59 protein-coding genes (1 of these 59 running past the window's edge) are annotated in these 56078 nt (G+C 59.8%); 17 read left to right on the top strand and 42 right to left on the bottom strand.

Annotation, left to right across the window (positions count from 1 at the left end; genetic code table 11):
* The 4 genes from VOY09_RS17280 to VOY09_RS17265 all read right to left on the bottom strand — a co-directional run.
* Nucleotides 1–3349, bottom strand: the 5' portion of a protein-coding gene (locus tag VOY09_RS17280; RefSeq protein WP_322895733.1) for a baseplate multidomain protein megatron. Its footprint begins 638 nt before the window's first position; only the first 3349 of its 3987 coding nucleotides appear in the window; it begins with the start codon at nucleotides 3347–3349; the stop codon falls past the left edge of the window.
* A 3-nt stretch (nucleotides 3350–3352) separates the two neighbouring features.
* Nucleotides 3353–3868 (bottom strand): NlpC/P60 family protein, encoded by a 516-nt coding sequence (locus VOY09_RS17275; RefSeq protein WP_322895765.1) that lies wholly within the window; start codon nucleotides 3866–3868, stop codon nucleotides 3353–3355.
* Nucleotides 3869–3876: 8 nt separating this feature from the next.
* Entirely contained in the window at nucleotides 3877–4761 is an 885-nt protein-coding gene (locus VOY09_RS17270; RefSeq protein ID WP_322895731.1) for a DUF2163 domain-containing protein, read from the bottom strand.
* Between the two features lie 388 nt (nucleotides 4762–5149).
* Complete coding sequence (locus VOY09_RS17265; protein WP_322895730.1) at nucleotides 5150–5521, bottom strand: MarR family winged helix-turn-helix transcriptional regulator; 372 nt, start codon at nucleotides 5519–5521, stop codon at nucleotides 5150–5152.
* Nucleotides 5522–5694: 173 nt separating this feature from the next.
* Here VOY09_RS17265 and VOY09_RS17260 point away from each other — a divergent pair, with 173 nt between their 5' ends.
* From VOY09_RS17260 to VOY09_RS17240, 5 genes are all read left to right on the top strand, one after another.
* Nucleotides 5695–6294, top strand: a complete 600-nt coding sequence (locus VOY09_RS17260) for an SRPBCC family protein (RefSeq protein ID WP_322895729.1) — start codon at nucleotides 5695–5697, stop codon at nucleotides 6292–6294.
* Nucleotides 6295–6301: 7 nt separating this feature from the next.
* Nucleotides 6302–6811: a YdeI/OmpD-associated family protein gene (locus VOY09_RS17255; RefSeq protein WP_322895727.1), complete on the top strand. Its 510-nt coding sequence runs from the start codon at nucleotides 6302–6304 to the stop codon at nucleotides 6809–6811.
* 186 nt (nucleotides 6812–6997) lie between these two features.
* Nucleotides 6998–7441, top strand: a complete 444-nt coding sequence (locus VOY09_RS17250) for a hypothetical protein (RefSeq protein WP_322895725.1) — start codon at nucleotides 6998–7000, stop codon at nucleotides 7439–7441.
* A 52-nt stretch (nucleotides 7442–7493) separates the two neighbouring features.
* Nucleotides 7494–7853 (top strand): YciI family protein, encoded by a 360-nt coding sequence (locus VOY09_RS17245; protein ID WP_322895723.1) that lies wholly within the window; start codon nucleotides 7494–7496, stop codon nucleotides 7851–7853.
* Complete coding sequence (locus VOY09_RS17240) at nucleotides 7846–9090, top strand: RNA polymerase sigma factor (protein WP_322895721.1); 1245 nt, start codon at nucleotides 7846–7848, stop codon at nucleotides 9088–9090. Before VOY09_RS17245 ends, VOY09_RS17240 begins: the two co-directional genes overlap by 8 nt.
* Nucleotides 9091–9478: 388 nt before the next feature.
* Here the strand turns inward: VOY09_RS17240 and VOY09_RS17235 are convergent, their stop codons facing one another.
* From VOY09_RS17235 to VOY09_RS17210, 6 genes are read right to left on the bottom strand one after another with little or no spacing between them, the layout of a single operon-like run.
* Nucleotides 9479–11944: a hypothetical protein gene (locus VOY09_RS17235; protein WP_322895719.1), complete on the bottom strand. Its 2466-nt coding sequence runs from the start codon at nucleotides 11942–11944 to the stop codon at nucleotides 9479–9481.
* Nucleotides 11945–11955: 11 nt separating this feature from the next.
* Nucleotides 11956–12606 (bottom strand): DUF2460 domain-containing protein, encoded by a 651-nt coding sequence (locus VOY09_RS17230; RefSeq protein WP_322895717.1) that lies wholly within the window; start codon nucleotides 12604–12606, stop codon nucleotides 11956–11958.
* Nucleotides 12606–14993 carry a tape measure protein gene (locus VOY09_RS17225; RefSeq protein ID WP_322895716.1) on the bottom strand — a complete coding sequence of 796 codons (2388 nt, stop codon included), beginning with the start codon at nucleotides 14991–14993 and terminating at the stop codon, nucleotides 12606–12608. The genes VOY09_RS17230 and VOY09_RS17225 overlap by 1 nt, the downstream gene beginning before the upstream one ends.
* On the bottom strand, nucleotides 14983–15180 hold the full coding sequence (locus VOY09_RS17220) for a hypothetical protein (RefSeq protein ID WP_322895714.1): 198 nt from the start codon (nucleotides 15178–15180) through the stop codon (nucleotides 14983–14985). The genes VOY09_RS17225 and VOY09_RS17220 overlap by 11 nt, the downstream gene beginning before the upstream one ends.
* A 29-nt stretch (nucleotides 15181–15209) precedes the next feature.
* Complete coding sequence (locus VOY09_RS17215) at nucleotides 15210–15716, bottom strand: hypothetical protein (protein WP_322895712.1); 507 nt, start codon at nucleotides 15714–15716, stop codon at nucleotides 15210–15212.
* A 37-nt stretch (nucleotides 15717–15753) separates the two neighbouring features.
* Complete coding sequence (locus tag VOY09_RS17210; RefSeq protein ID WP_322895710.1) at nucleotides 15754–16692, bottom strand: phage tail tube protein; 939 nt, start codon at nucleotides 16690–16692, stop codon at nucleotides 15754–15756.
* A gap of 112 nt (nucleotides 16693–16804) precedes the next feature.
* Here VOY09_RS17210 and VOY09_RS17205 point away from each other — a divergent pair, with 112 nt between their 5' ends.
* A complete protein-coding gene (locus VOY09_RS17205; RefSeq protein ID WP_322895708.1) occupies nucleotides 16805–17014 on the top strand; it encodes a hypothetical protein in 210 nt (69 codons plus the stop codon).
* Between the two features lie 10 nt (nucleotides 17015–17024).
* Here VOY09_RS17205 and VOY09_RS17200 read toward each other — a convergent pair whose 3' ends face one another.
* Nucleotides 17025–17450, bottom strand: a complete 426-nt coding sequence (locus VOY09_RS17200; protein ID WP_322895706.1) for an acyl-CoA transferase — start codon at nucleotides 17448–17450, stop codon at nucleotides 17025–17027.
* Nucleotides 17451–17512: 62 nt separating this feature from the next.
* Between VOY09_RS17200 and VOY09_RS17195 the strand changes: the two genes are divergently transcribed.
* The 3 genes from VOY09_RS17195 (at nucleotide 17513) to VOY09_RS17185 (ending at nucleotide 19284) form a co-directional block, all read left to right on the top strand.
* The gene (locus VOY09_RS17195) at nucleotides 17513–17980 is read left to right on the top strand and encodes a DUF1778 domain-containing protein (protein WP_322895704.1); all 468 of its coding nucleotides are present in this window, start codon (nucleotides 17513–17515) and stop codon (nucleotides 17978–17980) included.
* Nucleotides 17970–18518, top strand: coding sequence for a GNAT family N-acetyltransferase (locus VOY09_RS17190; RefSeq protein ID WP_322895702.1), 549 nt, complete (start codon nucleotides 17970–17972; stop codon nucleotides 18516–18518). Before VOY09_RS17195 ends, VOY09_RS17190 begins: the two co-directional genes overlap by 11 nt.
* Nucleotides 18519–18636: 118 nt before the next feature.
* Nucleotides 18637–19284 carry a hypothetical protein gene (locus VOY09_RS17185; RefSeq protein WP_322895700.1) on the top strand — a complete coding sequence of 216 codons (648 nt, stop codon included), beginning with the start codon at nucleotides 18637–18639 and terminating at the stop codon, nucleotides 19282–19284.
* On the opposite strand, the gene VOY09_RS17180 is transcribed toward VOY09_RS17185, so the two are convergent.
* The 9 genes from VOY09_RS17180 to VOY09_RS17140 all read right to left on the bottom strand — a co-directional run bounded on the left by VOY09_RS17180 (nucleotide 19281) and on the right by VOY09_RS17140 (nucleotide 27622).
* Entirely contained in the window at nucleotides 19281–19910 is a 630-nt protein-coding gene (locus tag VOY09_RS17180) for a DUF6441 family protein (RefSeq protein ID WP_322895698.1), read from the bottom strand. The genes VOY09_RS17185 and VOY09_RS17180 overlap by 4 nt on opposite strands.
* Nucleotides 19907–20221: a head-tail joining protein gene (locus VOY09_RS17175; RefSeq protein WP_322895697.1), complete on the bottom strand. Its 315-nt coding sequence runs from the start codon at nucleotides 20219–20221 to the stop codon at nucleotides 19907–19909. Before VOY09_RS17175 ends, VOY09_RS17180 begins: the two co-directional genes overlap by 4 nt.
* 18 nt (nucleotides 20222–20239) lie before the next feature.
* A complete protein-coding gene (locus tag VOY09_RS17170) occupies nucleotides 20240–21262 on the bottom strand; it encodes a major capsid protein (protein ID WP_322895695.1) in 1023 nt (340 codons plus the stop codon).
* Nucleotides 21263–21385: 123 nt separating this feature from the next.
* Nucleotides 21386–21766: a head decoration protein gene (locus VOY09_RS17165; RefSeq protein WP_322895693.1), complete on the bottom strand. Its 381-nt coding sequence runs from the start codon at nucleotides 21764–21766 to the stop codon at nucleotides 21386–21388.
* 50 nt (nucleotides 21767–21816) lie between these two features.
* The gene (locus VOY09_RS17160; RefSeq protein ID WP_416236773.1) at nucleotides 21817–23262 is read right to left on the bottom strand and encodes a S49 family peptidase; all 1446 of its coding nucleotides are present in this window, start codon (nucleotides 23260–23262) and stop codon (nucleotides 21817–21819) included.
* The gene (locus VOY09_RS17155; RefSeq protein ID WP_322895691.1) at nucleotides 23259–24815 is read right to left on the bottom strand and encodes a phage portal protein; all 1557 of its coding nucleotides are present in this window, start codon (nucleotides 24813–24815) and stop codon (nucleotides 23259–23261) included. The genes VOY09_RS17160 and VOY09_RS17155 overlap by 4 nt, the downstream gene beginning before the upstream one ends.
* Before the next feature lie 3 nt (nucleotides 24816–24818).
* Complete coding sequence (locus tag VOY09_RS17150) at nucleotides 24819–25034, bottom strand: phage head-tail joining protein (RefSeq protein ID WP_322895689.1); 216 nt, start codon at nucleotides 25032–25034, stop codon at nucleotides 24819–24821.
* A 1-nt stretch (nucleotide 25035) separates the two neighbouring features.
* Nucleotides 25036–27105 carry a phage terminase large subunit family protein gene (locus tag VOY09_RS17145; protein ID WP_322895687.1) on the bottom strand — a complete coding sequence of 690 codons (2070 nt, stop codon included), beginning with the start codon at nucleotides 27103–27105 and terminating at the stop codon, nucleotides 25036–25038.
* A complete protein-coding gene (locus VOY09_RS17140; RefSeq protein WP_322895685.1) occupies nucleotides 27053–27622 on the bottom strand; it encodes a hypothetical protein in 570 nt (189 codons plus the stop codon). The genes VOY09_RS17145 and VOY09_RS17140 overlap by 53 nt, the downstream gene beginning before the upstream one ends.
* 128 nt (nucleotides 27623–27750) lie before the next feature.
* On the opposite strand from VOY09_RS17140, the gene VOY09_RS17135 reads away from it, so the two are divergent.
* From VOY09_RS17135 to VOY09_RS17120, 4 genes are read left to right on the top strand one after another with little or no spacing between them, the layout of a single operon-like run.
* On the top strand, nucleotides 27751–27963 hold the full coding sequence (locus VOY09_RS17135; protein WP_322895761.1) for a DUF6900 domain-containing protein: 213 nt from the start codon (nucleotides 27751–27753) through the stop codon (nucleotides 27961–27963).
* A 12-nt stretch (nucleotides 27964–27975) separates the two neighbouring features.
* The gene (locus VOY09_RS17130) at nucleotides 27976–28188 is read left to right on the top strand and encodes a hypothetical protein (RefSeq protein WP_322895682.1); all 213 of its coding nucleotides are present in this window, start codon (nucleotides 27976–27978) and stop codon (nucleotides 28186–28188) included.
* 23 nt (nucleotides 28189–28211) lie between these two features.
* Complete coding sequence (locus VOY09_RS17125; RefSeq protein ID WP_322895680.1) at nucleotides 28212–28613, top strand: hypothetical protein; 402 nt, start codon at nucleotides 28212–28214, stop codon at nucleotides 28611–28613.
* 44 nt (nucleotides 28614–28657) lie between these two features.
* Nucleotides 28658–29212 carry a DUF3489 domain-containing protein gene (locus VOY09_RS17120; RefSeq protein ID WP_322895679.1) on the top strand — a complete coding sequence of 185 codons (555 nt, stop codon included), beginning with the start codon at nucleotides 28658–28660 and terminating at the stop codon, nucleotides 29210–29212.
* Nucleotides 29213–29236: 24 nt separating this feature from the next.
* Here the strand turns inward: VOY09_RS17120 and VOY09_RS17115 are convergent, their stop codons facing one another.
* From VOY09_RS17115 to VOY09_RS17095, 5 genes are all read right to left on the bottom strand, one after another.
* On the bottom strand, nucleotides 29237–29740 hold the full coding sequence (locus tag VOY09_RS17115; protein WP_322895678.1) for a GNAT family N-acetyltransferase: 504 nt from the start codon (nucleotides 29738–29740) through the stop codon (nucleotides 29237–29239).
* Nucleotides 29741–29907: 167 nt separating this feature from the next.
* A complete protein-coding gene (locus tag VOY09_RS17110) occupies nucleotides 29908–31170 on the bottom strand; it encodes a site-specific DNA-methyltransferase (protein WP_322895676.1) in 1263 nt (420 codons plus the stop codon).
* A 686-nt stretch (nucleotides 31171–31856) separates the two neighbouring features.
* On the bottom strand, nucleotides 31857–32513 hold the full coding sequence (locus VOY09_RS17105; RefSeq protein ID WP_322895674.1) for a DUF2461 domain-containing protein: 657 nt from the start codon (nucleotides 32511–32513) through the stop codon (nucleotides 31857–31859).
* A gap of 5 nt (nucleotides 32514–32518) precedes the next feature.
* On the bottom strand, nucleotides 32519–35623 hold the full coding sequence (locus VOY09_RS17100; protein WP_322895672.1) for an efflux RND transporter permease subunit: 3105 nt from the start codon (nucleotides 35621–35623) through the stop codon (nucleotides 32519–32521).
* Between the two features lie 17 nt (nucleotides 35624–35640).
* Complete coding sequence (locus tag VOY09_RS17095) at nucleotides 35641–36708, bottom strand: efflux RND transporter periplasmic adaptor subunit (RefSeq protein WP_322895670.1); 1068 nt, start codon at nucleotides 36706–36708, stop codon at nucleotides 35641–35643.
* Between the two features lie 69 nt (nucleotides 36709–36777).
* On the opposite strand from VOY09_RS17095, the gene VOY09_RS17090 reads away from it, so the two are divergent.
* Nucleotides 36778–37419 carry a TetR/AcrR family transcriptional regulator gene (locus VOY09_RS17090; RefSeq protein WP_322895668.1) on the top strand — a complete coding sequence of 214 codons (642 nt, stop codon included), beginning with the start codon at nucleotides 36778–36780 and terminating at the stop codon, nucleotides 37417–37419.
* Complete coding sequence (locus VOY09_RS17085; protein WP_322895666.1) at nucleotides 37409–37981, top strand: YdeI/OmpD-associated family protein; 573 nt, start codon at nucleotides 37409–37411, stop codon at nucleotides 37979–37981. The genes VOY09_RS17090 and VOY09_RS17085 overlap by 11 nt, the downstream gene beginning before the upstream one ends.
* Nucleotides 37982–38323: 342 nt before the next feature.
* Here VOY09_RS17085 and VOY09_RS17080 read toward each other — a convergent pair whose 3' ends face one another.
* The 14 genes from VOY09_RS17080 to VOY09_RS17015 form a co-directional block, all read right to left on the bottom strand.
* Entirely contained in the window at nucleotides 38324–38488 is a 165-nt protein-coding gene (locus VOY09_RS17080) for a hypothetical protein (protein ID WP_322895664.1), read from the bottom strand.
* Nucleotides 38489–38640: 152 nt separating this feature from the next.
* Nucleotides 38641–39651, bottom strand: a complete 1011-nt coding sequence (locus tag VOY09_RS17075) for an exonuclease domain-containing protein (RefSeq protein WP_322895662.1) — start codon at nucleotides 39649–39651, stop codon at nucleotides 38641–38643.
* A 95-nt stretch (nucleotides 39652–39746) separates the two neighbouring features.
* The gene (locus tag VOY09_RS17070; protein ID WP_322895660.1) at nucleotides 39747–40223 is read right to left on the bottom strand and encodes a hypothetical protein; all 477 of its coding nucleotides are present in this window, start codon (nucleotides 40221–40223) and stop codon (nucleotides 39747–39749) included.
* Between the two features lie 6 nt (nucleotides 40224–40229).
* The gene (locus VOY09_RS17065; protein ID WP_322895658.1) at nucleotides 40230–43361 is read right to left on the bottom strand and encodes a type I restriction endonuclease subunit R; all 3132 of its coding nucleotides are present in this window, start codon (nucleotides 43359–43361) and stop codon (nucleotides 40230–40232) included.
* Between the two features lie 28 nt (nucleotides 43362–43389).
* Nucleotides 43390–43839, bottom strand: coding sequence for a hypothetical protein (locus VOY09_RS17060; RefSeq protein ID WP_322895656.1), 450 nt, complete (start codon nucleotides 43837–43839; stop codon nucleotides 43390–43392).
* 41 nt (nucleotides 43840–43880) lie between these two features.
* The gene (locus VOY09_RS17055) at nucleotides 43881–44270 is read right to left on the bottom strand and encodes a hypothetical protein (RefSeq protein ID WP_322895654.1); all 390 of its coding nucleotides are present in this window, start codon (nucleotides 44268–44270) and stop codon (nucleotides 43881–43883) included.
* Nucleotides 44271–44383: 113 nt separating this feature from the next.
* Nucleotides 44384–44929: a hypothetical protein gene (locus VOY09_RS17050; protein WP_322895652.1), complete on the bottom strand. Its 546-nt coding sequence runs from the start codon at nucleotides 44927–44929 to the stop codon at nucleotides 44384–44386.
* The gene (locus tag VOY09_RS17045) at nucleotides 44926–46275 is read right to left on the bottom strand and encodes a restriction endonuclease subunit S (RefSeq protein ID WP_322895650.1); all 1350 of its coding nucleotides are present in this window, start codon (nucleotides 46273–46275) and stop codon (nucleotides 44926–44928) included. Before VOY09_RS17045 ends, VOY09_RS17050 begins: the two co-directional genes overlap by 4 nt.
* Nucleotides 46272–47810, bottom strand: coding sequence for a class I SAM-dependent DNA methyltransferase (locus tag VOY09_RS17040; RefSeq protein ID WP_322895648.1), 1539 nt, complete (start codon nucleotides 47808–47810; stop codon nucleotides 46272–46274). The genes VOY09_RS17045 and VOY09_RS17040 overlap by 4 nt, the downstream gene beginning before the upstream one ends.
* Nucleotides 47811–47892: 82 nt before the next feature.
* Complete coding sequence (locus tag VOY09_RS17035) at nucleotides 47893–48549, bottom strand: hypothetical protein (protein ID WP_322895646.1); 657 nt, start codon at nucleotides 48547–48549, stop codon at nucleotides 47893–47895.
* A complete protein-coding gene (locus VOY09_RS17030; RefSeq protein WP_322895644.1) occupies nucleotides 48546–49571 on the bottom strand; it encodes a helix-turn-helix domain-containing protein in 1026 nt (341 codons plus the stop codon). The genes VOY09_RS17035 and VOY09_RS17030 overlap by 4 nt, the downstream gene beginning before the upstream one ends.
* Nucleotides 49568–49963, bottom strand: a complete 396-nt coding sequence (locus VOY09_RS17025) for a VRR-NUC domain-containing protein (RefSeq protein WP_322895642.1) — start codon at nucleotides 49961–49963, stop codon at nucleotides 49568–49570. Before VOY09_RS17025 ends, VOY09_RS17030 begins: the two co-directional genes overlap by 4 nt.
* Complete coding sequence (locus VOY09_RS17020; protein ID WP_322895640.1) at nucleotides 49960–50280, bottom strand: hypothetical protein; 321 nt, start codon at nucleotides 50278–50280, stop codon at nucleotides 49960–49962. Before VOY09_RS17020 ends, VOY09_RS17025 begins: the two co-directional genes overlap by 4 nt.
* On the bottom strand, nucleotides 50277–50522 hold the full coding sequence (locus tag VOY09_RS17015; RefSeq protein ID WP_322895638.1) for a transcriptional regulator: 246 nt from the start codon (nucleotides 50520–50522) through the stop codon (nucleotides 50277–50279). Before VOY09_RS17015 ends, VOY09_RS17020 begins: the two co-directional genes overlap by 4 nt.
* A 443-nt stretch (nucleotides 50523–50965) precedes the next feature.
* Here VOY09_RS17015 and VOY09_RS17010 point away from each other — a divergent pair, with 443 nt between their 5' ends.
* On the top strand, nucleotides 50966–51559 hold the full coding sequence (locus tag VOY09_RS17010; RefSeq protein ID WP_322895636.1) for a hypothetical protein: 594 nt from the start codon (nucleotides 50966–50968) through the stop codon (nucleotides 51557–51559).
* Between the two features lie 221 nt (nucleotides 51560–51780).
* A complete protein-coding gene (locus VOY09_RS17005; protein WP_322895634.1) occupies nucleotides 51781–51924 on the top strand; it encodes a hypothetical protein in 144 nt (47 codons plus the stop codon).
* Between the two features lie 62 nt (nucleotides 51925–51986).
* On the opposite strand, the gene VOY09_RS17000 is transcribed toward VOY09_RS17005, so the two are convergent.
* The 3 genes from VOY09_RS17000 to VOY09_RS16990 all read right to left on the bottom strand — a co-directional run.
* The gene (locus VOY09_RS17000) at nucleotides 51987–53246 is read right to left on the bottom strand and encodes a tyrosine-type recombinase/integrase (protein WP_322895632.1); all 1260 of its coding nucleotides are present in this window, start codon (nucleotides 53244–53246) and stop codon (nucleotides 51987–51989) included.
* A gap of 485 nt (nucleotides 53247–53731) precedes the next feature.
* Nucleotides 53732–55054: a hypothetical protein gene (locus VOY09_RS16995; protein WP_322895630.1), complete on the bottom strand. Its 1323-nt coding sequence runs from the start codon at nucleotides 55052–55054 to the stop codon at nucleotides 53732–53734.
* The coding region (locus tag VOY09_RS16990) for a hypothetical protein (RefSeq protein WP_322895628.1) at nucleotides 55051–56078 on the bottom strand (1028 nt) is incomplete at its 5' end. The genes VOY09_RS16995 and VOY09_RS16990, both read right to left, overlap by 4 nt.

Below are 56078 nucleotides of genomic sequence, written 5' to 3'. Positions count from 1 at the left end.
CACTCTCGACGGCAAACGCGTTGGCGCCGCCAAACAGGGCGAGGTCCGTCACACTCTCCAGTGCGCTGCTGCCCATATCCACCACTAGCGCATTGCCCAGATCGAAGCGCGACACCGTCCCTGTACTAAAGCTTTCAAGCAATGTGCCAATCCGCGCGCGGCTGCCGAACGTCTGGAACAGCGCGAAGGCATCCGCTGATGCGCTGCGCCAGACAGCAATCGTGCCAGGCCATGGACGCGCCGTTGCGGCAATGAGGGGTTGGTGTGCAGTATCTGCATCTGTGAGCTGTGGCAGATCCAGAAACACGACCTGTGTTCCGCCAAAGACCACTGGCGCTGCCAATGTGCTGGCCCGCGGCTGCCCGGGCGGAAGGTCATAGATCGCAGGGTCCTGCGTGATCGCGCTGATATTGCGGGCCTCGTTATCGGCAATGGACATCACGCGCAGGTCCATCTGCCTACTGTCATGCTGCAAGGCCAGCACATCGCCAGGATCGAGGGCGAGCTGCGAGGGCGGCAGACGTAAGGCCGCTGTCTCGCGTCCGACCCAAGCCTCCATCAGCGCGCGCCGGCAACGCCGGTCGGCTTCCTCTGGCGGGACAGCGAAGGGAAAGGTATCCGCAGCGATCCGCGTTGAGGACACTGTGATGCGACGCGCCTCGACCATGGCAGCATCATAATCCTCGTCAGAGCGTGCCAGCTGCCACTTCAGGGCTTGCGGCAGTTCGGTCTCTTGCGCGCGGGTGAGCTCGAACGGTTCGGCATCGGCACTGCCAGTTACAACCAAATCGTCATAGGAAATCGTTGTCACTGGCCTGCCGCCGCGCATCACGAACCGCAGCACGCCCTCGCTCTCCACCGCATCGTAGCCGAAATGCCGCGCCAGCGTGGTGATCGATGCCCGCGGCGCTTCCAGCGATGTGATGACGTAACCCTCAACCGCCCCCCAAAGGCCACTGACATCGATCTGGTCGGCGGGCATGCCTGCGCGCAAACACAGGGCACGGACCAGCGCTTGCAGTGACACCGATCCCAGCCGACCGGTCAGCCAATGCCCTAGCCGCCAGTTGCCACCGTCGGACCAGGTGTTTTCCTGATGCGGAAAGAACGGATAAGGCCGCGCATCCCAGGTCCAGGCGGCGCATTCAGCGACATTGACCATGCGCGCGCCATTTATTCCTGAAACCGGATTGTGAGTGGGATCACTCCAGTACGACAATGTGGCTTCCAGATAGGCGCGCTGGATCGCATCATCGCGCCAGCCGCGGGAGTGGTGCGGCACGGCGGTCTCGGAGGATTTGGCATCGACAAAGACATTGGGCTGGTTCGTACCACGGTCGATTGCAGGACAGCCGAACTCGGTGAACCAGAAGGGTTTTGATTGCGGCACCCAGGCTGTAGTTGTTCCACTCTCGACACCGCCGATCCGGTTGACGTGCGGGTTCGTCCACCAGCTTGCCAAATCCTTGAACCGGTACACCCAAGGCTTGCCATAAGCACCATCGGTGATCGGGGTTCGTGTCTGCTCCGCGCGATCGGCGTCATTGGCGTAGAACCAGTCATAGCCTTCACCACCGGCAATGTGCGATTGCAGATAGTCGCGGTCATAGATGGTGGGCCAGTGCGCTGTATCGTGATGGTCAGCCCCGTCACGCCAGTCCGACAGCGGCATGTAATTATCGATGCCGATGAAATCGACATTGGGATCGGCCCAGAACGGGTCCAGATGAAACGCCAGATCGCCTGATCCGTCCTGCGGCTGATGCCCGAAATATTCCGACCAATCGGCGGCATAGCTGATCTTGGTGCCGGGCCCGAGAATAGCGCGCACATCCGCAGCGAGCACCCGCATCAGCTCCACGGCCGGATAAACCCCCGCAGCAGAGCGGATTTGTGTGAGACCGCGCAGCTCGGAGCCGATGATGAAGGCGTCGACGCCGCCTGCAGCTTTGCACAACAGTGCGTAATGCAACACCATGCGCCGCAAGCCCCACTCCCAACCGCCCTGCCAAATCACCTTGGTGCCCGAAACCAAAAATTGATCGACACGCGCTGTCCCAAAAAACTCTGCAACCTGCGCTGCTGCGGCTGCTGTTTTGTCGACGGTGCCTGCATAGCCTGGTGCAGGCGAACACGTGATCCGGCCACGCCAGGGAAAAGCAGGCTGGCCGATCTGGCTGGCATTGTCGCTGTAAGGATTGGGTCGGGTATTGCCGGGCGCTACATCCATCAAGACAAACGGATAGAATGTGACACGAAGCCCGCGGGCTTTGAGCTCCTGAATAGCCTGCACCACCGAGAAATCAGCAGGCGTACCACCATAGGAGGGCCGACCCGGCGCTTGCTGGCTGACCAGATAGCCGGTGACAGTGCGCAGCGTCCCACTGACACTCCAGCTTTGCGGTGTTGTTGTCTTGTTGCGCACTTCTACACCTGGTCGCAGCTGGCACTGGTCAGCGCGCAAGTCGGTCCCGAACCAGGACACGACAAGCGATACACTTTTGACTGCAGGCGCTTGTGCGCGCAGCCGGTCCACAGAGACAACGAAATCAGCCTCACCTGCCAGCGCATGGGCGTTCTCGGCTGTCGTTGTGGTGCCATCTGTTTTGCGGATGATCTGTGTGGCATAGGCAAACTCGCCCGAGGCCGGGATCATCGCAACGGCACCGATCATGCCTTCGGCGCAACCCTGATCGACGAGGGGGCGGAACACCTCAAAAGAGATCTGTGGCAGGCGGTTGCCGTACGCGGAAAGTGCGAGGTTCTCGAACACCACATAGGCAAGACCGCGGTAAGCGGGTGTTGTCATGGCGCCCATTTTGGCGCGGACGAATGTATCTGGTGCTTGGGTCTCATCCCCTGGATACCAGCGCCAGGTGACACCCGCCATGTCCATCGGCTTGCCATCAGCCCAGATGCGCCCGATCCCCGTAATTGGTCCTTCGCAAAGAGCGACGGCGAAAGAGGCTGAATACAAATACTCGGTTGTTGTGATGGTGCCGCCGCCACCGCCGCCACCACCTTTGCCACCGCCGCCGATCGTCTCGGATGTTGTGTTGACGCTTTCGACAAAATCTGTGGCCCAGATGATATTGCCGCCGATGCGCATCCGCCCGAACAATTGCGGGATGACCGCGCCTTCGGTCGACGAGGTGATGCGCAGGGCATCCAGACGTGCGCCCTCGAATGTTTGGTTTGGGGTGGACGGCGCAATCAGCCAGCTGTCGATGCCGGCACCAATTGACGAGCCGATAAATCCACCGATGGCAGCCGCACTAACCCCCAAAAACGAGCCACCAATGCTGCCGCCAACGGCAGTGCCAACGACGCCGAGAACAAGGGTTGCCATGGATTACTCCGATTTTGGTGGGATGACGGTTGGCGCCGCAAGGGCAGGGCGCTTCTTTTGCGTCGGGCGCTCTGGCCGTGGAAAACGAAACGCAAAGGCGATGCGCCGGCGCCAGGCATCGGCGAGTGGTTCTTCGATCACGCCCAGCCGGTCATAGGCGTGAATAAAGTGATCGGGGCTTGTCAGAATGCCGATGTGCTTGGCGATCGCTGCACGGTGCATCCGGAACAGCAGCAGATCGCCCGGTCCGGCATCGCTGACTTGGACGGCGATCAACGCTTTTGTGGCCCCTTCGACTAACACTTCGCGTGCACCAGCCTCGCCCCAATCGCGGCTATAAGGCGGGACGGCAAACGGCTCGTCACCGATCACATCGCGCCAGACACCGCGCGCGAGACCAAGGCAGTCGCAGCCGACGCCGCGTAGGCTGGCCTGATCGTGGTAAGGTGTGCCAATCCACGTCCGCGCGGCAGCGATCACCTTTGTCGGATCGGCGCTGGCCGGTTTTCTGTGGCGCAAAACCCGGGTCAAAGCACGTCACCTTCATGGCCACTGGCGCGTGTGGCATAACGCAACACAGCGTCTTGTCCGGGGATATGCGGAAAGCCGCGAAAGTTGGCGATATTGGCAAACTTGCTGCCACAGGTCTCGGCGCGCTTGTCGCAGCCCGCGCGGATTGTGAAGGCATCGGTTATAGCGACTGGACGCACGGGCACTTCCAACAGCGTGATGGTGACGAGGCCGCCAGTGCGCGCGTGCAGCATGACTTCGGCCATCCGGCCGACATTGGCGCCCGATGCCCACGACAAGGTGCCGCCGGTGAACCAACTGTCAGCGAAACCGCCAAGACCCGCCGCGTGAAACGCCCCCTCGCGCAGAATATTGGCGACAACGGCACTGCCGCGATAGGCGGGTGCCTCAAGATCAACCCTGCAGCGCGCATCACCCAAGGCCGCATCGCATGTCGCCTGAAACGTCCGCCCGGTAGTCTGGCCCAGCGCATGTGCCAGACTGCGCATCTCGGCCACAAAGGCGAGCCGGCCGCGTCTGATCTGCCCGATCGCACCGCGGCGCATCATGACGCGTTGGGATGTGTCGGCCCAGTTCACCCGCCAGACCTCAACCTGTGCATTGTCCCAGCGGCCGTCGCGAATATCCGTCTCGGTGATCCGGCCTGATGTTAGCACACCGCTGGCGTCTTGCGCATCAACCGCAAGATCGGAACTGCTGCGGATCTCGGAGGGGATCAGCCCGCTTTCGCTCTCGAATGCGGTGCCATCAAAAGTGAGCGGCTGGTCGTGGTCGGTGAAGCCAAGAACAACGCCATCGGCGCGGGTCAGGCGCCAGCACCAGGCAAGCGTGGTTGTACCCTCGCGCAGATGCGCGTGCAGGGAAGGGGGCAGGGCTTTCATGCGGCCTCGTTAGGTGTAAGGGAATACTTGGTGGTGATCGCCACCCGGCAAAAGTTAAGTGTTGCAGCCGAGTATTTTTTACTGGCAATACGTAATTGTAGAATTGGTGGGATTGCGGCTTGGTTCGTCGTAGGACTCAAGACCCAGTTCAAATGCAGCGGGCACATCCTGCGGATCGAGCCCCTTAGCGGACAGTTATGCATGGTGCAGCATTTGTCGTGTCAGCGACAAACAGGGCGGAAACCTGACATTCGCTACTCTTTTCAATATTTGTTCACGACCTTAATCAAAGCAGACATTCAAGTATTGAAGCTCGAATCGCGTGATGTTCAGTGCAGGGAAACACAGGTTTGCATCTAACTATTGCCGCAAGATCCATGAATAGCCGCTATTTACGGTGGGGTTCGACGGCCAATTCGTATGCAGATGATGCGTCGTTCAGGTGTCTTACGGCTGCCTCGCGCTCTTCATCGGGGTAGGTTGTCGCGATACGCGCGATCTCCTGTGCTACAGCGGAATAAACCGGGCCGAGTGTCTTGAACAGATATGGGGTGGGGTGGACGATGACGCCGCGCCGGTCATTCGGGTCGCGCCGTCGTATGGCAAGATCTGCTTTTTCAAGGCGGTCCAGCAATGTGGTGACCGACCCTGTGGTCAGGCCCAGTTCTGACGCGATCCGGCCGGGCTTGGCCGGTGCCTCGGCCAGCATGTTCAGGCACCGCAGGTCGTTGCGACTGACGCCAGCTATCGCCGCAGCCATGGTGTCGAGCCTGTCGATGCATGAGTAGAGCCTTCGGCATGCCGCAACGAGGTCTTGGGGTGTTGCAGTCCGGGGCGATGACATCGGCGCATTCCATTTAGCTTGACAATCAAGTTACTTGGCAACGATCATCCCGCAAAGAGAATCTGAACGCAATGACTTGGGACAGGTAAATGGAAATCGCTCTCTATATCGTGCTGGGGCTGGTTGCTCTGGTTGCAGTGTTGTCGGCCCTTGCACCGGTGCGAGTGGAATATACCGAAGAAATCATCGTCAACGCACCGGTTGCCGATGTCTATGACGACATTCGCATGCAAGAACATCTGATGCGGTGGTCGGCATGGCCAAAGGAGACCAAGTCAACCTGCTCGGTCGAAGGCACTGATGGCGCGGTTGGCGTGAAAACAGCGTTCTTCACAAAGGGCAAACGGGTCGGACATCAAGAGGTCGTCAGCCTGAAAGAAAATGAAGAGGTCGCACTCACGCTGATCGGCCCCGGCCCACCGCACCGGCCAAAACTGACCTTTAAATTACATCCCGAAGGTGATCACCAAACCCGCGTGCTGGCGCATTTCACCAACGAACTAACGCGACCGTTCAATGCCATCTGGAAATTTGCGGGCCTGTCCAAATGGACGCGCGAGATGCACCGCAAGGATCTGGCGGGGCTCAAGGCATTCTCGGAGCCGCCGCACCTGGATATGAATGGCACACCGGTCGGGCGGCCACCGATCGGCGTCAACCCCTACGCCCATGCCAAACAAACGGTATGAACCCGCTGTGTGCTACTTTACCCATGACTTCGTTGCCGCGATAGCCCTGCACGGCGTCGGAAAGTCGCGGGTCATCAACTACAAGGTGTTGTTCATGCCGCCCCATATCGAGCAAACGCTTCCCTTTCAGACTTATCCTCGCCTGCGTGTCGAAGGGGAAATTGCGGATGTCCCCGTTCGCGGCGCATGGATGCCCACAGGTGACGGGCGGCGGTATTTCATTGTATCGCCGCAGATCAAAGCGAACACAGGCCTTGATGTCGGCGACGAGGTCGAAATGCGATTCCGGGTGGACGATCAGGATCATGTGGATGTGCCTGCGGCCCTACAATTGGCCTTGCAGGCAGATGACGCTGCACGGGCGCAGTGGGATCAGCTGACAGCCGGAAAAAAGCGCATGTTTACCCATCATGTGCTTTCCGCCAAGACAGCAATGACAGAAAACCGGCGGGTCGGTGAAGCGATCATCGCCATATCCGAAGGCATCACATTGCGTGATTTGCAAAAGCGCAAATGATAGCTCAACGCTGGTCGCAGCCTCGGGCAAATGACAACCATCATGTCGTCTGTTGCCCCCTGTCTGTTGCCGCGTTTCAAAATAATCCAGCCGCCTGTCGAAATGCGGCCATGCTGCGCATCATGGGTTATAAGGAAGACGTCGATCTGGCCTTTTCCGCACGAAACATGGACTGAGGAACCTAAGATGACAGACTCAACATTTACTGCAAAACCGCCTCTCTGGTTCTGGGCCGGGGCGGCCCTTGGGCTGGCGTGGAATGTTTTCGGACTGGTGCAGTTCGTGGGCAGCCTGACCCAGACTGAAACGAGTTTGATCGAAGGCGGCCTTACGGCCGAACAGGCCGCCACGATGACAGGTTACCCTGTCTGGATGACGATCGCCTTTGCGATCGGTGTTGGTGGCGGCACAATCGGCTGCGCCCTGTTGCTGATGCGGAACGGCCTTGCGGTGCCGGTCTTTGTGGCGTCGCTGGCTGGCTACGCGCTGCTCTACATCGGCGATATTGTCTACGGCGTCTTTGCGGCGATGGGCGCGCCGCAGGTCATCGTTCTGACGATGGTCGTTGCCATCGCTGCGGCCTTGCTTTGGCTGTCACTAAAGGCCCGCCAACAATTCCTGCTCACCTGAACTTCCGACGAAAACCCCTGAAATCGCCTTACACACATCAAAGGAGACACCGATGCACTACATGATCGCATTCAACGAACTGCCAGACGATTTTGCGAAGCGCCAGGACCCCGACGCCGCTGGCCCCTATTGGGGGGCCTGGAACGCCTATATGGGCGCCATGGGACAGGCTGGCGTCATGGTGCAGGGCAACGGATTGCTTCCGCCGGACACCGCATCCACCGTGCGCCTGCGCAATGGCCAACGCGAAGTCCATGACGGACCCTTCGCCGATACCAAGGAACAGCTCGCCGGATATTGCATCATCGACGTTGCAGATCTGGACGCCGCACTCGACTGGGCTGCCAAATCCCCTGCGGCCTTGACCGGATCCGTTGAGGTGCGTCCAGTCATGCCGCCGCCAAATGCGTGAAAATCCAGCCGGATTACCGCGCGACCATGCCGAATTGGTCGCGCGGGACAGCTATGGCAAATTGCTGGCGTTGATTGCCCGGCGGACGCGCGATGTCGCTGCCGCAGAAGACGCCTTGTCCGAGGCATTTGCCGCCGCGCTGAACAGCTGGTCCGAAAACGGCGTGCCGAGTAACCCGCAGGCCTGGCTTTTGACAGTGGCACGGCGCAACGCCGGGCAGGCCTTTCGCAAGGGAATGGTGCGCCAGAACGCCCAACATGTGATTGAAATGATGCATGACGAAGCCCAATCCAATACAGGCTCCGACAGGGTCGATGACCGGCTGCGCCTGTTGTTCGTCTGCGCCCATCCGGCCATTGCACCGGATATCCGCACACCGCTGATGCTGCAGACAGTGCTTGGCGTTGATGCGGCGCGGATCGGCAGATCATTTTTCGTTAAAGACAGCACAATGGGCCAGCGTCTTGTCCGTGCCAAGGCCAAGATGCGCGACGCGGGTATCCCGTTCGACATGCCGGAACCCACAGACCTGCCCGCCAGGCTGAACGACGTGATGGCAGCCATCTATGCAGCCTTTACCATTGGCTGGTCGGATCTGGATGCGTATGCCGAGAACGGGCAGGACTTCGTGGATGAGGCGCTGTTTCTCGCCCGTCTTGTGGTGGATGCGCTGCAGATGCAGGCAGAACCCAAAGGCCTTTTGTCATTGATGCTTTACTGCGAAGCGCGACGGCCCGCACGCACAGGAACAGACGGCGGCTTTGTCCCTCTCGCCGAACAGGATAGCACGCTTTGGTCGCGGGACATGATCCGTTACGCAGAAAACTGGTTGCGCCGCGCTGCAGCACTCGGCACCCCGGGGCGCTATCAGACCGAAGCGGCGATCCAGTCCTATCATGTCCAGCTGTCGCAATCGCCTGATTTACCGGGTGATGCTCTACTGAAGCTTTACGACGCATTGATCACGCAGACTGAAAGCCTCGGTGCTGCAATCGCGCGCGCCGCCGCCTATGCGCGGTGCGGGCGGCCCGAGGCTGCCTTGGCGCAGCTTGACTCCTTGCCGCTCGGTCTGATCCAAGATCACCAACCATTCTGGGTTGCACGCGCGACCATTCTTGCAGCATACGGCCACTTTGACGACGCTGCTGCAGCCTTCGATACCGCGATTGCCAAGACCAACGACCCTGCTTTGCGCAGCTTCCTGACGCAGAAACGCAAAATGACTTTGACAACCTAACTTCGGCGTAAACACACATTCTAGCAGACATGAACGCAGTGCCGTCGAATGGCAGTAGGGACTTAGTCTGCAGTGCTTAGAGTTTTGAAAATGCTGCACGAACCGCGAATGACCGGTTCGGAGAAGCTGCAGCGCGGGGACGACTTTTACGTCGAATGTCTGCTCAGGGCCGGAAATGTCACGAACGATAGCCACAGTCGGTACCGTTGGACATTTTGCTGATGCCAGAAAGTCGCCGTTCCGTTGTTATCACGCCGCTCCCGTAGCGAACGGCGGCTCGGCAAACCTGACGGTCGATATGTCGGCAGTACGCGGATCGCTTAGCCCGCTTGTCGGTGGCCTTTTGTCAATTGACCGACACTATTCAACGAGGAAATTATAATCGCGTTCAGCTCACCCCAACCCGGTAGACCGCTTCCCAGTCGATCACGCTGCCGGCGGTGACGGCCGTCGCCCCGCCAACCGGCACGACGCTGAAATACACCTTGTTGCGCGCCGGCACAGCGATGGCATCGATGAAGGCGCTCGCGATGAATTCCGCGCCACGGATGACCTCGATCTCGCTGCGGATACCGCCACCGGTTGTTATCAGACGCGCGGTATTGCTGTTTGGGAAGCCGTGGCCTGCCACCCCGATATTGACCGGCAAGTAATCAGGATCCGCATAGCCTTCGGTCGACACCGATCGCAGGATCGGCAGCATCGCGAGGTAGGCCGCCTGCAGGGTCATATTTCGCCGCCAGACCAGATGATGGGCCAGCCGCATCTCGCCGCGTTCCCAGACCCAGCGGGTGACCAGATCGGCGGCCAGCACATTGGCCGCATTATCCACTTCCCAAAGCTGCACTTTCTGGATCGCTTCAATGCGCCGGGCGCGCAGCGGCATCGCACCATCGGGGATGACGCGTTGCCCATCGACCAGCAGGATCAGCGGGCGTGTCTCCTGCATATCGCCATGCGTACTGCCGCCCATGAAATCCGATTTTCCGACCTCGCGGATGGCCACCTCGAACTCGCCGCTGTCAGTCAGCGCGATCCCTGTGGAAAACGTGGTCTCTCCGGCACGACTGGCCGTGGTCAATGATGTCAGCCGCCAGCCTAGAGCGCGGGTGGCAGGATCATCATAGCGGGTCAGCGACCAGCGGATGTATTTGGCAGGCTCGCCTGCGCGCTGCGCGATCTGGATCGCACCCGCACTTAGGGTGAGGACCAGCTCGTCATCGGGGAATGTATCGGCGGCAGGGGCGGGCAGGCGGGAAGGGATCTCTGTTCCGTCAACCAGCAGCACCTTCAGAACGGTCACTGCGGCTGGCGTGTAAACGCTTTGCCCTTGCAGGCGGTTATCGATGACCAGAAAGGCGTTTTTGATCGATGTCTGCCCCGCAACTGCCAGCGGACCGGTCCAGAGCCACCAACCGTCGCCGATGTGGCGCGCGGCTATTGTCGCTGTGCCGGAGATGGCCCCGATCGGTTTGATCGAAACGCTGCGCACCAGGGGCGATGACAGCTTGGCGAAGATGGTCACCACATCGGTGATAGCGCGCAGGATCAGACCGTCGGCAGGGCGAATTTCGACATTGGCGCCAGCCGGCACAGTCACAGTGCCATCTGCATTGATCACAGGTGTCCCGCTACCAGCGGTTGTTGCGACGGTTGCAACGCCGGGCCAGAGATCGGCGACCGGGCCAGGGTCGGCCAGAAGGCCCGAGATGCGCTCACGGTCAGGGTCAACCGTCTCGCGCCGCGCGCTGGCGATTGCCACCCTAAAGGGCGTGAGCACCACCGCAGCGCCCGTTGCGTTGGCATAATCAACATTGATCTGCGTGGTGCCAGTGGGAACCACATCCTCCGCCACCCACCAACCGCCGCGCGGTGCAAAGGGTACGCTCAGCACCAGCGCGTTTGACCCGTTCAGGAACCGCAAGGCTGCGGGTTGGCCTGCGCCACCGATGCGCCGGAACGCCATCCGCAGCGTCGCACCGACCACGACCGCAACATTCGCGAGCGACGTGCGCATAAACAGGCGGCCAGCTGGCGCGATTGTTGTCTGGCCAGGTGCGAAGGTGACGCCATTGGTCGGTGCCATGTAATCGTCTGGCCGTAGCGAGTAGATAAGGCCAAAGCGTTCGGCGGGAAACGGATCGATTAGCGCATTGTCGATCCGGCCCAGTGTGGGATAGCGAGCGACCTCTGTCTGGGTGCTGCCAGTGTCACGGCGATAGCGGATGATCTCGTCTGGGGCAGCGACCATGAACTGCCCGCCATCAGCCATGGCTGCACGACCCGCGGCAAGATCTGCAAACACAACTGCATTTACAAAGGCCGCGTCCCGGACAGATTGAGCATCAACGCGCGCGGCTTCTGTGATCACCCTTGCAGTCTCGGACAGCACCCGATCCACACCCGCCTTGCTGGCATAATGCCGCGCAGAAAACTGCTCCGGTGCGACAGGCACGTCCACCGGATTGGCGGCCCAGCGTGCGGCGGCTTGCACACTTTCTACCGCCACATCCCGCGCTGCGCGCGCCTCGGCAAGCTCGATCGGCGTGATGGGCGGTGCGACCATATCCACCCCGTCGGCGATATCAAAACTGTCCGTGCCTTCTGGGACCGCCACCTGAAACATCCGGTCAGCGTCCTTGAGCCGGACCTTCACCAGATAGAGCCCGGGCACGATGCTGGCGGTGATGGCCCCGTTGTTGTTGGTTTGCATAGCAAAAGGTTCGTCCACGATCACCACACCGCCTTGGGAGGCGGGTTTGCGCACGGCGCGCAACCACATCAGCGTTTTGTTGGCAAAGTGGGTCCCGTCCGGCGTGCGCAGCACACCGGTTACAGTTCGTGTCACTGTCATTGCAGGCCTCGTTACAGACTTGGAAAGGGCGCGGCGGGCAGGCGCAGCTCGATCAGCGGAATGGAGGTGATCGACCCCATGCGTTCGAAATCCAGCGTCACATCCATGATGTCGCTGTCAAAACGCACCGGCACATCGAAGGCAAAGCCGGCGGTGACAATCGCGCCCGGACCAGGCGGTGTATCAAATGTCACAATGCCGGTTGTTACATCCACCGACCACCCGCTGAATAGTTCGACCTCGCTTAAGGCGACACGCACCGAGCCTGCCACCGGCTTGCTGATTTTGCGCGTCCAGCCCAGTTCTGCCGTGCCGTATCGCTTGCAAAGTCGAAACTGCTTCTGGTTGCCATCGCCGGTACCAATCACCTGATCGCGGGCATCGATCGCGCGGGACGGAAGGCAGGAGGTGTAATCTGCCCAGTCTTTATAGCGGAAGCCGTAGAGCCTGCCACCACGTGCCTCGAAAAACGCCACCACCGCTTGAAGGTCATCCGCACGCCGGATGCCGTAAGCCACATCGAAGCGCCGCCGCGAGTCCGCCCAGCTGGCATTGCGCTCCTCGGCACCCGAGGCGAGCTCAACGATCTGCACCTTGCGCTGTGGTCCGCCGCGCGCACCGCGGCTGATATTGTCGGGAAACCGCACTTCATGAAACGCCATCACATATTCCTTCTGCCCATCGCGACCGCGCGCTGCATGTCAGCCGCGATCTGGCTGCGCGATTGCTGGAAGCTTTCCGCATCGCGGGTCTGGATGTTCACCACGACGGGAGGCATCGCGCGGGCACTGACCCCACCACTGTCACCGCGGGTCTCGTCGATGATGCGCTCGCGCGGATGTACCATCGCCAGAAACCCGCCGCGCCCGTCAAGCCCGCCGCTGCGGGGGGCATAACCGGTGTGACCGCCACCATCGAATGATTGCGCGGGCGCAAAGGCACCCGCGATGGCTTGCCCGAAGCCGCCCGACATGCCGCCCAGTGCACCGGTCAAGGCGCCGGCGACGGGTCCGATGATGAAGCGGCGTGCGGCCAGCTTGGCAAGATCGGCAATCATGCTGGTGACAAGGCTGGTGAAAGACAGCTTGCCTGTCTTCACGAAATCCACCACGGCATCCTCGGCGCCTTCAAAAGCATCGACCAGCACATCGCCGACCTGGCCGCCGATATCGCGGGCGCGGTCGACATAGGCACCCAGCTGTTGCAGCAGAGCGTCCCAGCCGGTCTTGGCTGCCTCAGCGCCATCAACAAGCCGCTCTGCCGCGCGTCCACCGGCAGCGCCTGCTGCATCGAGTGCGTCAGTGATTGCGTTACCTGACAAGGTAACTTCATCCAGCGCGCCGCTGCCGTCTTCACCTGCTGCCACCATCGCCTGGCGTAGCGCTTCCCAGCTGTCCAGCGGCATGGTCAGCCCGGCAAAGATCTCCTGATAGGTCTGGCGGAATTCCGTGGCCGATTGGCGGGATGCCCGTGCGCTATCCTCCAATCCCAGATCGGGCACAGCAATAGCATTTGCTTCAAACGCACGCTGAAATGCGTCACGCGCACCGGTGGCGGCGCGCGTTGCTGCCCCTTCGAACTGGTTGGCGATGCGCGCAACAGAAACCGGATCAAGCGCGCCGATGGCGATGGGTGCACCACCGGTGGCCCACTCGGGCAGCAGCGCCAGCGCGCTGTTCAGGCCGCCGATAAAACGGTTGCTGCGATCGACCACGGCATTGAGCATGGATTCCACACCGCTGATCAGCGTGTTCGCTGCCTGGAATGCAAAATCACCGATGGTTGCCGGCAGTGCGCCCCAGATCACTTTGATCGCGTCATAGGCGCCTTGAAAGGTGTTCAAAGCGTTGTTGCCAAAGCCCACGACAGAAACGAGCGCGTCCTGCATCGCATCAGCGGTGTCGGCTTTGAAATCATACCAGGTTGCGGCAGTGGCAGCGCCGAGCCCGACCGCGCCGTCCTTCATCCGGCCCCAGACTTCGACACCGAGATCACCGAGCAGGCTCATCGCGGCACCAAAGCTGCCCGCACCCTGCACCAGCTTGCCAAACCAGAAGATCAGTTCGCCAGCCCCTACGACCAGCGCACCGATACCGGTACGGATCAAGGCGCCACGCAGAAAGATCAGCGCGCCGGACAGGGTCATGGTGGCAAGCCGCGCCGCAATGAACCCTGCCACATAACGCCCACCCATGAAGGCCGCGAGTGCAATCCCGTAAGCCGCGACCCGTTCAAGGTTGTCGGCGAGAAAGATGATGCCTTGGGCAACGCCATTGGATGCGCCCAGCAGCGTGTCATAGGTCCCCACCAGCCCTAACGCAGCATTCCCCATCAGCACAAACGCATCACCGATTGTTGCGGGCATCGCATCAGCCTCGGATCGCAGCAGTTCCAGATTGCCGACAAGGGCGCGGCGGATCACATCGCCGGTGATCACGCCTTGCGCGCCAAGCCCGCGCAGCGCGTTGACGTTGACGCCAAGTTCGGCCGCCAGCAGTTCGGCAACGCGGCCACCGCTTTGGATCACGGTATTGAGGTTATCCCCGCGCAACGTGCCCAGCGCCATGGCCTTCGACAGCGCTGTGCTGACACTGGCCGCCCGTTCCTGCCGCGCTCCCGAGACCACCAGCGCATTGTTCAGGGCTTCGGTAAAATCCAGGGTGTCATTGGTCGACAGCCCCAGCTCGCGCAGGGCGGTGGCATTGGCGAGATAGGACCCGGTGGTTTGCTCCAGCGAGGAGTAGGTCCGGCGCGCCATCTTTGCCAGCCGGTCCATCACCAGCGCGCCGCGCTCTTGCGATCCGGTCGCGAGATCAACCCGCGAGCGCAGATCCGTCCAGGTGTCGGTATAGGCCACCAGCTGGCGCACGCTGATCGCGGCCCCGAGGATGCCCATGACACGGCGCACCACCAGTCCGGCGGTATCAGCGGCACGCACGACGCGCCCGAAAGCCCGCTCGCCGCTGTCACCGACGCCCTGGAACTCGGCTTTCACCTGCCGGCCCCCTTCCGCCACAAGGCGGACAGAGACGCGTTTGCTACTGCTCATGGCCGGTACTTCCTGCTCTGATCTGGTCGTTCAATTGCCGGACCATCTCGGCCTCGATCTCTGGCAGCAGTTCGGCTGCGGCTTGGGCGGGTACGCCCAGCGCGCGGGCCAGTGCGAGCGCGGCACCCATGTCCCAGCCAATTACAGCGTTGGGGGCAAGGCGCAGCTGACCACCGAGGCGCAGCACCAGATCCCAGACCTGCGCCCCTTCGCGGGTCAGGGGCGCGTGGAGGGTTTGCGGGCAGTCCGGGCACGCGCCTTCGCAGGCGGCGCAATAGGCGTCGCCCCCGCCGTAGTGCCAGGCAGCGAAGGCGCGGAGACGTTTTTTTCCGCATCCAGCAGAAAGCCTCCCGCCAGATAGCGGGTCTGGAAGGCGTCAAAGATCACCCAGATATCCAGCAGGGCATCAAGGCCGGCGTCAGTGACCGCAACAGGATTGCCATCGGCATCGCCGACACCCTCCCATGCGGTGACCACGCGGCGTGCGACCGCCTTGGCCATAATGATACCGGCGTCATCGCGGGCAGCGAGGTCGGCGTTTGTCAGTGCATGCTGTGTGTTTGGTGGATCAGACGAAACGCTGCTTTGCTTGCTGACAGCGACAACCGCAGGGTCGCGGCGTGCGGCGGCCATCACGGCTGTGGTGAGCGGCTCTACCTGCAGGCGCACGCCATGGCCAAGGTCGATCCATGTGGCCTTCTTCGTCAGATTAAGGCGCAGCATCGGCAAGTCTCCTTTGTGATGATGAAATCGCGCATGGTCAGTAGCTCGCGATGCTGTTGGTGAGGACGGCGGTGCACATGCGAGCCGGGCTTGTGGCTTTGGCGGCCTGCCAGTCAAAGCTGGCTTGCACACCTTGCGGACCCGCAATCTCGATCCGCGGGATCGGCAGATAGACGGCATGTGCTGTGAAGGCAAAACTGGCACTGGCGCCCAGCGTATAGGTGAATTCCAGCTCGCAGGGCGCGCCGTCGATGGCCTGGGTCACCAGCGCATTGTCGGCAAAGCGCACCTCGATCCGGCCGGTGAGCGCTGCCATGGTTGGCTCTGCACCATCAATGCGGCCATCGCCACGGATGGTCTCGATCCGGTCGAGGTTATTGGCATAGGTGATCTCGGCCGACACCACATTGCCCAGCGCTGTGCCATTGCGTTTCACCGCGCCGTTGAAATGGCCAAATCGCTGCAAGCCCAATGTGGCGGGCGTGCCAGCCGCGCTCTCCACCGCGATGCTTTCGCCTTGGGCGATCAGGCGTGCGGTAGCGGTCAGCAGGCCCGAGCGCTGCATTTGCCAGCTCAGCTGATCGAGCACACAGCCCGCATACATCGCATAGCGCGGCACCTCTGGCATCGCCGTCTCGATCGCCATGCTGGGCAGATTCCAGTTGCCGGACTGGAACGTATGCGTCTTGACCGTGGTGCCGGTTGTCACCGGTTGCCCGAACGCAGCCTTCAGCCAATAGCCGAACGCTTCCACGTCAATCGGGACGACGACCTCGCCGTCGGCCGTTACTGCATCCTTCACAGGTGCCAGCGGATCGCGGCCATAGCCCAGCAATTCAGATGCCAAAAGCGGCTGTTCCGCGCCTAGTGTGGCCCGCGCAAAGGGCATCAATCGGAACCCGCTGGCCGGCGCGGTGCCGTAAACCGTTTCGTACGCCAGCGCCATCTGCGCCCGCGCGCCTTGCGCTCGTGCCATGGGAGTCTCCTTGTTATGTTTTGGGGAGTATTGAGGGTGTTGGTTTTGGCTTGGGTGCAGCAGGCCAGACGGCTATGCACGCGACAACAATTGAATGTTGCGGGGATGAACGATGGATAGTGTGGTGATGGTTGTTCTGGGCCTGCTAGTGCTTTACCTGGTCATCTGGATTTACATCCTGTTGCCCGCCCGCATGGCCGAAACCCGAGGCCGCAATGCTTTGGGCTGGGTGCTGCTGAGTGTGTTCTTCTCGCCGCTGCTCGCCTGCCTGCTACTCTGGCTGTTGGGCGACAACCCGAACCGCAGCAGCGCACGGGTCTGACTGCACGATGTTATGCCAAGGGGCTTGCGCTTGAATAATGCAGAACGACTGTGATCACGGCGGCTTTAAGTGCCGCAGCACCCTCGATCGGCAAATCAACAGGCTGCGGCGCGTCCGCTTCAACCCAATCGCAACGCCCGGCCAGTGTGCGATCGGCGTTGATCACCGCGCCAATACTGGCGCAAAGCGCATCGAACAGGGCGTCGCGCTGGTTGGGGGATTGAACTACCACCTCCAGCTCCGCGCGGTGCTGAAAATGGTACATCAGCGGCGACAAGGTGACAGCGGGTTCCCCAGGATCACCATCGCGCAAAATGATCAGGCCGGCAGGCGGCACCCGTTCTGGCAAGACCTCGCCGCGCAGCACCGGCACATGCGGGATTGATCGCAACAGGTCCGCCAGAGCGGTGAGGGTCGCTTCGCGGATGGTGGTCATGGAGTTCGGGCCTTCGTGGCAGTGTTGCAGATTGTGTCGGATCAACCAGCTCTAAGACGGTGATGATCGTAGTGCCGACCATGATCGGTGCGATCACCCCGGTAATCATGCTGATGATCGTGATCATGGTGCCGGTCATCAGCTGGCGTTCGGTCGACCTCGGTAGAATTATTGACATGTACGGCGATTTACCGTACATGGTCACTCAAAGGAGACCTGCCATGTTTGCTCTTGGTACTGTGGCCCCGACAGCGGGGAAGATGGAAGCCCGCAAGGAAATCCGCATGCACCGCGTTGATGAAGACCGGATTAAGGCCGCGGCCGCAGCCACCGGCTTGCAAGAAGCCGACTTTATTCGCCAAGCGGCACTCTTGCGTGCACAAGAGGTTGAACAGCGCCTTTCGTTGTCGATCTTGCCTGTTGATGCTTTTGACGCGTTCAAAGTGGCAATCGAGGCTCCAGGCCGGCTTGTTCCTGGCCTCGCCCGTGCAGCCGCGGCGACGAAGGGCGTGCTGAAGGATGCCGGCTGAGCAGGCGGCAGATCTGTCTGCCCTGACGATTGCACGATTTGACAAGGCGCTGCATGACCGCAGCGCCTTTTCTTGCGGCTTTGCCCCCATCGACAATTTCCTGAAATCCTCGCTGTCCGATCAAGTCGCGGACGGTATGGTCGCAGCATGGATGGCTATGAACGATGGTGATGCGGCCGTGCTTGGTTTTTACACGCTGGGTGCTTTGGCTGTTCGCGCTGCATTGGGGCCCAAGAAATGGCAGCGCGCGCGTGTGCCGGATATCCCGGTGATCTACATCCGTGCCGTGGCGGTGCATGTTGATATGCAAGGCAAGGGTGTCGGCACCGCGCTGTTGATCGACGCAATGAAACGCTGCCTTGAAATCTCGGTCCAGATGGGAGCTGCAGCGATCGTACTGGATGTTCTGGAGGATGCCCAATTCCAGCGGCGCCGGGATTTTTATGAAGGGCTGGGATTCCGGCATCTGGGCGATTCGGATAATCCACATCGGGTTTATATTTCGATGTCCGATGTCAGAGCGACCTTGGGTGGGTGATGCGGCCAATTCCGTGCGCGATCGGTGACGGCTGTTCAACTGCTTGTAGCGCTTGCGTTGATGGACGTGCGATGTTGAACTCTGGCCAACTGAACGCGGCAGAAATCGGAGTGGCCTGTTGACCAAGAAACCCATAAGTGTTGCGGCCCTTGATGAGTTGGGGCGTGTGCGTTTGTCAAACTCCTTCTTCCTGCGTGAATTCTTGTACAGTGAAGTCGCCAATCTCCACGGTATCCCGAATATTCCCGATGATCCCGATCTTGCCGTGATGGTCGGCAAGCGCCTTTGCGAGGATCTTCTCGAGCCATTGCAAGAAACATTTGGAAAGATCGTCATCCGGTCGGCTTATAGGTCCTGCGAAGTGAATGGATTTTGCAACGAACAGCAACGCGCCAAGAAAAAAGGCTACAGTTGCGCGTCGAACGAAGCCAACTTTGCGGGTCACATCTGGGACCGCCGGGATGCGGAAGGCTATGCTGGTGCTACAGCCTGCATTGTGATCCCGTGGTTTGCAGACCGTTATGAAGCTGGTGCGGACTGGCGCTCACTTGCGTGGTGGATCCACGACCATCTGCCTTACTCCAGCCTGTATTTCTTTCCGCGGCTTGCGGCATTCAACATTACCTGGCACGAAAAACCCGAGCGCAGGATCGACAGTTACGTTGATCCGCGAGGTTGCCTGACCAAGCCCGGTATGTCGGACCACGAGGACGATCATGTGCAGTGCTATCCCGGGTTTCCAGTTCTGTCGGTCACGGCCGATTAGGAATGTCTCGCCATCCAACCCGCCACAATCAACCCTGGCACCTTATCATGCACCCGCCGTGCATCCCGCGCCAGATCTAGCCGTTTGCGCAGTTGTACCTGCGGAACCAGCAGAAAGACCGGCACGGTGGTCAGCCCGCGGCCGGTCTTTGAGCGTGACCTGACCGCCCGTCCTGCGGTGCTGAGCCGGCCTTCCGCCACAAGCAAACTTGGGCCCCGCCGTCGATAAACAAACCGCAACCTTAGCCCGGTGCGCTGTTCCCAAGCGGCTGGCGTAATCCGCCCGCCGCGGCTGGATTTCCCGGCGGCCGCTGTCGGGATTGCCAGCCAGAAACCGTTTTTTGCGCGAATGAGAGGACCGGTGTCGTGGGCGCTGACGATCACCGGCGCTTTTGACCAGACCAGCGCCGCGGCGTTCAGGCTGGACCGGCCTTTGGGGAATTGCTCTGACCTGATCGTGCGCGCCAGCCTTTGACCCAGCCCGGCGCCGGTAATCTGGCTGCGCCACGAGGACTTCAGCTCGTTGCCGGCTGTGCGCATAGCGCTCGATACCGCGCGCTCGCCGGCTTTGATCTCGGCGGCCATCAGACTGATCAGCTTGGGTGCGATATCAACTGTGAACTTCATGCCGGCCTCAGATCGACGGTCCAGATCAGCCGTTCGCGATCGCGCACAGGCTCGCCCTGAATGGTGAAGCTATCGGTACCGATCACGATCAGATCGCCGGGGCGGGGATCGGACAGATCGGACACGCGCACGTCCACCATCATTGTGTCGCTGACAAAGCGCCCTGCGCCGAACTCGCTGATCCGGTCCGGTGCGCGGTGGATGACGCGGATCGGGCGTTCTTCGGATGTGCTGGCAGATATCCAGAGCGCGCCTGCCGCCATAGATGTGTTGGCATAGACGCGGTTCATGGCGGCAGCGAAGACATTCATCACGATGATGCCCGCCGATCAGTTCGAGGTCTGCAGGCGGATCGCCATACGGGGGCGTTTGTTGACGGGCAGGATCGAGCTTTCGGTCATCAGATCGATCCAGCGACCTTTGGCATCGATCATCTGGCGGGCGTAAAGCGGCAGACCGATCGTGTTGGCGGTTTCCAACAGGTTGGCGGGACCGCCATAGGTGGTGAAGGTGTCGAAGGTCCCCATCGGGAATGCGATACCCTCGCCCGCAGGGATCAGCCGTTCGGAGGTGCCACCCGAGAGCGTGACAGAGCCGTTGTATTCCTCGAACAGCATGCCGGCGAAAGGGAAAGCGCGGCGCATGTCCTCGCGCAGCGGCTGGCCACCGGTGGCAGAGAAGAACTTGTACGCTTCTTCGGTCTTGGGATGGCTGATCAGCTTGTCGAAGAATTCGGAACTGACCAGCGCATGGGCGGTAGTCATGGTCTCGCCCAGAAGGTTGTCCTCCATTGCGCGCAGCACATTGCGGACCTTGGCCTGGATATTGGTTCCGGCCGTGCCGAACACGAAGTCGATCGAGATCTGCTCGAGGCCGAACTCGGTGAAGTAGTTGTAGAGTGTGGTGCCCGCACCGTCTTTCACGATACCGCGCAGGGCGTTCATCTCCATATATTCGCGTGTCTGGGCGTGCTTGCGGCGCATCAGTGTCAGCTTACGGTTCATCACCTCGACCAGCGGATCGGCGGCGTCTGACAGGCCCAATGCGGGCATGCCCTGAATGTCGGCGGGCAGGATGACGTCGTCATGCGGAATCCAGGGCAGCGCAAAGGAGCGCATCGAGCGCTGTTCGCGATTGCCGACTGTGGCGGGTGCGCCCAGCGGCACCGAGGGCAGCAGGCTCAGCACGCCGGCGCGCTGTTCGATTACGATCGCGCGTTGGGTGACGCCTTCGAAGCGAAACAGGCCGATCTGGCCGAGGCGGGTATAGAGATTTGGCAGTATGTTGATGGCCTGCGTCATCTCTGCGAGCGAGTAGCCGCCCGCGTCAAACGGGTTGCGGGTGATGGTCATGGGGAACTCCGGGGGCATGAGAGGGAAGGGGCGGTTGTGGTGACATGGCGCAGAGCGCCGGCCGCGGCGCCGCGTGTGACGGGCGCCGGTTCGGCATCATCTACATTTGTCCTCGCGCAGGGATCAGGCGGTATCGCGCGGCACGATCCCGATGGCGGCAAGCTGGCCGTGCTTGGTGGCGGTTTTGGCCGCGTCATCGACGGTCGCATCAAACACCAGCGCCGCTTTGGACACGATCGCGGGACCGCGCAGGACCACCAGACCTGTAGCGTCTGCTGCACTGGCATCGACAGCAGAAAGCAAAACAGCCGCGGCGGTTTGCGCGCCGTCTGTGCCGCCCGAGGTCGCAAGCTTGTACTTGCCGCTGGCGGTGATGCGACCAAGGACTGCGCCGACGGGATAGGCGGTGCCGGCCAGCAGGGTGATCGTTTCGCGTGTGAAGTTTGGATTGAGCTCGTATTTGAGCACATCGCCCATGCCGGGCGGTTGGGTCAGGACAGGCATTGGTCAGTCTCCGTAGTTTTGGGGCAGCGGCAGGTTGGGGTGGCGCATTGTCAGCGTTTGGCGTCGGTTGCAGCCTTTTTTGCGGCTGCAATGATCGGGCTGTCTGTTGCGGCTGTCGCGGCAGGAGCCGTGGCAATGATCCCTGCCGCATCGCTGCGCGCGGCAAGGTCGGCCAGAACCCGCGCACGCAAAGCTTCGGGTTTCAAGCCGCGCGCCACAGCATCGGCGGCGTCGATGCGCACACCAAGCCGTGCCGCCTGCGCGCAAACCTGTGCCACCTCGGCGGCCTCGGCCCGTACGGCGTCAGCGGTCATCGCTGCATCTGGTGTTGGGGTGGTTGGCTCTGCGCGGTCGGTTTGGGCTATCGGTGTCGGGTTGGATGTTGGCATTGACGTTGCAGACGCTGTGGGCTGGGACGTTACCGCTTGATCTGCGGGCGCATTGGTACCTGTGGGCGGCGCCGGCTCCGTCGCGCTGGTGTCAGTGCCGGTCCGGTTGCCAGTATTGGCGTCGGTGTCGGTGTCGGTATCGATTGCGGTTGGTGCGGTGCTCATCTGTTGTTTCTTTCTGCTGGGTGAGGTGGTGCCGCGCGGGGCGGCGGCGAAGGCGCTGAACGCGGTGACCGGATCGGCCAGCGCGTCGGCAAGACCGGCGGTGATGGCATCGATGCCGCGGAACACGGCCGCTTCGGTGGCGAGCGCTGCGTCCTGGGACAACCGTTTCCCGCGTCCTGCGGCGACGGTCTCGGCAAAAAGAAACCGCACTACTTCCAGCTGGCGCTGCATTTCACCATGCATGGCCTCGGGCAGCGGCTGATATGGATTGGCGTCGATCTTGTAGGCGCCCGCATGGATCAGTGTGACGGCGATGCCCTTTTGATCCAGCGCACCACTCATGTCGGTATGCAGCGCCACAACACCGATACTGCCCACAGCCCCGGTGCGGGGCAGGATGATCCGGTCGGCTTGTGAGGCCAGAACATATCCTGCTGAGAGCGCATGTTCGGCGACAAAAGCGTGCACCGGCTTCTGCGCCCGCGCGGCCCTGATGCGATCGGCCAGATCGAAGGCACCCGCAACCTCGCCGCCGAAACTGTCGATATCGAGTGCGATGCCGTGCACGCCGGGATCAGTGAGTGCTGCCTGCAGTTGGGCCGCGATCCCTTCATAAGAGGTCAGGCCAGAGGATTGCCCGATCCAGGCACCGCGATGCACCAGCGTGCCGGCGATTTCGATCACAGCAATCCCGTCCACCACGGCGTAAGGCGCTGTGCCATTGCGCTGGTGTCGCCGGGCCAGATCACTGCCGAACAGCGACGCCCGGACGGGCAGGGCGGCCGCGCCCTGTTCGGCGGCTTCGATATCGAGACCCCGGAAGGTAATGTCCTGCCCGGTGATCCGCGGCCCCAGCCCTGACAGAAACGCCAGCGCCTTGGCGGGATCGACCATCAGCGGGGTGTTGAAGGCGCGCTGCGCGATCTGTGCGTGATGCATCATATGCCGTCCTTCATAGCGGATTTTCTGGGACGTCCGCTTGCAGTATTGTCTGTGCCGTTGTCATCCGCGCCGTCGCGGGTGCCGTCACCGTCATCATTGCGCCCATGATCATCGTCGCGGCCATCATCATCGCCGGTGGCCCCGACTGGTCCGCCCGGCCCCTGCGCGGGCGAGCCCGGGCGGCGGAAGTCGAGACCAAGATTACGTTCGCGCTTTCGTTCGGCCGCAATCTCGCGGTCGACCTGTTCGGCGTCATAGCCGCGCTCGGACAGGGCTTGGGTGCGGGATTTGAGCCCTGCCTCGATCTGCAGAATCTCGGCCGAGGCGTCCTTCATCGGATCGACCCAATCCCATTTGGTCGGCAACCACGCACAAGCCTGATACTGCCGCCGCTGGCTGTCATAGCCGGGCAGATCAAGCGCTCCCGACAGCACAGCCGTGTCCAGCCAGCGCATCCAGACCGCACGGCACATCTGGAAGACCAGCACAGAATGCTGCCAGGCCGAGATCCGGCGGCGGAATTCAATCAGGGTTATGCGGGTATTGGAGAAGTTGCCCTTCGCTGTGTCGCCGGTCAGATAGCCGTAGGGTATGCCCAAAGCTGCACTGATCTGCAGGAGCGTGCGGTACTGGAACAGCTCGTAGGTGCCGCCCGAGTCTGGCGTGGCGGGTGTCGAGACATCTTCGCCCGGATCAAGCCGCACCACCTGTCCGGGCTCGACCTCCAGATCCTCATCGGTCGGTTCCAGCGGCGTTTCCGGTGCAGGCGAGGTGATGAACATCGCGAACATCGCCGCGATCTTTTTGCGCTCAAGCTCGGCATCATCGTAAAGGTCCAGCGTGAACAGCTTGACGATAGCGGCGGTAAACCGCGACATGCCGCGCAGCTGACCGGCTTCCACCGGATCAAGCACATGGATCACATCTGTGGCCGGAACCCGCACCGTTTCGCCTGCAAGGCCGGGATCGGTCAGATCACCGGGATGCCGGCGCAGAAAGTGATAGGCCACACGGCGGCCGATGCCGTCAAACTCGATGCCTTGCCGGATCAGCCCCGCGCCTGGCAGCGTGCGGTTCATATCAAGTGGTAGCATCTCGGACGGCAGCATCTGTAGTTGCAGCGGCACGGTGAGACCGTCTTCTGCGCGTCGCGGCCTGATCCGCAAAAACACCTCGCCCGCCAAAAACACCTCGCGCGCGGCACGGCGCTGCAGCCCGTAGAAATCCGTGAGCCCTTCGGCGTCGGCATCATCGGTCCAGGCAAGCCAGAGCAGCTGCAGCTGTTCTTTCAGCGCGGCATCGGCAATCGTTGAGGATGGCTTGATGCCATCACCAACGACATTGCTGGCAAAGCTCTCGACGGCATTGGCAGCATAGCCGTTGTTGCGCACCAGCCAGCGCGCGCGGGCGGTGATTGTATCCCCCGACGCGGTGATCAGCGTGTTCACATGGGCGCGACTGGCGCGGAACCCGCGCAGGCGCCGGTGGGATTGTGCCGCGTCAAACCCGCCGATGATGCTGCCGATGCGCTGACGAAAGGCATCAAACGCCATCGCTTACAGACCCTTCGTGGCGACGGTGCCCCAGCGCCTGCGACGCCGCATGCCTGAGGTGGCTGTGGCGATGCGGGTTTCCAGATCGGCAACGGCACGCGCGAGTTCCGCGTCCGAGCCGTAGGTGACGGTCTTGCCGTCATAGCTGACCGACCGGACCCCCGCATAACGGGCTTCCTGCAGGGCGGCCAACAAGGCGCGCATCCGTTCCAGATCCATCTCAATCCCTCATGAAGGTCGGTGTGTAAGCCCGGCGCTTGCGGCGCGGGGTGATTGGTGTGCCGGCTTTGGGTGGCGCGGGCGTATCTGGTTCAGTGGCCAGACCTGCGAAAGGAACCGCAGCTGACGCCGGGGCGACAGAGGCTCTGGTTTCGACCCCGGCCTGCGCTTCAAGCCGGCGCCAGGTCGCCTCGTCCCAGCGATCGGCACCCATGATCCATGCGGCGGCGCGGGCATAGACGCGGGTATCAAGCGCTTCGTTGCGCTCGCGCATTTTTTGCCATTCGGGGCGGGCGTAGCCGCGTTTATTGCGCACAGTGACCAATTGTTCGGCCACCAGCTGTTTGAGCCATTCGGTATCGATCCAGTCGGGCAGATGCACTGTGCCCGGCGCGTCCAGCACACCCAGCGCCCGATCTTCGTCGCTGGGACGTTCCAGCCGCAAAAAGCGGTAGGTCTCGGTCTTGAAGGTGGCCGTGGCCACAGACCAGAGCCGCGCGCCGCGCCGCAGACGCTTGCCCCCGATGGTCGCATCCACGAAGGTCGGACCTGACACCGGCGTGGCGCGGTTGAAGCCTTCAAGGCCTTTGACGGGGGCGACCTGATCAAAGCCCTGCTTGCGCGCCCATGTGTAAACCGCAGGGGCTTCGTAGCCGGTATCGATCGCCAGCTTGCCGATCACGATGACAGCGCCATTGGCGCAGGCCCATGTCCGACCCAAGAGTGCCGTCAGCTTGTCCCAGCAAGCCGGATCGTCCGGACCGCCTGCGATCACGATATGATCGACAAGCCAGCTTTCCAATCCGCGGCCCCAAGCCCAGACATCCACCTCGATGCGGTCTTTTTGTACATCGACGCCTGCGGTCAAGAACAACCCGCCCATCGGGATTTGCACGCCACCATAGGCTTCACGGCGTTCGGCCAGCCGTTGCCATTCGGGCGCGTCGCCGCTTTCAACCCATGTCTCGCCCAGCAGCGTATTGCGCGCAGCGCGCAGCATCTCTTCCGAGCCTTGGGCTGCCAACCAGTCGCGGGCGATCTGTTGCCAGCTTTTCCAGCCGAGCGGCGAATAGAGCGCCGAGAGATGGAAGCCTATCGCATAGGGATCAGCAGACACGGCCGTTGCGCGCCACGCACCGCGCGCCAGCATTTGCGTCTTGTGATGTTCGGCGATGGGCTTTTCGCAGCCTTCGCAGTGATAGGCCGCCGTATCAGGTCGCCCTTTGTCCCAGCGCAGACGCTCGAACTGCAACCATTGCATCGTGCCGCAATGCGGGCAGGGCACAAAGTAGCGCCGCTGGTCAGAAGCCTCGAACTCCCGCTCGATCCGGCTCAGCCCCCGGATCGTCGGTGTCGAGACCATGAACACCTTGCGCCGGTGCGAGAAGGTGGTGGTCCGCGCTTCGGCCAGCGTGACCGGATCACCTTCCTCGTCGGCGGACGCGGGGTAGGCGTCGACCTCATCGAGAAAGATGTAGCGCGCGGGCATAGACCGCAGGCCGGTGGCGGAATTGGCACCGGTCAGCACCAGAATGCCGCCCTGGAACTCCTTTGACAGCATCGAATTGCCGGCATCGCGCGACCGCGCCGGATTGACCCGTTCGCGCAGCACCGGCGAGTCCGAGATTAGCGGGTCGATCCGGCCGCGCGATGTGCGCTTGGCCATCTCGACGGTGGGCAGCACCGCCAGCATCGGCCCCGGCGCGTGGTGGATCACAAAGCCGATCCAGTTGTTGCCAGCCTCGGTCGCGCCAACCTGTGCCGCTTTCATGAAGCTGATCCGCTGCGCGGGGTGGTTTGGCGACAGCGCATCCATGATTGCGCGCAGATAGGGCGTGCGTGATGTCCGGTATTGTCCAGGCTCGGCCGAGGCCCGCGACGACAGCTTGCGATGCGCGTCGGCCCATTCCGACACTGTCAGATCAGGATCGGGCCGCATGCCGCTGCGCCAGACCCGCAGGATGTCCGCGGCCCCGTCAAAGCCGAGGTCGAGATCGGCGGTCAGATCATCATAATCATCATCCAAGCGAGACCCTGAGATCGGCGAGGGCGTCGAGTTGCGCTCTGACATGGGTTTCCAGCACCCTTTGCAGGATCGCGGCCTCGATGATCACCGGTGTGCCGGATTGTTTTTCCAGCTCTGCGGCGATTTCGGCCGCCATCAGGGCCGCCACACGGGGCGGCCAGGTGACCCATGTGTCGCGTTCCTGCCGCGCCAGTCGAAACACCAGCGTTTCCGCCCGTGCACGGTCGACCAGCGTGCCTTTCTTCTTCTGGATGCCAAGCTGCTTTTCCTGGGCCTGATAGACGGTCAGCGCGGTGCGGGCTTTGAGATAGGATGTGCTGTCACCCGCGCCGGATACGCCGCTACTGGTCACGCTGGCACCATCGCTGGCAGCCCCGAAGCCGCCGCGCGCGCGAAGCTGCTGGTCGGGATCGGTTGTGGCGACACGACGTGCGTCAGAAGCTGCCGCGTTGATCGATCCGTCGGCATGTACCACCAGCCGCCCGGCTTTGCGCGCTTTTTGCACCGCGCCGCGTGACAAGCCGGATCGTTCTGCATACGCGCGCTCAGATATACCTTCCATGGCGCTTGGTTTGTCCTCAACGCATTGTAAATAAACAAGAAAAACAACCTAATTCAGTTGATTACACTCCCGCGTAGAGCGATTCTGGGTGCAGGAAAACGATGCAACTCAATCCCGGAGACAACGCCATGATCGCCAAAGGCGCCCCAGCCAAAGCCCCCAGCGAAGCCCTGCTGCTGGAGATCGCAGCCAAACATTTCCACACCATCGAGACGCTAGAGACGCGCAACAGCGACCGTCTGGATTTCCACGACGTGGCGGTCTGGGCGATCCGCGCAGCACTTGCGGAGGCCTTCGAGGCCGGACGCCGCGCTGCTGCAACCACCAAATCCCAATCCTGAAAGGATACGCACATGGCCATCGCCACCACCGCCGACACAACCCGCATTTTCATCGACCGCAGCCGCTTCATGCAGGTCCTGACCCCAGCCACGCTGCAGGGCCATTTCAACGATGCGAGCCTGAACGCAGAGGTCTTCGAGATGGCGGGCCGGATCGGGATCGACTGCCTCACCGTTGAACTGGCCGATGTCGTGCCCGTTCTCAAACAACACGGGCTCATCTGAGCGCCACCAAAAAGGACCACCCGATGACATTGCCCCCTATTCTGCCCAGCCGGAACCTCGACCACGGCTTTTACCGCACCCTCACTGTTTGCCCCCAGCGCGACCGCCGCAGCGTGGAGGTCTGGGTGCTGGCCTCGACCCTGATTGCCACTGCGATTGGCGCCGACAGCGAAGATGAAATGACCGGCATCCGCGATTTTCTCGACAGCCACATGGGCCGCCACTTTGCCGATGACGTGGTCAACAACATGACTGGCTGCAACATTGACACTGAGGCCGCGATCATCGCCGCCATCCGCCGCTGGCAGGACTGGCGGATCAACCGCCAGACAGAGCGCGATCACGGTATTCCCGCCGGGCTGTCTTACCTCAACGGTTGGGTGCAGCACTTTGCCGTCGCCGCAACCATGGGCGAGCATGACTGACCGCGCCCCTGATCATAAATGACTTTACAGAGTAGGAAGCCACTATGCCCCCACTGACCGAGACCCAACGCTTGATCCTTTCCGCCGCTGCCCGGCGCGCGGATCACATCGCCTTGCCATTGCCCAAAGGGCTGCATGGTGCGGCCGCCAAGATGGTCGTCACTCGCATGACCACCAACGGCTGGCTGCAAGAGGTCGACGCAAACCTGCGCCGCAGCGAGCCACTCTGGCGCGAAACCGGTGATGGGCACGGCACGACGCTCATTGCAACGGAGGCAGGGCTGCTCGCGGTTGGGCTCGTGCCAGCCGCGTTAGGCACAGACGCTCTTGCAGGAATTCTAAAACCTCAAACCGCGCATAGACCCACCGCAGCCACAGCCCCGAAACCCGTCGCCCTGCGCACAGGCACCAAGCAGGCGCTGGTCATTGCCCTCCTGCAACGGCCTGAGGGCGCAACCATTGCTGAAATCGTCGAGGCGACAGCATGGCAAGCGCATTCAGCGCGAGGCATGATATCTGGGGCGCTGAAAAAGAAACTGGGGCTGACGATCACCTCTGTGAAGGAAGATGGCAGAGGACCTGTTTATAGGGTCGGTTGACGCTTTGTGCTTTTTGGCGTCATTTCAGATGGTGAAGTGCCGATAAACCAAATCCGTTGGATCGGGTCGCCGAGCACCTTCATCAAGAAATGCACCAAGTCGATCCGCCAATTTGGCTGATCTTTCGTTATCAGGATCAATGTAGCTCACCAGCGTTTCAAGTTTTCGGACATCCTTTCCCCAGGCACGAAGGGCGGCTGCAGCTTCATATGCAAAGCCTTTCCCTTCTGCATCAGGATATAAGAACCAACCGAGCTCCCACTCCGGAAACAGCGGCCCGGAATTAATACCGACCTGCCCCAGGCAAGCGCCACTGTCTGAGTGTTCAATCATGAGAGCACCGCACCCGAAAAGGCTCCATTGCGCGTGATCTGCGCAAAACATGCCCCAGGCAACAGATTTCGAAAACGGTCCACCCATGTAGGCTGCGCGATCTGACGCCATAAGCTGGTAATATGCGGTCCAATCATCCGCCCTCATGGGTCGCAATGTCAGGCGTGTTGTTATGAGGGTGGGGACTGTGTTCATCAGGCAGTTATCTCAAAAATTGCTTTCGACTTTATAGCTCGGGATCAATGTCCGCCCCGCCAAGTAGCCTTCGTGCAGTTTTTCGTACGTGTCACGCCAACCTGCAGCGCGACTGAGGGCGGAATTCAGCATTTGAGAGCACAACCTGTCAACTCAGCTTTGGATTGTCATCCTGATAACCTCTGCAATTTCAGTTCTTCGAAGGCCTCGCCCGTCTCAGCCAAGATGGCGCTCGCGCCTGTAAATTGCTGCCATCTCTCGATCGCCACATCGACATAGGCGGGGTTCAACTCGACGCCGTAGCAGGCGCGACCGGTGGTTTCCGCGGCGATCAGCGTAGTGCCGGACCCCATGAAAGGCTCGAACACAGCTTGTCCTGGGCTGGAATTGTTCAGGATCGGGCGACGCATGCATTCGACGGGCTTTTGCGTACCATGTACAGTAGTGGCATCCTGATCCTTGTTGGCGATCTGCCACAGCGTGGTCTGCTTGCGATCACCAGCCCAGTGGCCTTTGCCGGTTTTGCGCACCGCATACCAGCACGGCTCGTGCTGCCAGTGGTAATCACCGCGGCTTAGCACCAGCCGGTCCTTGGCCCAGATGATCTGCGAACGGACGTTGAAGCCCGCTGCTATAAGGCTCTCGGCCACGGTCGAGGAATGCAATGCGCCGTGCCAGACATAGGCCACATCGCCAGGAAACAGGTCCCAGGCTTCGCGCCAGTCAGCTCGGTCGTCGTTCAGCACCTTGCCAGTGCGCTTGGTCTTGGCCGCACCGGCTTGGTTGCGCCATGACGGGTCATACTCCACACCATAAGGCGGGTCGGTCACCATCAGCTGTGGTTTCACGTCGCCCAGCAACCGCCCGACCACGTCGGCCGATGTGCTGTCGCCGCAGATCAGGCGATGGGAGCCGAGCTGCCAAAGGTCACCTTGGACCGAGACGGGCGTAACCGGCACGTCCGGTACATCGTCTTCACCCTCGACCGGTCCGTCGCTGCCCAGCGCGTCGGGGTCACGCAGCAATGCGTCCAGATCATCATCGCTGATGCCTAGCAGCGACAGGTCAAAATCGTCTGCCAGTAATCCCGCGATCTCGTCGCGCAGCATAGCCTCATCCCATTCGCCCAACTCGGTCAGCTTGTTGTCGGCGATGCGGTAAGCGCGGCGCTCGGCTTCATCCAGATGACCCAAACGGATCACGGGCACATCCTTAAGACCCAGCATGGTGGCTGCCAGAACACGACCATGGCCTGCAATCAGTTCTCCATCGTCTGCGACCATGCAGGGCACGGTCCAGCCGAACTTTGCCATGCTGGCCGCGATCTTTGCGACCTGATCGGTGCCATGGATCTTGGCATTGCGCGCATAGGGGCGCAGCCGGTCAATCGGCCAGGATTCAATCTGGCTCGGCGCGAAGACGAGGTCCATGTGGAAGCTTTCATGTGGGGCAGGGTAGGCAATCGTATCGGGGCGCTGGCAGTTGCCAACGGCTGAAACATTATATGCAATCCGGATTTAACAAAGCCTGCCGCGAGCGGGTGTCTCTGGCGCGCAAAACTTCGATGATCAACGTATGGGTCAAGGGGGGCAGCTTTGTCAAATATTTTTTGACGTTGAATCAACGCGTTCTGATGGATCCATTTCGCCCTGGCTCAGGGTGGATGCTTTGGCTGGCGAGACTTGCTTCAGTTTGCATTGGATTGGTCGTTGACGGCCCTTTGCTGCCGCGCTGCAAAGTGAACGGCGCTGCAGCGCAACTTCACGAGATCGGCCATTCGTGCATCATGCAGCATTCTCGTGTCGGGAAAGTGTCGGGCAATCCAATCAGGTACGGCAAAAACGCAAAAAGCGCGTGTCCAGAAACATGCCCCTTGGTGGGTAGCACGAAGCCGGGTCGAACGTCTGGCCGGAAATTCTGCGGGCTCAGCATCCTTTCTCGCTGTCGCGATATCGCTGACAAAAGATCATGCCGTCCGAAAGTTCTTGTCAGAGCAACATGATACGCTTCTTTAAGCCATCCCCACCGGCACGAGCGCATTCTTTTGTAAAGTAAGCACCAATCAAACGCGCGATTTCACTGAGGATAGCCAACCGATGTTGACGGTAAGCATACTTCAATCAAGAGCCCCGTTGCACCAGTTCCAGAACGGTCGCAGGATCGCGACGCTCGCTTTCAACGCGGGGATCACGTCGGTTTGCAAATCATTGTCAAACCTGATGCCAAGAACGATCTGCTTGCGCCGGATCAGGTCGCTGTGCGGATGGTCCTGATCAAATGCTTTTGGCACCCGTTTAAGGCTCGTATCGCCGAAATCGATCATTGCTGCACCCCTGCTCTCGGCATCTGTGATGGCGATCCGCAACGCGTCTCCATCGCAGTCGACGGCGTTGCGATATCGGACCAATCCGTCGGCATCGAGCGCATGCATCCCTGTCATCAGCTTCGCGCCTTCCGCATCGATCTGCAAAAGCCAGCCCGGACCATTTCCGTTCGTCGGCATCCAGTAGGCGTGGACATGCGTGTTGTAGGGGCTCTTGTCCTTCGAGAACCGCACGTCACGGTAAATGCGTCCGACCTTGCCTGTGTGGTTTCTGCCCGTTGCCTGTGAAATGTCATCGGCAAAGAGGTCAGTCAGTAGCTTGAGTGGTGCTTCGATCTCGGTCTTGAATGTTTTTTTGTGGTCTTCGAACCAGTCACGGTCGTTGTTCCGGGTGAGGTCGCCAAGAAACTTGCGTGAAGTTGCGATCATCTGTGTAAAGCCGTCAGACATGGTGGTTACTCCGCTGCAAGTTTGGGGGGCATGGTGTGTAAATCAGGTGTTTGACGCGTTCCGGCCGAGCGTTCGGCTTTGCGCTCGCGTCGCAGGTAGGTGTGATAAAGCACTGGCACACCGATCAGCGTCAGCACCGAGGCAAAGCCGAGCCCGGCCATGATCGTCACCGCCATCGAGGCGAAGAAGACGTCGAACAGCAGCGGGGCCATGCCGAGGATCGTGGTGCCCGCGGCCAACACGACCGGGCGCAGGCGGCTGACGCTGGCGGTCACGATGGCCTCAGATTGCGGCAGCCCCGCCTCTTGCTTTTGGGCGTCGATTTCCTCGACCAGCACGATGGCGTTCTTGATGAGCATACCCGACAGGCTCAGCAGCCCCAACAGGGCGGTAAAGCTGAACGGCAACCCGGTCAGCAGCAGCCCGATGGCCGCACCGTTAACGGCCATCGGAACAAGCGTCCAGATCACCGCCGTCTGACGCAGCTTGCCGAACAGCAGCACAGTGATCAGCAACATCGTCCCGAATGCCAGCGGCATCTGACGACCAAGGCTCGCCTGCGCATTGGACGCACTTTCAAACTCGCCGCCCCATGCGAAACGATAACCCGGCGGCAGGTCAATCGCCTCGACCGCCGCGCGCACGTCGCGGAATGCGGCATCGGCGAGCACGCCCGGCACGGTGAATGCCTGCACGCTGATCGTGGGCTGGCGGTCGCGGCGCAGGATCGCTGCATCGCGCACGATCACCCCGAAGCCGTCGATGACCTGATCGAGCGGCGTATAGGCATCGGCGGTCTGGGCATAGACCAGCTGATCGAGCAGGCGAGCCTCCTCCGCGCGGCCGTCGCGTGGGGTCCGCACGATGACGGGGATCTCACGCTCGCCTTCGCGCAAGGTTCCTGCGGGTATCCCGTTCGTGGCAAGCGCGAGTGCTGAGGCCACGTCGGCGCGGGAGATACCCAAGGATTGCGCACGGTCCTGCGCATAGATTGGCCGGGTTGCGAGATCGCGTTCGCGCCAGTCGATGCGCTGTGCCTGCAGCAAGTCGGATTGCTGGAACACCTGCAACGCTTCATCAGCCAGATCGCGCAAGACATCCGGGTCAGGGCCGGACAGGCGCATCTCCACATCCGCGCCGACAGGTGGGCCATAGATGATCTGCTGCACCCGCGTTTCGGCCCAAGGCAGGGCGTCGCGCGCGAAAACGGCCAGATCGTCACGCAGCGCCGGGATCGCCTCGAAGCTGGTCGCGCGGATGACGAGTTGCCCGTAAGCCGGGTCCGGCTTGGGGGGTGTGTAGGTCAGCACGAAGCGCGACACACCCTGCCCCATCGTAGCGGTATAGGCGGCAACGTCGGGACGGTCAGCCAACCAATCCTCAATGATCGCGAGATCATCCGAGGTCTGGCCGATCACGCTGCCTTGCTGCGCATAGTAGTTGAAATAGAACAGCGGCGTATTCGCGGGCGGAAAGAACTGCTGGGTGACCTGGCTCATTGCGCCGAAGCCCGCGACTGTCCCGCCGATAAGACCCAGAATAACAAGCCAGCGCATCCGCAAGGCACCGCGCACCAAAGCCGCATAGCCGCGAAAGAACGCCGTGTCGTAGGGATCTTCGCCGTCGGCGAGCCCGCCGCGTTTGAAAAAGTAACTGCCGAGCAAAGGCGTCACCGTCACAGCCAGCAGCCATGACAACAGCAGCGAGATCGTGATGACGGCGAAAAGCGAGAACAGGAATTCGCCCGATGCATCCGGCGACAAGCCGATCCCCGCGAAGGCCATCGCCCCGATCACCGTCGCCCCCAAAAGCGGCACCTGCGTCTTGCGCGCGATTTCCTGTGCGGCGTCCTCGGCACTGCGCCCACGGCGCATTTCGATCTGCATGCCTTCGGCCATCACGATGGCATTGTCCACCAGCATCCCCATCGCGATGATCAGCGCACCAAGGCTGATCCGTTCGACCTTGATGTCGAACAGCATCATGAAAAAGAACGTGGCAATGACCGTCAGCGCCAGTGTGATGCCAACAACGACCGCCGCTCGCCACCCCATGAAGAGCGCGAGCACGCCGATCACGACCGCCACCGACAGCATAAGGCTTGTCAGAAAGCTGGTGCTCGCCTCTTCCACGATGGTGTGCTGCGCATAGATCGGATGGACATCGACGCCCAAGGGCAGCTCGCTCAGCACCCGCGCCAGACGGTCTTCGACCCGTGCGCCGACCGTCACGATATTTTCTGACGCCAAGGCAGAGATACCCAGCGTGAACGCCTCAGTGCCGTTGTGGCGGATCATGTGGTTCGGTTCGTCCACACGCTGGCGCGAAATCTGAGCCATATCGATCAGGTTGAAGGTCGCGCCACCGGCACCGATCGTCAACCCGCGCAGGGCAAAATCCGCCGCCTCCTGCTTTGGCGCTTCGATGCGCAATTCAGCTCCATCCTGCGTCACCGCACCCGTTGGCTCGACGTCGCTAAGCCTGCCGATCGCCCCCAGAATGGCCCCTGGCGGCACACCGATGTTCGCCAGTGCCGCCTGATCCGGTTCGACGAACACGGCTTCCTCGGGCAGGCCCAGCAGTTCGGCACCGGCGACGCCCTTCACGCTCAGCATTTCGCGGCGCATGTAGCTCGCGAAACCGTGCAGGTCGGCGTCCGAAAAGCCGGGAGCGGTGACGGCGTAGTAGATGCCGTAGATATCGCCGAAACTATCGTTGATCTGCGACCGCAGCGTTCCGCTTGGCAGATCAGCCGCAGCATCGGCGACGCGCGCGCGCAGCTTGTCCCAGACCTGCGGCAGTTCGCCGCCGTCGAAGGTGTCGCGGATGTGAACCTCGATCACCGACAGACCGGCGGTATTGCGCGAAGTAATATAGTCGATCTCGTCCAGAGTCTGGAGTGCGCTTTCCAGCACTTCGGACACTTCGGCCGCGACTTCGGCGGCGGTCGCACCGGGCCAGGGCGTGATGACGAGCGCGGATTTGAGGGTGATGCCGGGGTCTTCGAGCTTGCCGACGGACAGATACCCGCCGATCCCGCCGAAGATGCAGAATGCGATGACGATCCATGTGTAAAGCGGTCGTGCGATGGCTTGGCGGGCGATGCTCATTCTTTGATGTCCCTGCTTCAATCTTCGGTCATGCGCAGGTCGGTGAACCGGCGGACCATTTGTCCCGCCGTCAGCCGGTGCGCCCCGACCGCGACGATTTCCGCGCCAGCCTCCAGCCCTGCGACGACAAAGCCGGTGCCGGTCTGTGACGTGACGGTGACCGGCACCTCGCGCACGATCAGGGCATCCCCTTCACCTTGCAGCACGAAGACGGCGGTGGATCGGTCATTCTGCGCCAGCACGGCAGTCGCAGGCACGGCGGCACCTGCGGTCGGTGCAGGCACTTGCGCCAGAACAGTGACCGATGCGCCCGGCAAGACCGCCGGGCCGGGCGTTTCGACAAATGCCAGCGTCACGCGATAGGATTGACCCACACTGGCGGTATCCGGCTGGAACGCGACAAGCCGCAACGGCAGGTCGCCGTCAGCGCCGCGCGCCGTGAAGCGCAAGTCGTCCAGCCCGCCATAGGCCACGAAGAGCCGTTCCGGCAGGTCGATCTCGACCCGCAATTCTGACATGTCGTGCAGTCGCAAGATCGGCTGTCCGGCAGGCACGATGCTTTGCGGCGGTGCCAGACGGGCGGCGACCAATGCGTCGAATGGCGCGGTCAGCGTGGCATCGGCCAACGCGGCTTGTGCGTCGCGCAACGCGATATCCGCCAGATCGCGGGCCGTGATCGCGTCCTCAGCACGGCTTTCCGGTCCGACCGCACGTTCGGACAACAGCAAGGCCCGTTCGGCATCACGCCCTGCCATATCAAGGTTCAAGGCGGCCCTTTCGACGCTGCGCCGGAACCCGTCGAGGTCGAGCACGGCGAGCGTGGCACCCGCCGTGACCCTCTGGCCTTCCTCCGGCAACAGGCGATCCAGTCGGCCACCAACTTCAAAAGCGAGATCGACCGTCTCCCTCGCGACGACCCGTCCATAGAACTGCCGTTCCAAGGTAGCTGCCGCAGGCGCGACGATCACGGACCGCACCGCTGGCAGCGGGTCGGCGGTCGGCTGCGCGTGACTGGCCGAAGCCGCGAGCGTGGTCGCCAGCAGCGAAATCGTCAGCAGCCCCCGCATTTGCCTTCTTGCAAACATGATATATCCTCTGCATATCCAAACACCCGACCGTTCGGTAGGGAATTAGAGGATCGGAAGGTTGCGTCAATGCCCCAAGGGAAAGAAAAATCGCAGGTCACGCGCAGGGACGACATTCTGTCACAGGCGACGGATGCTTTCGTGACGCATGGCTATGCCGGCACGTCGATGGCCGATCTTGCGCGCGCCATCGGGATACAGAAGGCCAGCCTCTACCATCACTTTCCATCGAAAGAGGCCCTGTTCATCGCATGTGTAACCGAAGGGTATGACGGCGCAGTTCGGATGCTGACAGCTATCAGGCAGGACCCGTCGCTCTCCGATCCCGCGCGCATCCGTGCGACGATGGAAGAAATCTACCGGATCAATCTGACGACACCGGCTGGGCGGATGGCACCGCTGATCGCCGAGGTCGCCTCGACTATCCCAAAGGTCGCCGAGGCGTTTCATGGGGGCTTCATCAGCAACACTTACGCAGCCGTGACAGGCATGATCGAGGACGGCATCGCGCGCGGCAGCTTCGCGCCGATCGACACGCTCGGCATGCAGCACCTGATCTTTGGTCCCGTCATCACACTGGCGCTGTCGCGCGAGATGACGGCGCGGTTCCCTGATCGCGACGCGATCTATCCCGTGGATCGCATCCGCGAAAGCCACATCAACCTGATCATCCGGTTGCTGACCATGAAGAACCAAACCGATGAACCCTGATAAGTTCGACCGTGTAGAGATCGCTTCCAAGCAAGCGCTTTGGGACTGGCTTTCCGTCAACCACGCGCAAGAAGAGAGTGTCTGGCTGGTGACATGGAAAGCGCAACACGCCGACCGTTATGTGTCACGCGAGGCGGTGCTCGACGCGCTGATCGCGCATGGCTGGATCGACGGGCGCAGGCTCAAGCTGGACGAGGCCCGCACGATGCAACTGATCGCGCCACGCAAGCAGCAGGCATGGGCTCAAAGCTACAAGGATCGGGCGGCACGGCTGGAAGCGGAGGGACGGATGCACGCCGCAGGCCATGCGTCTGTGGCGGTGGGCAAGGCCAGCCGCAAATGGAACGACTCCGATCCGGTAGATGCGCTGGTCGACCCCGATGACCCGACGCAGGCGCTGGACCAGCAGCAGGCGCGGGACTGGTGGCAGTCCGCCGCGCCGTCTTATCGGCGCAACATCCTGCGCTGGATTGCGGCGGCCAAGCAGCCAGCCACCCGGGCCAAGCGTATCACGATCGCCGTGGATTCCGCAGCAAAAGGTGAAAAAGTCCAGCATTACTGACACCTTGTGACGGCAGGTCTTTCGTCCACCGCGCAAGCGGTCCCGGCATGTGGGGACCGCTTTGTAGCTCTCGCGCCCTGTTCCGCCACCTCCATCGATCCGCAGGATTGGGAAGGCCGCCCATTCGCCGATCATTAAGAATATGGCCCTATTGGAAAATTGGCCACGGCGCGCTCCCGAGCCTCTCTAGGTTTTCCTATCGAAACTGTTCAGCAGGTCTCCGAATGACGAGCAATTTAGGACTATTCTCAAGGTCCGCAATTGTCGATTATTCCAAGACTGTTCGCACTTGCAGCGAACTTCTGCTTCCCGTCCTCAGTGTCAGAGGTTGCATCAGCAACCTCAATCGACACGATGGCACGGACTGGCGGCTTTATCCGCTTGGATTAGTTGCAGCATAAGCACTGGCTCGACGTGGCTTTCTTTGCTGAAAAAATGGCTTTCTTCTTGCCAAGATGGATTCTTGACTAAAATAGTAAAATCCACCACATTCTTAAAGTTATTCATCCCAAATCATTGATAATAAATACTATAATTTCTGATGATGGCCGGGGTGGTCTCCAAGTGGATTCCCCGGTGAAAGTTGCTGTGGCTAGCGAAATGCCGCGCTGCGCCCCCCCGTATACGTTCGGGACGGGGGAGGAACCATCGGTAGGGGGTCAGCGCAATCCGGCAGTGTCCACAAGAGCCTTGAAGTCGGTTTCACCGATGATCTGGATCGGATGCCCGGTGACCTTCAATTCCTCTGCCTTACGATGCTTGCTGCTTTTTGTGTGCCCGGCAAGGAGTGTCAGGTCTTGATCGCCGACGACCAGATGCGTCGTCTTTTGCGTCACTCCTGCTTTCACACACATGCCAAGACGCGCTGCGAGGTCAGCTGCATCGGCTCGGGACATGCTCAGCGCACCGGTAAAGACCACGACAGCACCAGCCAGCGCACCCGCTGGATTGCCGTCCTTTGTAATAGCGTCCGGATACCGTCGTTTTGGTACCGGTTTGACCAGTTCTTCGAAAGGTACGCGAAGATGGGCTTCAGCATGCAAAACTACAGTGGCTGCTGCACGCGCATCCTCTCCGGCATCGTGGTGGTGAAATTGCAGGTCGAGAACTTTTTTCAGATTTGCAAGTCCATGGCCACCATTACCCTTTAACTCTGGCCATGCCCTTCTCGCAATGGTGACGCTGTCGGCCCATCTGAATTCGGGTATCGGGAGGCCGCACGATCGGCAGGCTGCGGCAATTGCTTGTTTATCAAAGTTGCTGTGCTGAACGAGATGATGCCGTGAAAGCAGCGCATTTAAATGTTCGAGCGCTTCACTGAACCTGGGTGAGTCAGCGACCTGATCTGGCCCGATGCCGTGTAGCTGAGTGTTGAACGGGTCGAACCTCGTGCCGGGATTGACCATCATCGAAAAGGTTTGAATTCGATTGTCGGGTTGAACACAGGCCAGTCCGATCTGACAAATGCTGGCGACGTCGCTGCACGCGGTCTCCACATCCAGCGCGATAAAGCGGAAATTCCCGGCAGGCAAAGTACGACGGTGGGCGAAATCCGGTCTCGAGAGACTGCTAGTGTTTGTTGATGATTGATGTAGCGGTGTACTAACCGTGGGTTCGCTACGCTGATTTGGTTCAGCGCTACGGCCGAACAGCCAATCAAAAATTGTCATACCGCTTAGGCTCCTTTGGTCACTTTAACTCGTCAATGGTGGGAACTGGCCTGCTTTTCGTGCGATACATGTGACTCTGATGTACTGATGATGCATCATTGAGCACAAAGTTTTGCGTCACCGAGCGTGGTCGCATAGATCAAACAGGTTTCAACATCTTCCAAGTCGTCCCCTAGCTCTTCAATCAGTTCGAGATTGTGGTTGTAGTCGTCTACCAGCTCGTTGTGGGCCGCCAGTAGTAATCGATGGTCATCGAGCAAGGTGTTGTAGTTCCTTACCAGCTGATTGTGCTCGCTGAGCAGATCATTGTAGTCAGCTACACAACTGGTAACGTTAGATTTGCAGGTAAAGCCCTCATAGTCACATTGGAATCGATCAAAACAGGCGGAATTCTGGTCTACACATATACTATTGCTAGAACATACCCTGTCTCCGTACCCGAGGCATGCGCCGCGATCGCCATAAGAGCAGCTGAAATTTTGCTGGCCAATCGCGCCGGTTGGGATGACATAAAGGACGATCATGGTCACTGCCAGTTTTTGCACGATGGAGTTCAGTGAATGGCTTTTCATAATTACCTACACAGATATTTCAGACAACATAGCTTCCGCTTGCGCCAGTACGCCTCGGACCGCAGCGTCTTCCAAGTCAGGCGGATAGCCGAACTTCCTTAGGATCCGCTTTACCAATACGCGCAGACGCGCCCGTGCACTATCGCGATGGGCCCAGTCAATGCTCACGTTCGCTTTGAGGCCCGTCAGAAGTTCGTGCGCAATAATCTTTAATTGGTCATTGCCGAGAATATCGACTGCACTTTGATTGTCTGCCAGCGCGTCGTAGAAGGCAATTTCTTCCGGCGTCAGCCCAGACTCTTCACCACGGTTCCTAGCTGCCCGTACCTCCTTGGCTAGGGCAATCAGTTCCTGCAATACCTCTACGGTGCTGATGGCGTTCGTATGATAGCGCGATATCGCTTCTTCCAAGCGCTCTGAGAACTTCCGCGTTTCAATGACATTCGACTTGCTACGCGATTTGATCTCGTCATTCAGCAGTTTTTTCAATGCCTCAAGAGCAAGGTTCTTTTTTTCCATTTGTCCAACTTCGGCCAAAAACTCGTCCGACAGGATCGAAATGTCAGGCGACGAAAGTCCGGCGGCCGAGAGGATATCGACAATTTCGGTCGATGCGACGGCGCCATTCACAATCTGGCGGATGGCGAGGTCACGGTCGGCACCAGACCGTCCAGACGTATCGGCTGCCTTCACCATTGCGGCGCGTACTGTCTGAAAGAAGCCGACTTCATCGCGCACATCGCGGGCCGTGTCACTTGCCGATGACAGGGCAAACGCCTTCGACAGCCCCAGCACGGCATCTTGATACCTGCGGTGCGCTGCCTTCTTTGCTTCTTTATCTGTTTCCCGCTGAGCCGCCTCATCATGCTTAGCAAGGATCCAGTCGAGGGCTTCTGCCAAGGTGACAAGCCGCTGGTGCGGCGTTCCGATCAGTCCTTTGGAATAGTCAAACCCGTGGAACATGGCGCGAACCACATCCAGTCTTTCCAGAAGCACAGCAACGGCTTCGGCCTCGTCAATGCCTGCTTGTTCTTGGTCTGACTTAGAATACTGGCCCAGCGCAGATTTCAGGTTCTGAGCAACACCGATGTAATCCACAATGAGGCCCGCAGGCTTGCCGCGAAACACGCGGTTGACGCGTGCGATCGCTTGCATCAGCCCGTGCCCGCGCATCGGCTTGTCGATGTACATTGTGTGCATTGACGGCGCGTCAAAGCCTGTCAGCCACATATCACGCACGATCACCAGCTGGAGCGAGTCATCCGGATCCTTCGCCCGCTTTGCCAATAGATCACGCCGCGCTTTGCCACCGATATGCTGTTGCCAAGCTTCAGGGTCAGAGGCTGATCCAGTCATCACGATTTTGATTATGCCAGACGCATCGTCATCCGAGTGCCAGTCGGGTCGCAGGGCTACTATCTGGGTATAAAGATCAACGCAGATGCGTCGGCTCATGCAAACGACCATCGCCTTGCCATCCATAGCCTGCACGCGGGCTTCGAAATGCGCAACGAGGTCTCCCGCGACCATGGCCAAACGCTTCTCGGAGCCCACAAGTGCCTCGACCGTCGACCATTTGCGCTTGAGCCGTTCCTGCTCGCTGACCGCTTCATCCTCGGTCAGTTCTTCGATCTCGGCATCGACGTTGGGTTTTTCTTCATCTGGCAGTTCGATTCGTGCAAGTCGGCTTTCATAATAGAGCGGGACGGTCGCACCATCCTCAACCGCACGGCTGATATCATAGACGTCGATGTAATGCCCGAACACAGCGGGTGTGTTGACGTCATCTTGCTCAATTGGAGTGCCGGTAAAGCCGATGAACGACGCATTGGGCAGCGCATCCCGCAAGTGCTTTGCAAAGCCGTAGGCGATCTCGCCTGTCTTCTCGATCCGCGCCTTGAACCCGTACTGGCTGCGGTGGGCTTCATCGGCAATGACGACCACATTCCGGCGATCTGTCAGCAATGGGTAAGCCGCGCCTTTCTCGGGAGCGAACTTCTGGATTGTCGTAAAGACGACGCCACCAGAGGCCCGCGCCAGAGCAGTCTGCAAGTCCTCGCGGCTATCAGCCTGAACCGGCGTTTGGCGGATCAGATCCCGGCACATTGCGAAAGTTGCGAACAACTGGTCATCCAGATCGTTGCGGTCGGTGACGACAACGATGGTTGGGTTCTCCATGGCAGGTTCGCGCACAAGCTGCCCGGCATAGAAGGCCATCAGCAGGCTTTTGCCTGACCCCTGCGTGTGCCATATAACGCCCGCCTTGCGGTCGCCCTCGAAACGGCTGGCGTCGACCGTGCTGATGATGGCCCGCTTTACGGCGTGGAACTGGTGATAGCCCGCGATGATCTTGGCAATCCCACCAGACGTGTCGCCAAACACCGTGAAGTCCTGCAGCAGTGACAGCAACCGCGCTCGGTTGAACACCCCCTCAATCAGAACTGACATTTCCGGTGCACCTTTGGGGGCTACATCGGCACCATCTGTCGTGCGCCACGGCATGAAACGTTCCAGATCAGCGGTCAGCGAGCCGATGCGCGCCTGAATACCATCGGTCGTCACAAGCACCGCATTGGCTCTAAACAGCGACGGGATTTGTGCCTTGTAGGTTTGTAACTGGTTGAAGGCTGCGCCGAGTGTTGCGTTCTCTGCGCCGGGTTTCTTCACCTCGATCACTCCGACAGGCAGACCATTCAGGAACACCACCACATCAGGGCGGCGGTTGTGGCCATTCTCGATCACGGTGAACTGCGTGATGGCCAGCCAATCGTTCAGCTTGTCCTCTGGGTCGAGCAGTCGCACGGCATCGCCGCGGATGCTGCCATCCTTTGCGCGGTATTCTACTGGTACACCCTCGACCATGGCTCGGTGCAGGCGACGATTTTCTTCGATCAGCGAAGGACGCTCGACGCTCAGCAACTTGCGTATTGCATCCTCGCGGGCATCGTCAGGAATATTTGGATTGAGACGCGTAATGGCTGCGCGTAGGCGGTCGGAGAGAAACGTGTCGGAATATGCGTCGCGTTCAGGACTGCTTCCATCGGGACCAGAGAGCGTATCGTTCAGGTAGGTATAGCCTAGATCGCCCAACTGCGCGAGGAGGACAGCCTCGACTTCAGCTTCTGTCAGCGTGGCCATTCTTTTTCTCCAAATTTAACTTAGTCAATTACAAGTTTTCGTACCATCTGTAGTCATCTGCATAGCGATTGAGGTCGCGAGCACTAGCACGACTGCTCACTGCCTCTTTTAGTTGCGCGTACAGATAGCCAAGTCCGGGATTGTCGCCTGGTTCGCCCGATGCAGTGGCGATTTCATCAAACAGATGTTTCTCATGTTCTGGAAGTTCGTTTGCGATATCTTCAGAGACGTCATCGACCAGATCCTCAAACAGGTTGGAAAACCCTTCAAAAGGACCGTTCTGTATGTGATGCGAGTATTCGCCCCAGATACTTTCGTAAGTATGCTCTGGGAATAGACCTGACGCGTGCATGCGCGAAAGACGAAATATGACTTTTCGGGTCAATTCTTGAAGCTTTGCAAGCTCCCATGGCCTAAGCGCTGACAACATGATCTCGTCGCTGGTCTGAAATGTTACGGAATTTCGGTCATTGATCACACCGCCACTCCTCCGCACGAAAAGCCGATCATGCTATCACCTCATCCAAAACATTGTTGCAATAAAATAGCCTCGTCATCTGTGATCTGTGCAATTTTATTGTGCGAGTGTTTGTAGAGCTTGCGCGCGAGTCCAACAACTGGATCATTTGTAGTGCTATCGCGGTGCGGAGCGATTTGTTCCAGACCGAAATTGGCTGTGCTTGCCAGGTGCGTTATCCGAGTTCTTACAGACAGCTTGGGATCAGCCAACGCGACGTTGGTTACTACCCCTCGTCCCCAAAGGCCGACGCCACCTTGCGTTTCGGATGACCATAGAAACAGTTCTGCACCCACCACAATATTCTTCCCACCATAAAAGGGCTTTTCCACAACCTCGATGATTTCATCTATGTTTGCGTTAATCGAACCCGTCTTTACGACAAAGGGCATGGGCATTCTCCTAAAATTACATATGGGTCAACAGAGTGCACAGCCTCAATCTTTGTTTTTTAATGAGCAAGCACTCACCCTACCAAAAACTATTTATCAATCTCAGTATTCAATCATTCGTCGTCGTCGTCATCATCCTGACCACCCACATCGACACCCCAACCCCTGATCGTATCCATATCGCCATCGAGCAAGATGTCATATACCTTGAGATAAAGACTTCTTGCAGCCCAAGCCGCAACAGAGGTTGGGACCGATACGGTCACTTCTTCAACGCCGCAGGCTTCCATGAAAAGGTCAAACTGAAAATCATCCCAGTTTTCAGGATGGCCGAGGCAGCGAATGCATTCCTCCCTAATCACCCCCTCAAATGCAGTGTCCCAATACAACCCATAATCAGTCTCATACTTTGCCCAGAAAAAATGGCTGAGAAAGCCAGCATCACTCAATGATCCGGCGTACGGCCACGCGTCACTTTCTTGCAGATCACTCAGCGATCGTCGTAGAAGCAAGCGTTCGAAGACGGGCTTCACAAAGTTATCAAGCTCTCGATCAGCGCTGCGCAGGAAAAGGTCCTCCTGCCGCTCGATGACCTCAAAAAGATCGTTGCGCGTTGACTCGGCATACAGCTTTCGCAGGACATCAATTCTGGACTTCACGCAACGTCCCTTACAATCTGTTCGGCATCGGCCACCCGCAACTCCCCTGACATCAGGCGCGGCAGCAGGAGGTCGCGGGTCTGTGCGAGAGTGCGGGTTTCGATTACGTTCGCAAGCACTCGTAGGAACAATGGTGCCACGGTGTGCTCGAACTCGTCGCGCAACTCCTTGGGGCCTTCAATTAAAGAAACCGCTTCAATGGTGCGAGTAGTTATCGTGTCAAACACAGACCCATGGGCAGCATTCACAAGCCGGTCGACCAACTCGCGAAATGCACAATTCAGCCAGAATGGCTGGCCACTTCGAGACGTGAGCGCGTAGCAAGTTTGATTCATTGCTATGTCTGAGCCGAACATGCAGCTTCTGCCAGTCGTCGCCCCGCGTGCTACGACCACAGTCGCATACCTAGGAATAATCTTGGTCGCGCTGTTCCGGAGCCCATTCTCGGAAATGCTTCGATCAGTTTCGATCAAAAACGTATCCTTACATTGGCTGACGTCCTTTGCGCTCGCCCATGGAACATTACCATTCCAAAACTCTGCGTTGTCAGTTTTTGGGGTACCGCCTGAAATTAGGTTTGCCAAACGGAGTAATCCTTTCTCCTCCCACCCCTCCGGTTTGCCCTCGTCGTCCAGCCGCTCGGGGAACAGCGACCAGAGGCCGGGGGAGAGGTAGGCGGCGCGGCCTTCCATCTTGGCGCGGGTAGGGCCGAAATCGACGAACCAGTCGCGGAACAACGCCCGCGCCATGGCCTCCAGCGTGGCGTTCATCTTTCGGTTCAACTCGATCTTGTCATCCAGTGCCCCAAGGGTGGCGGCAATGGCGCGTTGTTCGGGGAGCGGGGGAACGATCATCGGACATGCTGAAAGGATAGATGTATTGAGATTGGGCATCGTCGCCCCGTGGGCGTGTCGCACAATCCATTCCCGTGTCTCCGCGGCACCAAGATAAAACGCTGCAAAAATCGGATCGACTGGCCCGTCGCCAAGTCGAACACGGAGGCAACCAGTCCCACATAGCCAGCCATCCTCGCTATCGCGCACGAGAGCGCGGCGTTCAACATCACCGCGTCGGCTGTAAACGATGTCGCCCGGTTTCACGCGGTATTTAGAGAGGCGTTCAGCATCCGCCATAGTGATGCGCGCAATCCCATCTGCCGAAATCCGATTATCGCCGATGTTCTGCGGCATGATCGATGGGATGCCGACTGGCACATAGTCTGCGGCGTGAAGCTGACTTCCAAATGGCCCAGTTTGAACAGCACCTCCGCCTTGTGCACATACCTCCCCCAAGGTCCGGTAATCCCAGCCTTTGGGCAGTTCGCCGAATAGTTCCTCGACGCTCAAAACCCAACCCCCGCCAGCCGCGTGCGGATAGTCGCAGTGAGAGTTTCAGCCTCGGTAAACTGCTCCTCCAGTTGATCCTGCAAACCCGCGAAGCGTTCGGCAAAGGGCGTCTCGTCCTCTTCCGTCGCCTCTGCCCCGACATAGCGGCCCGGGGTTAGGACGTGGCCGTGGGACCGGATCTCCTCGAGGCTCGCCGATTTGCAATAACCTGGCACGTCGGCATAGCCCTCACCCAATCGCCATGCGTGGTAGGTCTCGGCGATCTGCGCGATGTCAGCGTCGGAAAACTCTTTGCGTGTGCGGTCCACCATAAAGCCCAGCTTGCGGGCGTCGATGAACAGCACCTCACCGCGCCGGTCGCGCAGCTTGCGGTCGCGCGCAATGCCGTTCGACTTATCCTTGGCCAGAAACCACAGGCAGGCCGGGATCTGGGTGGAATAGAACAGCTGCCCCGGCAGGGCGATCATGCAGTCAACCACCTCGCCCTCGATCATGGCTTTGCGCATCTCACCCTCGCCCGATTGGGTGGAGGACATGGAGCCGTTGGCCAGCACCACGCCTGCGGTGCCGGACGGCGCCAGATGGTGCAGGATATGCTGCAACCACGCGTAGTTGGCATTGCCAGCAGGGGGCGTGCCGTATTTCCAGCGGCCATCCTCGCGCAGCCGCTCGCCGCCCCAGTCCGAGATGTTGAAAGGCGGGTTGGCGAGGATCACGTCAGCGCGGAGGTCGGGCAGTTCGTTCTTGTGGAAGGTGCCTTCGGAGTTCCATTTGATGTCGGCATCAATGCCGCGCACGGCAAGGTTCATCTTGGCTAACCGCCACGTGGTGTAGTTGCTTTCCTGCCCGTAGATGGCGATGTCGCCCAGACGGCCGCCATGCGCCTCGACGAACTTTTCCGACTGCACGAACATGCCGCCTGATCCGCAACAAGGGTCATAGATGCGGCCTTTGTAGGGTTCCAGCATTTCCACCATCGTGCGCACGACGGATCGCGGCGTGTAGAACTCGCCACCGCGCTTGCCTTCGGAGCCTGCGAACTGGCCAAGGAAATATTCATAGACACGGCCCAGAAGGTCGCGCGCTTTGTCCTTGCCCTCACCCATCGCGATGCCTGAAATCAGGTCGATCAACTCACCAAGCATGACAGCGTTCAGCGCGGGGCGGCCATAGTCCTTGGGCAACACACCTTTGAGGGTCGGGTTGACCTTCTCAATGGCGATCATCGCTTCGTCGATCGATTTGCCGATGGTAGGCTGCTTAGCGCTTGCTTGCAGGTGCGACCAGCGCGCCTCTGCCGGCACCCAGAACACGTTTTCAGCGAGATATTCGTCGGGGTCTTCCGCACCTTCGGGGTATTCGGCCAGCAGTTCTTGGCGCTTGAGTTCAAAGCTGTCGGAAATATGCTTGAGGAAGATGAGGCCAAGCGCGACATGCTTGTAGTCCGATGGCTCCATGTTGCCGCGCAGCTTATCGGCTGTTTTGAAGAGGCTGGCTTCGATGCCAAGATCGGACGCGCTATCGGTTGATGCCATTAAACAAATTGCCCCTTTAGAGATTTTTCAGGACCGTATTGCAGCCGGAAGCTGAAATCCAGACATAAGAAGCCTTCGGGCATCACCGACCCCACGGCCGCACCTTAGGCATTACCCCTGTCACCTCGACCTCCCGCAGCACCCCTGCAACCGCCAGCGCATCCCGCACCCAATCCAACGCCTGCCACCAATCTTCATACCCCTTCCGCGCAGATGCGATCTGCTCCGGATGCGGCCGCCAGGTGACGGGGCAAGCCAGAACATCTACCGTCCGCCACTTGCCGCGCGTTAGCACACGCTCGGTATCGACAACGATTGTGACAGACCGGACGCCGTGCTGGTTTTGCCGTGTTTCCACGGGCACGCAGCGTGGTGTGGCGCCGGGCATCCAGTCGGGGGTAAGACCTGCGCGGGCGAGTTCCACGACGCGGAGTGCCATGCGGATGCCGCCCAAACTGTCTGGCAGACCGGCAAGGATGGCGGCAATGACCTCTGCGTCGGGGTGGGTGTAACTGCCTCGCTTGTGCTGGCCGCCATCCACTTTGCAGCCAAGTGCTGCCCGCTGCATCAGAACGTATTCGAGGCCGAAGCCGTATCCTTCCTCGGTCACGTCTGCTCGTGGTGGCAGTTCCAGCTGCGCCTTCTCCACGCGGAACGCCCATTCCAGTGCGGCTTGCACGCCCAGCGCGCGCTTTACACGCGTCCCGGCGGTGTTTCCAATGCGACGATGCAGGGTCATCGGACACCTCGCATCCGGAGGCGTTCGGGTGTGACGAGGCCACGCGCCAGCATCAGGTCGCGGATGCGGTTGCTGATCGCGCTGACCGGCAGGTAGCCGTCCGCGTTGACCATGCGGGCGTAGAACGCTGCAAGTTCATCATCGCTGGGTGGGGGCGTCGCATCCCGATCGCGCCGCCGTTTGCGCAACGCTCCCTTGGCGGTGGTGGTGGCTGCCTGCGCATCGCGCCCAGCCGCACGTTCCATGAACCGGTCAAGCGCCTTGGGCCCGTCTGGTGGCGTGGGATGGTCTGTCCGGCTCTCAGCCGCGACCTCGAGGATCCGCGCTTGGGTCAGCCCAAGGTCGTTGATCCAGCGGCGGACGTGGACCTGCGCTGGCCAGCCCTGCCACCAGGCGGGCAGGGTGGCGTCCGGGGCAAAGCCCAGCGCCGAGATGAGCTCTGCAAAGAACCGGTCAAATCCGGAATCGCGCGCAGCTGCGTTCTCCTCCTCCTTTACTGGTTTACTTAGTGGTTCTCTTACAAGGTTAGTGTCCGGATTCCGGACACGGCTTTGGGCATTTTCCGGACACGGGTCAGGGCAAAATCCGGACACGGCTTTTTGGGTATTGCCGTGTGTGATTTCCGGACACGGCTCGGCTGCAGCGGCGCTGGGCGCAGCAATTTCTGGTGCGGTTTCAGCCACGTCATCGAAGGGCAAATCGCCGTGTCCGGTTTCCGGACATGGCGCGGGATCATGTGGTGCAAAGCCCTTCTCGAAGCCCAGGATGTAGCGTGTTGGCAGCTGGCGCTTGGTCACCGGATCGATACGCGGCACACGGCGCAGCAGTTTTGCCGCCTCCAACCGGTCGAGATGCTCGTTCAGGGTGGACCGGCTGATCTCACAATCGTGGGCCAGCCTGTGCTGCGACGGGAAACAGCCGAAGTCGGGATTGAACCGGTCGCAAAGGTGCCACAGCACGATCTTGGTTGTCGGCTTCAACCCGCGCCGCTGGATCGCCCAGTTGGTGGCGGCATGGCTCATCGCGCCGCCCTCCGTGCGGGCATCTGCACGCGGCTGGTGAACCCGTTGTTCGCCAATGCGCCCAGCGCATCGTCAACCGAGCGTACCAGCGCCCAGCCAAAGCCCTGTGCGCAAACATTGTCGCGGAACACCTCTTGCGATTTGCGCAACCGACCGGTTTCGCTTTTGACCTCCAGAAACAGCACGCGGCCGCCGGAGATCACGATCAGATCGGCAAAGCCCGCATGCACCCCCATGCCGACAAGAATGGCCTGACGGCGGGCGCCAAGGGGTCCGGCCTCGGTCACCTCATTGGCGCAGTGATGCACGATGGCATCGCGGGGCAGGGCGAAGCGCAAGGCTTGTACGATGGTGCGCTGGGCATCGGCCTCGGGTGTGCTGCGCCGGTTCATGCGGCACCGCCGTTCGGGCAGGGTGCTGCGACAGAAATGAAAGACGCGTTGCCTGCGGCCGTGGCATCGACTTGAGCAGTGGTATCGACAGCTGGCACCGACCGTGGGTCCAACTTCTGCAGCAGAGCGACCGTATCTGCATATTCAGCGGTATCGTCGGTCCGGCTGATGACAACACGCGCAGCAAAGATGACCAGCGTGTCCGGATGCTGGGCCATGTCGGCCAGAATGCCGCGCGCTTCGGTCAGCCGGTCGTGCATCCAGTCATCTGCGGTTGAGCATGGAACAAAGGGGGGATGGGACAGCAGTTGGGTCATTTCCGCCCTCCCGCAACTTTGGTTCGCGGCATTTCCTGCGCTGCCAACCAGTCCTGCACGGCCCGACGGCGATAAAGCACCATGCGCCCGGCACGAACACAGGGCGGACCGAAGCGGCGGGCCTCCCAGCGCCCGAGCGTGTCGGTCGTCAGGCTCAGCTCGCTGGCCAGGTCTTTGCGGGTAATCCAGCCCGACAGCAGGGCTGCATCGGCTGTTGTTTGTTCACTTGCTAATTGATTCATCGCTGCCTCCAAAGCGTCGCCCGGAATGGGCAAATGTCGCCGGGCAACGAGAGCAGACCGGCAGGGGTGGCGGGGTGGCGCAGGGTGGCGGTCATTTGTCAGGACCAGTGCCACCCCAAATTTTATTGGGCTTTGTGAGCTGGCCGCCTGCGGTCTGCCCGAGTCGCCGCAACTGCTTTCATGTCAACAACGGAGATTGATTGCGTTTCTGTTTTGTTCCGCGTTTCATCCTTAAGGAGAGTCGTGGTTAACGCCGCCAGAACAACGAGGGCAGGGATGATTGAGAGCATGATGAGATTGCACCTGGTCTTGCCTCTGCAGCTTTTTGTTGCCGCAAACCCACCCGGCTAACGACCGATTTAGTTGGCGACCAGGCGATAGGCCGCCCCGATGGGGGCGCGGCGCGACGGCCTGTTTTTAATCATAAAAAAAGGAGTTGAGGCATGGCATTACCACCCCGCGTTTATTTTACGTTGCACGAAGCCGCGGCCCGATGGGATTGCACCTTGGCCGACATTGCAGGCTGGGCCTCTGTCGGGCGCTTCGACATTTGCACAGCGATCCCGCCGGTGGCGCGGGGGCGGCAGATCATCGCTGGCTATGTCGTGGTCTCGGTCACGGACATCATGCAGATGTTCCGTCGTTGCGGTACCGGTCCAACCAAGAGCACCCTGCGCCGTATTCGGCCGAGGGACCATGACGAGTGGGTTATGATTACAGATAGTCCGGGGATTAAAGTCACACTTGCCGATCTGCTGATCATGGCAGACGAAGTGCGCCGGTTTGAGACCGAGTGCGATTTGCTGCGCCGACCTGCCTCGCATATCGGCTCGACCGCGCGGTATGACTGGGAAGGGATGTACATCACCCTGATGGTGCGGATTCACGATCAGGGTCTGCCGGCGACTCAAGCCGAATGGGTGGGTGAAGTGCAGGAGTGGTTTGTCGCCCATGACGATGGCGGCGAGGTGCCGGACGAACGTACGATCCGGCGCCGGCTGACCCCGATCTGGAAAGCGCTGCGGGGATCCTGTTAATAACGGCCCCGCGGCTCAGCTGCCGTGCCGATCCTCGCCAAACCCGACCGATCTCTTCCAGCATCAATCTTTGCGTGAACAGTGCGATAAAGGGTCAGGTCGGCCCGTGTGCCTGTTCTCAAAACGGAGCTGTGATAGCGGCTATGACGATACTGATGGTGATGTGGGTCCATCAGGCATAGAGCTTGGTTCAGCATTACTCTCAGGACGGAAACACCAACATGAACCGCAACACGTTGTATCTGCTCATCGGCCTTCTGGTCGTCGGTCTCCTTGTCGTGGGTTACCTGTATTATCAGGAAAGCCGCCGCAGTGGCGTCGATATCACGATTGGTGAACAAGGTATCTCGGTCGAGGGGTACTAACCGCTTCTGGTCGTTTCATGATTACACCGTCAACCTGCCAGTTTCCTAGGAATGCGATAACATCAAGCCGATTTCTTCAGGTCTTCGGCACCCCGCACCAGTTTTGGTCGAGGTCGAAACGCGCTGGCAACGGCATCAACACCAGCCCGTAACGGTGAATCCATCAAATGCGCATAGCGCTGGGTTGTTTGCATCTGGCTGTGGCCGAGCAGCTTGCCGATCATTTCTAGCGACGCGCCGCCGCTGACCAGCAGGGACGCGAAGGTATGGCGCAGGTCGTGGATACGCACATCGGGAATTTCGACCTCTTTCTGGATCCTGGCCCAGAACCGGCGGATTTCCTTGACCGGCTGGCCTGGCACATCACCTGGAAAAAGCAGAGTGCAGCCGCGCGGCACCAGCAACTGGCGCTGGCGCACAATCGCCGCGGCCTCGTCCGAGATCGGCAACCGGTGGATCTTGCGTTGCTTGGTCATGCTGGCAGGCTTCGACCAGCTCAGATACTCGAGGTTGAAATGTTCGAACCGGGCCTGCCGCACCTCGCCGACGCGTGCACCGGTCAACATGCACAGGCGGATGATATCGGCAGCGCGGCGATCCTCTGCTGCTTCCAACGCCTCGGCCAGCTTGCGGATCTCGGCGTGGTTCAGGAAGCGTTCGCGCGGGTTTTCGATCCGGCGACGGAAACTGGCAGCGGGATTGTCACCGCGCCAGCCCCAGCTAACAGCATAGGTGAACATCTTGCGCAGCACTTCACCGGTCCGGTTTGCGCGCACTGGTGTGGGCTTCGCTCCTTGCAGCTTGCGTGCCCGATTGTTCGGCTTGGCCTTTGATGGCCGCGCCCGACCAGCGGCCACCTTGTTCAGCAGCTTTTCGACATCATAGGGCGTGATCTCCGCCACCAGCTTGTTGCCCCAGTCCGGCGCCACCATCTTCGCCAGCATTGATTTCTGGTCAGAGGCGTTGGTGGGGGAGAGGTGTGGCAGATGCACCTCGGTGTAGCGATCGATCAAATCCTTGAACCGGGGGGCATCACGGCCCGTCTCTTTTTGGCCCAGTGGATCGCCTCCGGCATCGATTTCGCGTCGTAGTTCCTTCGCGCGTTCGCGCGCAGCTGTCGCCGACCATTCCGGCCAGCGCCCGATTGTCATCCGACGCTGCCGGCCGGCATGGCGATAGTCGATCGTAAAGGCCCGGCTGCCGGATCGGTAAACGCATACGGCGAAACCGCGCACATCCGTGTCGAATATCTGATAGTCCCGCCCCTTGACTGGCTCGGCCTCACGGACGGATTTCTCGTTCAAACGTAATCGGTTGACCATGCAACTCACCCTTCATTTGTCATCCCATGACGCGTAGATCCGCGCCCAGCGCAAGTGATGCATGCAGGCAAGGGTGGAGGGGTGGCGCAGGGTGGCGGTCATCTGAGAAGGGAGCGCCACCCACGGATACCGAATGGGGGTGATCTGGCCCCATTTTCGTGCCTTCTTACGTTGCGCCGATACGATTAATCGTCAGCTCTGCCTCGACGCTGTCAGAGAGGCAGAGCCGACCATTAAGGTTCAGGACTAGTTTGCCCAGACCTCGACCAGCGACGAAACCCCTGAGGAAAGTACGACACGCAAGAAGATAGCGCCGATGTGGCGGGCGCTGCGGAAACGGGAATAGAGGCTAGCTTGGGAGGGAATACGCCAAGCAGGTGTGGAATTGATTTTTTATGACGTTATTCGTCCTACTCACGCTGGCTTAGGCGTATGGCCGACATCTAGGGTTATGTATTGCTCACTACGTACCCAGCTTGAGGCGTTTACTTCCCCAATCTAGAGGCGTCGATCATTTTCTGGGCGATCTTCTTAACAGCCAAGCGGTCCTTGCCAATTGACGCCTTGATCAAACGTTCCATGTCCTTGTCTTTCGCGGCAACTCCAGAAAAGTCAAAATAATTGAAGAGCATGAACCACCGCTCCAAGGGTTTCTCATTCCTCGCAAGCTTTTGTAAAATTAACTGATCATTTGGCAGGCATTCGTTAAAGTAGTAATTCCATTGATTGGCGGTCAGCCGCTTCATCAAGCCAACCACGTCACTTTCCGCTGCCCACGTATTGCCATAGCTATTTCCAAGAAAAACAGCACAAACCGACGACATGCAAATGGGGAATGCTGGCCAGGGAATTGTCGAACCAAGTTTTACTAAAGCAGAGACAGCCGAGGGTTCGTTGTAATAGTTGTTCGCTTCAGTATGCGCATTGATGATTGCTGAAGCCGCCGCAGAAAATGTTTGCGACCTAAGGGTTTCAGGAACGAAGTCAAAGCCTTGAATCGCCATCAAAGCTTTCTTCATTGCCGTGACTGCGGGTGTTCGCCCTGCATTGACCGCTTCGGCATACGACTGCCCGATTGCCCACTTCTCCGCGTCGCGCAACTGGTGCCAGATTGTAGGCACAATTACAACGATGTTCCCCAAAGTGTGCTCGTACTGTGCGCTAGATTTCGTTTTAACGTTTGAAAGGAGGATGCTGAGGGTCGTTCTTTTAAAAAAATATGGTGCTGCTAGCAAAGCCTGAACGGACGTGTCTGTTGCCTTAAAGGTGCTAGTTTCGAGAGCGGATCTGAACTCAACAAATTGGGTAGGCGCTTCATTGTCAGTTCGACCTAGAACGGCGTTAACGCAAGTCCTCAAGAAGCTGACCGCCTCCTCCTTAGTCATTTCCTCTGTCTCAGCGTCCGCAGGGTTCAGGCTGTCAAAGTGCGCTATCAGTTCCGTCTGATGAACTAACCTCATCGCATCTGTCGAGCCAATAATGCCAAGATCTTGTGCTAGGCGGATTGCTTCAAAGTTAGAGATACTCGATGTCGGGACTGAGTCTTCATTTATGTCTTGCCGCCCAAGCATTTCGCCCACGAATTCCATGCCAAGGGTAGAAAGCTGCTTTTTTAACTGAGCCAGTGCTTTTCCAAGCACAAAACCTGATACCATTTCATACGACTCGGAAGAAAAAGCTGCAACAATCTGCCTTTGCTCTCTCGGGGCTAGCCCAATTGCAGCAGTAACAATTATGTTTGGTGCGCTTTCTGACTTTGGCACTATCGACCCAGTTGGTTCTGTCCAAACCGCGATATTATTTGTCATTTCACTGCCTCTTCAGAAAACTTTCCATCGATTCTTCCGTCTTGCGAGCGGAAGAATGCGCACTCTAGTGAGCCTCCAACTAACGCAGACAATGCTGCAAAAGCACGCGAACGCGCGCCGCCGGAAGCCACGCCCTCCTTACTGGATATAAATGCACGGTAGCCGAGGATCTTTCCGTCAGAGCCAAGCACGGTTATTCCATCGCTGTTGACGAAACCTGCCAACAGTTCCAGCGCAACATGAAGCCTTCCGACGGAAATTGCTGATTTCCCTTCGTCGATATGCAATTGATACCTCTCGAAAAGATCAATTGGAGTCTCGAGCTTCACAACATCCGTTAGCTCATCTGGGATTTTTGAGATTCCTGCAGGAACAACAGCGATCAGTGTGCCGTGGGACTTCTTGATTGATTGATCCAATAATCTTTCCATAAATTCGCAGAAAGCGCCAGTTTTATCTGGAGCGGATCTTGTACTGGATCTGGCAAGCTTCTGAATGTTCGAACGTGCTTCGTAAATATCCGCATCAATATCGTCATTGAAGCGGAATTCAATAGCTTCTGTTGATCCTACTCGGACTTCAACCTTGTTAACGACATTCTGAGAAATTCTCAGGACAGGAAAGCTAGGGTCAAGGTCTCCAAGTACGAGCTGGTCTACACTCAACGAAGACGGGTCATTGGGACCGGAGAATACCCCAAACTTGCATTGTCGACCGTCAGTCAAGCGTTCGACATATATATTCCACCCTCCGGTACAAAGTGGGGCTGCATACTTCAGTATCTGTACAGCTGCATCTACGGTATCTACAGTTTCCGAGAGTGAAACTCGTTCGCCGGTTCCCGCCATTCCAATTAATTCGTCAATTGAGTTGCAAATGAAGACCGCGGGGGCGAGAGGCGTACCTTCCTCTGTATATGCAGCCAATTGTGAAACAAGAGAAATTATTAGGTCATGTTGACAAAAGACGCAGCCAGAGGCGGATCGAAACGATATCGATGAAGCCCAGAAAGCTTTCTGCTGTT

The organism is Yoonia sp. 67-2 (assembly GCF_035117555.1).
Classification (GTDB): domain Bacteria; phylum Pseudomonadota; class Alphaproteobacteria; order Rhodobacterales; family Rhodobacteraceae; genus Yoonia.
This window is presented reverse-complemented; position numbering and strand designations above follow the sequence as displayed.

Excerpts from the sequence above, each read along its gene's own strand:
- VOY09_RS17270 (WP_322895731.1), bottom strand. The coding sequence starts at position 4,761 with ATGAAAGCCCTGCCCCCTTCCCTGCACGCGCATCTGCGCGAGGGTACA.
- VOY09_RS17265 (WP_322895730.1), bottom strand. The coding sequence starts at position 5,521 with ATGGCTGCGGCGATAGCTGGCGTCAGTCGCAACGACCTGCGGTGCCTG.
- VOY09_RS17260 (WP_322895729.1), top strand. The coding sequence starts at position 5,695 with ATGGAAATCGCTCTCTATATCGTGCTGGGGCTGGTTGCTCTGGTTGCA.
- VOY09_RS17250 (WP_322895725.1), top strand. The coding sequence starts at position 6,998 with ATGACAGACTCAACATTTACTGCAAAACCGCCTCTCTGGTTCTGGGCC.
- VOY09_RS17245 (WP_322895723.1), top strand. The coding sequence starts at position 7,494 with ATGCACTACATGATCGCATTCAACGAACTGCCAGACGATTTTGCGAAG.
- VOY09_RS17240 (WP_322895721.1), top strand. The coding sequence starts at position 7,846 with ATGCGTGAAAATCCAGCCGGATTACCGCGCGACCATGCCGAATTGGTC.
- VOY09_RS17235 (WP_322895719.1), bottom strand. The coding sequence starts at position 11,944 with ATGACAGTGACACGAACTGTAACCGGTGTGCTGCGCACGCCGGACGGG.
- VOY09_RS17230 (WP_322895717.1), bottom strand. The coding sequence starts at position 12,606 with ATGGCGTTTCATGAAGTGCGGTTTCCCGACAATATCAGCCGCGGTGCG.
- VOY09_RS17225 (WP_322895716.1), bottom strand. The coding sequence starts at position 14,993 with ATGAGCAGTAGCAAACGCGTCTCTGTCCGCCTTGTGGCGGAAGGGGGC.
- VOY09_RS17215 (WP_322895712.1), bottom strand. The coding sequence starts at position 15,716 with ATGCTGCGCCTTAATCTGACGAAGAAGGCCACATGGATCGACCTTGGC.
- VOY09_RS17210 (WP_322895710.1), bottom strand. The coding sequence starts at position 16,692 with ATGGCACGAGCGCAAGGCGCGCGGGCGCAGATGGCGCTGGCGTACGAA.
- VOY09_RS17205 (WP_322895708.1), top strand. The coding sequence starts at position 16,805 with ATGGATAGTGTGGTGATGGTTGTTCTGGGCCTGCTAGTGCTTTACCTG.
- VOY09_RS17200 (WP_322895706.1), bottom strand. The coding sequence starts at position 17,450 with ATGACCACCATCCGCGAAGCGACCCTCACCGCTCTGGCGGACCTGTTG.
- VOY09_RS17195 (WP_322895704.1), top strand. The coding sequence starts at position 17,513 with ATGATCGTAGTGCCGACCATGATCGGTGCGATCACCCCGGTAATCATG.
- VOY09_RS17190 (WP_322895702.1), top strand. The coding sequence starts at position 17,970 with ATGCCGGCTGAGCAGGCGGCAGATCTGTCTGCCCTGACGATTGCACGA.
- VOY09_RS17180 (WP_322895698.1), bottom strand. The coding sequence starts at position 19,910 with ATGAAGTTCACAGTTGATATCGCACCCAAGCTGATCAGTCTGATGGCC.
- VOY09_RS17175 (WP_322895697.1), bottom strand. The coding sequence starts at position 20,221 with ATGAATGTCTTCGCTGCCGCCATGAACCGCGTCTATGCCAACACATCT.
- VOY09_RS17170 (WP_322895695.1), bottom strand. The coding sequence starts at position 21,262 with ATGACCATCACCCGCAACCCGTTTGACGCGGGCGGCTACTCGCTCGCA.
- VOY09_RS17165 (WP_322895693.1), bottom strand. The coding sequence starts at position 21,766 with ATGCCTGTCCTGACCCAACCGCCCGGCATGGGCGATGTGCTCAAATAC.
- VOY09_RS17160 (WP_416236773.1), bottom strand. The coding sequence starts at position 23,262 with ATGATGCATCACGCACAGATCGCGCAGCGCGCCTTCAACACCCCGCTG.
- VOY09_RS17155 (WP_322895691.1), bottom strand. The coding sequence starts at position 24,815 with ATGGCGTTTGATGCCTTTCGTCAGCGCATCGGCAGCATCATCGGCGGG.
- VOY09_RS17150 (WP_322895689.1), bottom strand. The coding sequence starts at position 25,034 with ATGGATCTGGAACGGATGCGCGCCTTGTTGGCCGCCCTGCAGGAAGCC.
- VOY09_RS17145 (WP_322895687.1), bottom strand. The coding sequence starts at position 27,105 with ATGTCAGAGCGCAACTCGACGCCCTCGCCGATCTCAGGGTCTCGCTTG.
- VOY09_RS17140 (WP_322895685.1), bottom strand. The coding sequence starts at position 27,622 with ATGGAAGGTATATCTGAGCGCGCGTATGCAGAACGATCCGGCTTGTCA.
- VOY09_RS17135 (WP_322895761.1), top strand. The coding sequence starts at position 27,751 with ATGATCGCCAAAGGCGCCCCAGCCAAAGCCCCCAGCGAAGCCCTGCTG.
- VOY09_RS17130 (WP_322895682.1), top strand. The coding sequence starts at position 27,976 with ATGGCCATCGCCACCACCGCCGACACAACCCGCATTTTCATCGACCGC.
- VOY09_RS17125 (WP_322895680.1), top strand. The coding sequence starts at position 28,212 with ATGACATTGCCCCCTATTCTGCCCAGCCGGAACCTCGACCACGGCTTT.
- VOY09_RS17120 (WP_322895679.1), top strand. The coding sequence starts at position 28,658 with ATGCCCCCACTGACCGAGACCCAACGCTTGATCCTTTCCGCCGCTGCC.
- VOY09_RS17115 (WP_322895678.1), bottom strand. The coding sequence starts at position 29,740 with ATGAACACAGTCCCCACCCTCATAACAACACGCCTGACATTGCGACCC.
- VOY09_RS17110 (WP_322895676.1), bottom strand. The coding sequence starts at position 31,170 with ATGGACCTCGTCTTCGCGCCGAGCCAGATTGAATCCTGGCCGATTGAC.
- VOY09_RS17105 (WP_322895674.1), bottom strand. The coding sequence starts at position 32,513 with ATGTCTGACGGCTTTACACAGATGATCGCAACTTCACGCAAGTTTCTT.
- VOY09_RS17100 (WP_322895672.1), bottom strand. The coding sequence starts at position 35,623 with ATGAGCATCGCCCGCCAAGCCATCGCACGACCGCTTTACACATGGATC.
- VOY09_RS17095 (WP_322895670.1), bottom strand. The coding sequence starts at position 36,708 with ATGTTTGCAAGAAGGCAAATGCGGGGGCTGCTGACGATTTCGCTGCTG.
- VOY09_RS17090 (WP_322895668.1), top strand. The coding sequence starts at position 36,778 with ATGCCCCAAGGGAAAGAAAAATCGCAGGTCACGCGCAGGGACGACATT.
- VOY09_RS17085 (WP_322895666.1), top strand. The coding sequence starts at position 37,409 with ATGAACCCTGATAAGTTCGACCGTGTAGAGATCGCTTCCAAGCAAGCG.
- VOY09_RS17080 (WP_322895664.1), bottom strand. The coding sequence starts at position 38,488 with ATGAATAACTTTAAGAATGTGGTGGATTTTACTATTTTAGTCAAGAAT.
- VOY09_RS17075 (WP_322895662.1), bottom strand. The coding sequence starts at position 39,651 with ATGACAATTTTTGATTGGCTGTTCGGCCGTAGCGCTGAACCAAATCAG.
- VOY09_RS17070 (WP_322895660.1), bottom strand. The coding sequence starts at position 40,223 with ATGAAAAGCCATTCACTGAACTCCATCGTGCAAAAACTGGCAGTGACC.
- VOY09_RS17065 (WP_322895658.1), bottom strand. The coding sequence starts at position 43,361 with ATGGCCACGCTGACAGAAGCTGAAGTCGAGGCTGTCCTCCTCGCGCAG.
- VOY09_RS17055 (WP_322895654.1), bottom strand. The coding sequence starts at position 44,270 with ATGCCCTTTGTCGTAAAGACGGGTTCGATTAACGCAAACATAGATGAA.
- VOY09_RS17040 (WP_322895648.1), bottom strand. The coding sequence starts at position 47,810 with ATGGCATCAACCGATAGCGCGTCCGATCTTGGCATCGAAGCCAGCCTC.
- VOY09_RS17035 (WP_322895646.1), bottom strand. The coding sequence starts at position 48,549 with ATGACCCTGCATCGTCGCATTGGAAACACCGCCGGGACGCGTGTAAAG.
- VOY09_RS17030 (WP_322895644.1), bottom strand. The coding sequence starts at position 49,571 with ATGAGCCATGCCGCCACCAACTGGGCGATCCAGCGGCGCGGGTTGAAG.
- VOY09_RS17025 (WP_322895642.1), bottom strand. The coding sequence starts at position 49,963 with ATGAACCGGCGCAGCACACCCGAGGCCGATGCCCAGCGCACCATCGTA.
- VOY09_RS17020 (WP_322895640.1), bottom strand. The coding sequence starts at position 50,280 with ATGACCCAACTGCTGTCCCATCCCCCCTTTGTTCCATGCTCAACCGCA.
- VOY09_RS17015 (WP_322895638.1), bottom strand. The coding sequence starts at position 50,522 with ATGAATCAATTAGCAAGTGAACAAACAACAGCCGATGCAGCCCTGCTG.
- VOY09_RS17010 (WP_322895636.1), top strand. The coding sequence starts at position 50,966 with ATGGCATTACCACCCCGCGTTTATTTTACGTTGCACGAAGCCGCGGCC.
- VOY09_RS17005 (WP_322895634.1), top strand. The coding sequence starts at position 51,781 with ATGAACCGCAACACGTTGTATCTGCTCATCGGCCTTCTGGTCGTCGGT.
- VOY09_RS17000 (WP_322895632.1), bottom strand. The coding sequence starts at position 53,246 with ATGGTCAACCGATTACGTTTGAACGAGAAATCCGTCCGTGAGGCCGAG.
- VOY09_RS16995 (WP_322895630.1), bottom strand. The coding sequence starts at position 55,054 with ATGACAAATAATATCGCGGTTTGGACAGAACCAACTGGGTCGATAGTG.